Genomic DNA, 57671 nt, shown 5'->3' with positions numbered 1-57671 from the left:
GTGAAAAAATAAAAGGGCGGATTTTATAATGAACTTAGCCACTTAGCAAAATAAAAAAACGTCATCGTAAAATTTCATGTATTATTGAAGTTCCTACACAATCAATAAAGGATGAAATCACGATGACGCAAACTGAGAATACCACAGAATCACGCCAAGGAAAACACCTTAGTTACGAAGAACGCCTAAAAATTGAAGCATGGAAGCACTTGGATCAACCATTGTCTAATCGAGAAATCGCTAGACGCCTAGGCAGAGCCCCTCAAACCATCCATACAGAAGTCAAGGATGGGCGTGTACGTCAAATCCGGCGCCAAGTACAAAACGGAAAAACCTATGAGTACGAATCCTTCTGTTACTTCGCTAGTGCAGGCCAAGCCGCCTATGACAAAGCCCGAGTGAATTCTCGTAAACAGCCTAAGTGGGTGAATGCACCTGAGTTCATGGCTTACGCCGATCATCAAATGAAGAAAGAGAAGCGATCACCAGATGCCCTAGTTGGTCGTGCAAAGAAATTGAGGTTGTTCAATCATGAAAATATCCCTTGTACGACAACGCTTTACAACTATATCGACCTTTGTTTGATGGAAACAAGAAACATTGACTTGCATCTTAAAACTCGACGGAACACCAAGTCATCTCGCAATCGGAAGAATAGAACGATCCTTGGCGAGTTGATTGAAAAGCGCTCAGACATTGTCGATAAACGAGAACGCTTTGGTGACTGGGAAATTGACACGGTGAATGGGGTCCAAGGAAAAGGCAATCAAGCGCTACTGACACTGACGGAACGGAAAACGCGTTATGAAGTGATCATCAAGATTGATGGCAAGGCTTCTGATCCTGTCAATCAAGCATTAGCTACCATAAGAGCTGCGGCTGGCAAGAATTTTGAGTTACTTTTCAAAACAATTACTTCTGACAATGGGACAGAATTTTCCGGACTGTCTGAAGTACTCGAAGGTGTTACAGAAGTTTATTTTACACATCCGTATTCTTCTTGGGAGCGAGGTACCAACGAAAATCACAACGGCATCATCCGTCGCTTCATCCCTAAAGGAAGCCGGATATCCGACGTGTCCTTATCAACAATTCGTCGTGTGCAAGACTGGATGAATAATCTACCTCGAAGAATCTTGGGTTACGCAACACCTCGAGAATGTCTGTTGGAAGAAATGAAGAAGCTAGCACTAGGTGCTTGAGCTCCGTACAAGCTTGACAACGAGCCTCCTTGGGCATGGTGGAGGTTGGACGTTCTTTGGAATGAATCCAAATCTTTTGTCCAACTCTGCTAGGCGCAGCTACCATGCCCCAGCTCATTGTCAAGCCCGTACTAAATAGATAAATAATTAAATAACGAGTGAATTTCAATAACTGGCTAACTTGCACTTGAAATTTGCGGAAAAAATAAAAGAATTTAATTGTGGCAAATTTATCCAGACACCCCAATTTCAACAAATACAGCAAGACTTTTCGAAGGTTTCTTCCATAATAAATCAAAGGGGACTTTCGTTTCATTCGACGCCCCTCACTGGCCATAGCCAATGACGGTTGTAAAAAAACCACCTAGAAATTTTTCTAAGTGGTTTTTATCATTAAAAATTACAGAACATTCCGTGTCGTGTTGCTCAATAATTTTTCATAAGCATATTCAAATTTTTGAACGTCACCGGCACCCATAAAAATAACTACTGCATTTTCATAGTCAAGTAGGGGCGAAACATTTTCCTCTTTGATTACTTGTCCGCCTTTTTGGATTTTGTCTCCTAAATCTTCAATCTTGACATTGCCTTTCGTTTCCCGTGCAGAGCCAAAAATGTCACATAAATAAACATGGTCAGCTAAATCCAAGGCTTCTGCGAATTCATCCATTAAAGCAATCGTTCGTGTGAAGGTATGGGGTTGGAAAACGGCAATGATTTCTTTGTCTGGGTATTTTTGACGAGCACCGTCGATCGTTGCTTTAATTTCAGCAGGATGATGCGCATAATCGTCTACAATGGTCATATCAGCAACTTTTTTTTCACTGAACCGGCGCTTAACGCCTTGGAAAGAAAGCATTTCATCTGCAACCTCTTGCATATCAATTCCTTCCAAATAAGAGATACCAATTACACCTAGTGCATTGAAAATATTGTGTTGTCCAAAAGCCGGCAATTCAAAATGTCCGATAAATTCGTCTTGGATGTAAACATCAAACTCTGATCCTTTTGTTGTCCGTTGGATATTTCGCGCTTGAATGTCGTCGTTTTCATTAACTCCATAGTAATAAATAGGCACATCTGCTTCCAATTTCCGCAGATATGGATCATCACCAAAAGCGAAAATACCTTTTTTCACTTGGCTAGCCATCGTTTGAAATGCGGAGTATACATCCTCAATACTCTTGAAATAATCAGGATGATCAAAATCGATATTCGTCATAATTGCATAATCAGGTGCATAGGCTAAGAAATGCCGACGATATTCACAGGCTTCAAATGAGAAAAATTCTGCATTCGGTACACCGTGTCCAGTTCCATCACCAATCAAATAACTGGTTGGACGAACACCACTCAACACATGAGCCAACAAACCGGTAGTACTGGTTTTCCCGTGGGAACCGGTGACTGCGATACTGGTATAATCTTGAATGAAACGCCCGATGAAATCATGATAACGAATCACTTCAAGACCTAATTCTTTTGCCCGAACAATTTCTTCGTGGGTATCAGGAAAAGCATTTCCGGCAATCACAATCATGCCTTCTTGAATGTTATCTGCACTAAATGGTAGTAATTTGATATGATTTTTTTCTAAATCTCTTTGTGTAAAGAAATATTCTTCCACATCGGAGCCTTGTACGCGATAGCCTTTTTCAAAAAGGACCAATGCAAGAGAACTCATGCCTGAACCTTTGATTCCAACAAAATGATACAATTTATCGTTTTTCATTTATTCTATATCCTCTTTTCTCGATTTGCCTCTGCTCGATAGAGTATTCTTCTTTCATACATTGACACGACCATCATTATCTAACAAATCCTCCAAAATTTCAACGAGTTTATCCGAATTTAATGAATCGTCAAACTCACGACACACTTTCTAAAGGCTGGACATCTGTTTGTAGCAATTGTAATTTTCCTCTACAACGGCCGCAAACATAACGTTGGGTATTGATTTTTCGCTGTCTTTTTATCTTTTGTCCGCATTGTTGACACTGATACGTCAACTGTTTTCCAACTGTCGCTGGGGCATAACGACTGCCACCGGTTTCTGCCAATAATTTTTTAAAATCTTGATCTTTATGGCGATACCCTTTATTTTGCAAATGCAAGTGGTAGTGACACAACTCATGTTTGATGATTCCCACGATAGTTGACTTATCCGCTGACAAAAACATTTTTTCATTGAAATCTAAATGATGATCTGACAAGTGATACCGTCCGCCGGTTGTTCGCAAGCGAGTGTTAAAAAGCGCACGGTGAAGAAACGGACGATGGAAACTTTCTAAGGAAATTTTTTCCACTAACTGTTGTAATTCTTCTTGGGTCATTTTGATTGTCCAGGATCAAGCATCGTCAAACTGATGCGTCCTTTTTTTAAATCTACTTGTTCGATCCAAACCGTAACAATATCTCCCACTGCAACCACATCTTTAGGATGTTTCACGAATTGATTGCTTAGTTTGGAAATATGAACCAGTCCATCTTGCTTCACACCGATATCGACAAAAGCACCAAAATCAATTACGTTCCGAACGGTCCCTTTTAACTCCATTCCCGGTTGCAGATCTTCCATCGTCAACACATCTTTTCGTAGCAATGGTGCTGGCATTTCGTCTCGCATATCCCGTCCCGGTTGCAACAATGCCGCTAAAATATCCTTCAAGGTTTCCTTACCGGCATCGATTTTCCCATTCAAATCATTGACCGATACTTTTGAAAGCCGTTCTTTAGCAGCTTCCGTTCCTAATTCTCCAAGGGATACATCCAGCAGAGCAAGAATTTCTTTGGCAACCCCATAGCTTTCTGGGTGAATGCCTGTATTATCCAAAATATTTTTGCCATTTGGAATGCGTAAAAATCCGATAGCTTGTTCAAAGGCTTTTGGTCCTAAGCGAGGAACTTTTTTTAATTGTGTTCGTTGAGTGAACGCCCCATTTTCTTCACGATAGGTGAAAATATTTTGTGCAGTCGTTTTATTCAGTCCGGAAACGTGTTGCAACAACTGTGGGCTGGCAGTATTCACATCTACTCCTACTTGGTTAACAGCTGTTTCAACGATAAAATCCAATTGTTCAGCCAAACGTTTTTGTGAAACATCATGTTGATATTGCCCGACACCCACCGCTTTGGGGTCAATCTTCACTAATTCAGCAAGCGGATCTTGCAATCGACGTCCAATACTGATTGCGCTGCGTTCTTCTACCTGCAAATGAGGAAATTCTCCCCGAGCAATATCGCTGGCAGAATAAACAGAGGCTCCGGCTTCATTTACGATGACGTAAAAAACTTCTCGAGAGACTGTTTTTAATTGCTCGGCGACAAACTGCTCAGACTCACGACTGGCAGTTCCATTTCCAATCGCAACCATGTCCACCTGATATTTTTCAATCAAACGAATAAAAGCAGGACCGGCAGCTTTGCGTTTTTCCTGATTGGCTGGTTTATGAGGATAAATCACTTCAATTGCCAACACTTTTCCTGTGGCATCTAAAACCGCCAACTTGCACCCAGTTCGATAGGCAGGGTCAAAACCAAGCACGACTTTCCCCTTCAAAGGTGACTGTAATAGCAAGTTTCTCAAATTTTCACCAAAAATATGAATTGCCTGCTCATCCGCTTTTTCCGTCAATTCATTACGAATTTCCCGCTCGATTGCTGGACCGATAAACCGTTTATACGCATCTTGGTAGGCTTCTGTAACAAAAAGAGTCGCCACTGAACGGCTATCTTTAATTAGTTGCCGTTGAAGATAGTCAAAAATTGTTTGCTCATCCACGACTAGCGAAACTTTTAAAATATCTTCTTTCTCTCCTCGATTCGTGGCTAAAATCCGATGTGAAACGATTTTACTGATGGGCTCAGCAAAATCATAATACATTTCATAAACTCCTTTTTCATCCTTCTCCTGATCCTTCACACTGCTGGTGTAGCTTCCTTTATTAAAAGTAAACGAACGAATCCAGGTACGGAATTTTGCTTCATCACCAAATTGTTCTGCCAAAATTTCATGGGCACCGGCTAAAGCTTCCTCCCCAGTAGTGATTTCATTTTCGCCTACGAATTCTAATGCTTTTTGAAAAACATCTTCCTTTAACGGAAATGTCAGTAGCCATTCTGCCAACGGTGCAAGACCCCGTTCTTTGGCAATCGTTGCTTTGGTTCGGCGTTTTTGTTTATAGGGACGATAGAGATCCTCCACTTGCTGCATCTTGGTTGCCTGCGTGATAGCTTGGGTCAATTCCGGCGTTAATTTTTCTTGTTCATCAATCAAACGCAGAACTTCTTTTTTCCGTTTTTCAATCGTTTCTAAATAATTATACCGTTCTTCGATTTCACGAATTTGAACTTCATCAAGATTCCCGGTCGCTTCTTTTCGATAGCGTGCAATAAAAGGAACCGTGTTGCCTTCATGCAGCAAAGTCAAAACCTTTGTCTGCTGTGCTTTCGTATATTGTGTCAATTCTTTTTGTAATAAAAGAAGGATTTCTTGATTCATCATCTCTGCCATTTTATTTCTACATTCCTTTCCTTTTACTGAGTTATTTTACCACAAAAAAAGAGTTGCAGCAGTCAAATCTACAACTCAAACCCTCTCGGTATGTCCTGTTGATAGGAAAAATTAAAAATCCGGTTGCCAAGGTCCTCGCAGATTTTGATACTCGATATCTTGCAGAATACCTTTTTCATCAAATACCACACCGTGAACGGAACCGCCAAAAACTGCTCCCCCATCAATGCCGATTTTATTATCTGATAGCCACAAATCAGTCGTCTGCATATCGCCATGAAGCATTGGTGTAATTGTATGACCAAAGACGATGGTTTTCCCTGTATTGTTTTTTCCCTCATGAAAAGGTTCCCTGATCCAAATAAAATCATGGTCACTGGTATCATGCCAATCTTTTTTTGTTAAATCGACACCGGCATGTACAAAAATATACTTTTTCCACTCATAATACAAAGGACGCTCGATTAAAAAAGCAACTAATTCTGAGTAGCGGCTGCGAATCATCATCGCAATCTCGGTAGGAGAATATTCCTCCGTGGCGCCTTTATGCAGCAGACTTTCCATCGTTTCTTTGCCACCATTTCGAAGATACGCTTGAAACCAATCTTCTGGGTGAACCAAAAATTGCAAAAAATATTCTTCGTGATTCCCCCGCAAATAAATGGCTCCATATTTTTCAACCAGTTCTTTCCCTAATAAGAAGCACTCCTTAGAATGAGGTCCTCGGTCGTTCAAATCCCCAATCAGCACCAACTGATGCAATGTCGGGTCAAAATTTGCCACTTCTTTAACAAATAAATCATATTCTCCATGAATATCGCTGATGGCAAACACGTAAGGTTTCATCTTCATCGCTTCTTTCTTTTTCTTTAGTATAACAAATTCGCAAAAATAGTAAAAAAATTACTCATTTTTAGTTTTATCACTTCTTAACAAAAAGTAAAAATCATTGCGGAACATTCTCTTTCCTTGATAAACAGGTATACTAAAAGAAGGATAGAAGCGAGGGATTGCGTGAATCGACTAAAACAGACATTCCAACGTGTGACAAAAGAATTAAAAGAAGCCGTAGCGACTGGTGCGATTGCAACGGACCAAGCAGGATTTTCTAAAAAATGAAAAAGGACCCGTTCCTTGTGAACAGCTCCTTTTTCATTTTTTAGTTTAGTTCACTGACAGCATAATAATTTTCATCATTGTCAGCAAAGTTAAAGACTAATCGTTCTTCGAGTTGAACCATTTCGCCTACTGTGACACCTAATCCCTGCATTTTTTTATACAGTGAAAGAACATCTTTGGCAAAAAACATAATTGACGGTGTGTTGGAAGCAACTTCCGGTGAATGCTGCATAATGAATTCTCGATCATACAACACAAACCGCGCTTGCGCATTTTCAGAAGAGGCAATTTCAACTACTGCTGTTCCGTCAACTTCTTGGCGATCAACAACAACAAAATCCAAGGCTTCCCAAAATTTTACCGAAGCATCGACATCTGTTACATACAGCATAATCTGCATTTCTGTACTAAACATTTTTCTTTCCCCCTACTGTTCCGTTTCAGGTTCTGATTTAAAATTCAATTTGATACCCGGTTCATCCGTTGTAATCTCCGTTACTTCGTAGGTCAAGCGCTTCACGATATCAAACAAAGGAGCGACCAATTCATCGATTTCTGCTTTTGTGACATCTTCTTGTGCTTTGATTTGACGGTTGATCACATGATTGATTTGACTTACTCTTCCTGCAAGAATAAAGGCATCAAACACAAGACGAAATTCCAATCTTGCACCCAAAATACTGTTGGTCTTAGGATAATTCGGTTCACTTGCTTCCAATGGGGCAAAGCCCACCTTTAATTCAGTTTGATATTCTTTGTCAGGAACACGTTGATCATAATGATACGCTTCCACGACAGGTTTTTGTCTTTGGATTTCCAAACGATTCACTCTCCTTCAAAAAAATTATAGCATATTCTGCAGTCCACGTGTCTTTTCCCGCTAAAAAGTTAGTCAGCCAAAGATTCCAAATAATCCAAGGCATCCTGAACATTTTTCACTGGAACGATTTTCATTTTTGTCTTCAGTTTTTTAGCCGCTGCTTTAGCTTCTTCATAGTTTGATTTTAGTTTTGGCTCATCTGATACATCATCATCCGGTGCAAAAAAGATTTCGGCACCGCTCTTGCTGGCACTGGCAACTTTTTTATCAATCCCACCAATACGACCAACTTCTCCTGTAGTGCTGATGGTGCCGGTTCCGGCGATTTCTTTTCCTTGTCGCAGATTTTTATCTGTCAATTGTTCATAAATTTCCAAAGTGAACATTAAGCCAGCGGAAGGCCCTCCGATATTGTCTAAATCAAAGTTGATTTTTTCCTGACTGGAAACTTCGGTATGATCTGTCAACGTGATACCAATTCCTGGTTTACCAGTCGTGGGTAACTTCATCAATTTTCCTTCTGCTGTTTTTTCTTTACCATCCTGCAAATAGGTAACCTGCATTTTTTGTCCGATTTTTTGATTTTGAACGTATTTCATAAATTCTTCACTGCTTTTAAACGACTGACCATCCGCTGCCGTAACCGTATCGCCGATTCCAATTTTTCCGTAAAAATCGGAATTTTTTTCGACACCCAATACATAAACACCTTTATAGCTCATCGTATAGTCTTTGTCTGCTAATTTTAAAGCCTGTTCGATTGCAGTATTTTGTGAGGATTCCATATAAAAAGCTTGAATTCGATTGTACTCATCATCTGTGGCTCCCCCAAGCAATTCCTTTTCACTGACCAAATCTTCAAAATCTGTAAGCTTGGCTTTAATCATCCGAAAAACTGTGGCTTGTCGAATTCCTACTGAGGTTAAGGAAAAGGAACCAGATGCCTCGTCTTCTTTACCATTGACAGTAATCAATTCCTTTAAATCAATCGTAGCTCCCGGTGCTTCCACATAATACGATGTAGGAATAATTGCACAGGCGGCAAGGATCAAGGCAGCCAGCAACAGGAGGAGTCGTTTTAAAGATACTTTATTTTTCACTAGAATCACGCTTCTTTACAATTTCTTGATATACATTTGGTGGAAAATATTTTTGAACATCGCCACCAAAATGCAAAACCTCTTTTAAAAGACTGGAGCTAACGTGACTGTATTCCGGACTAGCCAATAAAAAGACCGTTTCGATTTCTGGTGCAAGATGGTGGTTCATCATCTGAATATCTTTTTCATATTCGTAATCTTTCACACTTCGAACCCCACGCAATAAAAAGTTGGCCCCTAATTTTTTTGCCGTCACAACTGTCAATTCTGTTTCCTGAGCAATGACTCGAACATTTTCTAAGTGAGCAACGCTTTTTTCAATCAGTCGTTTTCGTTCCTCTGATGTAAAAAAACTTTTTTTATTCGTGTTGACAAAAATGCCGATGATCAGTTCATCAAAAAGTTTGGCGCCCCGTTCAATGGTTTCTAAATGACCATTAGTAAACGGATCAAAACTTCCGGGAAATAATGCAATTTTCTTCATTTTAGACCTCTTCTCGATAAATCGTGATTTCAGTGATGCCATAGGTTTGGCGGCGAACGGCGGATAAGCGGCCGATTTGCTCTGGTAAAGAAACCTCTTTTGCTGTTTCGCAAACGATTCTGGCATTTTTTTTCAATAGCCCACCTGCCAGCAGTCCTTCAATGTCTTTGATGATTTCTTGTTTGGCATACGGCGGATCAAGAAAGACCAAGTCAAACGTCTGTCCTTGTTTTTGTAGCTCATTGATAGCTGCTTTTGCCTCCATTTTTAAGGTATAAAATTTTTCTTCCTGTTTCGTCAAAGCAATATTTTCTTTGATGACCTTTATCGCAGGAAAGTTGCGATCCACACAGACTGCCTGTTCCATCCCACGAGAAATGGCTTCAATTGCCAAACCGCCGCTTCCGGCAAACAAATCCAAACAGTTTCCCCCATCAAAATATGGACCAATCATATTGAAAATTGATTCTTTGATTTTATCAGTCGTTGGCCGCGTATTGGCTCCTTCCAAACTTTTCAGCCGGCGACCGCGAAATTCTCCTGAAATTACACGCATCTGCTTTCCTCCAGTAAAAACTTTTCTTCAATTATACACAAAAAAGGTTGGCTTCCAAACCAATGGACCCCAACCCGTTTTCTATCAAACATTTTCAGCCAAGCGGATTTTTGTATTGATTTCTTCGTCATAATCCTCTGCTTGGTAAGCAGCCCTTGTTCCAATTTTGTCAGCAAAATTCATTTCAATATCTGGACGATAGGAAGGCTCAACTGAACGGACAAAGTGTAATCGTTCGATTTTTTCTTTCATTTCTCCAAAGTTTTCTTCATTGAGATAAATCACGACATATTTCATTTTACGGGAGACATAATGCACAAATCCCAGTCTTTTTAAATTTTTTAATTGTCGCAAACTGTAAACCCAAACCACCAATCCTCGTCGTTTGATCAATTCAAAGTTTGCTGTTGTATCAACTTGCATGACAACTTCCTCCACAACCGGAGTGTCCGCCCGTTTCAAAAAACGGATTTCCGGCATCAACTTTTATTTCATCAGAAATCGTTTGCGCAATCGTCAAACCGATTTCATCTAACAGTTCTTGCAAATCAGTTTCTGCCAAACGAAAATCTGCCACCGTTTCATTTAAATCCAGTGCTCGTTTTGCTTTACGTACCGATCTCTGTTTTTCCCGATAATCAGGTGCAAAATTTCCATAAGAAGCAATTTGCTCAAACTGATTTTTTTTTGCCTCAAAGACTGATTTTAACTGCATAGCAGTAGAGTCATTATAAAGGTTTTCTCGTTTCTGCCGATAATTCGCAAAAACCGTAGAAGATTTCACCATATCCAGTACTGCTGTCAGCTGATCTTCTATTTTGAAAAAGTGATCATCATAAATCATTGTTCTTCACTTTCCTCTACCTTGGTTTCTCGTTCCTGTAATAAGACTACCATATTTTCTTTTGAAATGGCAACGGCTATTCCTTCAGAATCATCACGGAAAAATTTGGTATGTAAATATGGATCACTATAATAGGTCAATAACTGAAAGGTTGGATCATACACGGGAAATTCCATAACCCCTTGCGCTTTTTCGATTTTATGTTCTTGCAGTATTTTGCCCCACTCCTCTGAACTCAAAAAGAAGGGTTGGAGATTTCTTTTTTCTTTTACATCCTCAAAAATTGCCAATCGTTCCTCATTAAGAAATTCCTGCGGCGTTTCTAAAAAGTCTTTTAAAAGTTTTTCTGAAGACTGTTGCAAGTCAAAATCTGACTGATACTCCGGCAGTTGATCCATTCCTCGTAAAAGATTCAACAGCACGAAGGAATTTTCTGATTTTGCGTGATCGATTGGTGCCCAATCATCTGCTTCTTCCACGAAACTCGGCAGATTTCCATCAACGACTTGATAGGGAGCAAGCTTTAACAACGTTTCTTCATCGACAAAAGCGGCTGCAAATAATTTGCTATTTGCCTGATCAAAAAATAAAACTGCGAAACTGCCGTTATCAAAAGCAATTAATGGGCGATAATTCATATCCTCTTCCATCAATTCCAAAGAAATCGATTCTTTTTGATACTCCAATAAAAAATTAGGGTAAATCATTGTTAATTGAGAAAGCTCACTCATGGTCATCCCCATAGCAAAAGGTTCTAGATTTTTTGCCGCTGTACCGGTGGTTTTGACCATCGTAATTTTTCCATTTTTGCTGTTTACTTCAAGATATTCTTCCTCCAGCGCCGGGTAGAGACTGACTGTTTCCCCATACCCGGAAGGATAGGATTTGATAGGTGCGCCAAATTGTTGGTTGAAGGCTTTCACCGTCATGCCAATCGACGTTGCATACCCCTGTGCTTTAATGGGTTCATAATTCATAGTGGTCGGAATCCCGTCCACTGAAGTCGTCACCGATTGTCGAGGTTTTGACGGACTTTGGGGAAAGAAAACAGGCTGCAGATAAACAACCGATAAAGCCAGCAGAAACAACCCGATAAATAATCCCCCACGCTTCACGCCAAAACCTCCTTCTCGTTATTTTTCTTTAACTTCAATCAGCAAATCATCGGTGGTGATTGCTTCGCCTTCTGTCACATAAATATGTTCTACCACACCATCAAAACGTGCTTCAATCGCTGTCTCCATCTTCATTGCCTCAGTGACCATCAGGGTATCTCCTCGTTCCACACGGGCCCCTTTTTTCACTAGAACACTTAAAACAGAGCCCGGCATAGTAGCGCCAATCTGCTCTTTATTCGTTGGTTCTGCTTTTCGCTTGGTTTGAACCGAGCTGATGATGGAATTATCTTTGATTACGATTTCGCGCCGTTGCCCATTTAAATTGAAAAACAATACTCGATTTCCTTCGATATCCGGTTCACCGATTTCGTCCAGTCGAATAATCAGGATTTTTCCCTTTTCTATTTCGACATTGATTGTTTCCCCTAAGCGCATTCCTTGGAAAAAGGTCGGTGTATCTAAAACTGTCACATCGGCAAATTGCTCGTTTGCTTTTTGATAATCAAGAAAAACTTGAGGATACATCAAATAGCTGAGCACTTCTCGCTGGCTAGGTTCATAATTGATTTTTTCTGTTAATTCGGCTTTTACCTTTTCAAAATTCACTGGTGCTGCCAAAGCTCCCGGACGTTCTTGAAATGCAGGGCGGCCTTTTAATATCGCTTTTTGTAGTTTTTTAGGAAAGCCTCCAACTGGTTGCCCCAGCTCACCTTGGAAGAAAGTCACCACAGATTCTGGGAAATTCAAATCTGTCCGCTCGTAAATATCATCTTCTGATAATTGGTTTTGTACCATGAACAATGCCATATCTCCAACAACTTTTGAAGATGGAGTAACTTTAATGATATCACCAAACATCAGATTGACTTTTTGATACATTTTTTTGATTTCATCCCATTTTTCGCCTAAGCCGACCGCTTTTGCCTGTTGTTGCAAATTCGAATACTGTCCACCGGGCATTTCATGGAGATAAACTTCTGTTTGTGGTGCATTCAACCCATTTTCAAAGGGTTTATAAAACATCCGCACATCTTCCCAGTAATGATTGATCTCTTGTGTATTTGCCACATCAATTTTTGGCTGACGAACATTTTGATCCAGCGCATAATACAAACTGCTCATACTTGGCTGGCTCGTTGATCCACTCATGGCACTCATGGCAACATCGACGATATCCACACCGGCTTGTGTAGCGGCTGAATAGGTGATAATCCCATTTCCACTAGTATCATGGGTATGAAGATGGATAGGAATATCCACCGTTGCTTTCAGCTCACTGATTAAGCGATATGCAGCTTTAGGTTTCAATAATCCCGCCATATCTTTGATGGCAATTATATGAGCCCCAAGATTTTCCAGTTCTTTTGCCATATCTTTATAATATTGAACCGAATATTTTGCTCGGCTAGGATCGTTGATGTCCCCAGTATAACAAATTGTTGCTTCCGCAATTTTGCCAGTGTCACGAACCGCTTGAATGCTTTTTTCCATTTGAGGAATCCAATTCAAGCTGTCAAAAATCCGAAAGACATCGATGCCTTGCTGTGCGGCTTCTTTGATAAATTCAACAAGAACGTTATCTGGATAGTTGGAATACCCTACCGCGTTTGATCCACGAAAGAGCATTTGTAACAGAGTATTCGGCATCAATTGACGAATTTTCTTCAATCGTTTCCAGGGGTCTTCATTTAAAAAGCGATACGCAACATCAAAGGTGGCTCCGCCCCACATCTCTGCAGAAAAAAGTTGTGGCAAAGCCTGCTCTGTCGCCGCAGCAATTTTTTCAAAATCATGCGTCCGTACTCGCGTTGCCAATAAACTTTGGTGGGCATCCCGGAAAGTTGTATCGGTTAAAAGTAATTCTTTTTTCGCCGTTACCCAGTTTGAAACTGCTTCTGCTCCGTCACGATCTAGAATTGTTTTTGCCGTTTCATGGAATCCTGTCACGATTTTCTTTGGCAACCGAGGTTCCGCAAAGAAATGTTTCGTGGTTTTCTCGATTCCCGGGAAACCATTAATCGTAATTTCACCAATATATTTCATGGTTTTATTGCCGCGGTCCCGAAGTCTTGGAAATTCAAATAACTGGGGTGTGCTGTCAATAAAGGTAGTTTTGGCATTTCCTGTTTGAAAAACAGAATGATTGATCACATTTTGCATAAAGGGAATATTGGTTTTGACTCCCCGAATCCGAAATTCCCGTAAACATCTTTGCATTTTTTGAATCGCCTGCTCAAAGGTTGCCCCATGAGTACACACCTTAACCAATAACGAGTCAAAATAAGGGGTAACTACCGCTCCCGCATAAGCATTTCCTACATCCAAACGAACACCAAAGCCGCCGGGTGAACGATAAGTATCGATTTTTCCCGTATCTGGCATAAACTGATTCAATGGGTCTTCTGTCGTAATCCGACATTGGATTGCCGCACCTGTGAATCGTAAATCTTTTTGTTCAGGAATTCCGATCTCTTTGTGAAGATCTTTTCCTTGAGCAATTAAAATCTGTGACGTAACAATATCAACATCAGTGATCAACTCTGTAATCGTATGCTCCACCTGAACCCGAGGATTGACTTCAATAAAATAAAATTGATCCCCTTCCACAAGAAATTCAACAGTGCCTGCATTGATATAACCGACATGCTTCATTAATTTTACTGCCGCTTGACAGATTTTTTCCCGTTGGTCTGCATTTAAGGAAACACATGGTGCAACTTCTACGACTTTTTGGTGTCGTCGCTGAACAGAGCAGTCCCGCTCAAATAAATGAACCACATTGCCATGGGTGTCTCCTAAAATCTGGACTTCAATATGTTTCGGATCTTGAACATACTTTTCAACATACACTTCATCACTGCCAAATGCAGCTTTTGCTTCGCTTTTTGCTCGATCATAGCCATCACGAGCTTCTTTATCATCCCGTGCAACCCGCATGCCACGACCACCGCCGCCTAGTGCCGCTTTAATCATGATTGGATATCCATGAGTATTTCCAAAGGCCAATACTTCTTCAATGGAAGTAACCGGCCCCTCTGAACCGGGAATTGATTGGATACCTGCCGCAACGGCCGCTTCTTTGGCTTTGATTTTATCGCCGAAAATATCTAAATGATGGGTGGATGGTCCAATAAAAATAATGCCTTCTTGTTCACAGCGTTGGGCAAATTCCAGATTTTCTGAAAGAAAACCATATCCGGGATGAATCGCCTCTGCTCCAGACTCTTTTGCGATACGCAAAATATCTTCAATATCCAGATAAGCATCAATCGGTTTTTTTCCTTTACCTACTAGATAAGCCTCATCTGCTTTAAAACGATGGACAGAATACTCATCTTCTGCCGCATAGATACCTACTGTTTGAATATGCAGTTCCGAGCAAGCTCGAAACACTCGAATGGCGATTTCGCCTCTGTTCGCAACAAGAATCTTTTTCATTAAACCACTCCTCAAGCATTTTTAGTTTGCCAAATCTAAACCATATTTTTTTCGTTTTTCTTCTGCACTGATGTTCAAAACAAATCCGATACAGATGGAAAGCATTAATAAACTTGAACCGCCTTGGCTCAGAAAAGGAAAAGTGATACCGGTTAAAGGAATCAAACCAGAGATTCCTCCCAAATTAACGAAAGTCTGAATCATAAACAGTGCACCAATACCGATACACATCATAGAATTAAAAGGATCAGAGGAACGAATTCCTACAAGAATGATCCGGGCAATCATATAAAACAATAATGCCAACACCAAAAGCGCGACAATTAACCCTAATTCTTCAATAACAATGGAAAAAATATAATCCGTATGGGCAAATTTCAAGAAACCTTTTTTCTGGATACTGTTTCCTAACCCGCGACCAAACAATCCGCCATTATAAATAGCGTAGTAACCGTTGACCATTTGATGACCTTTATTGAATTCATCAGCAAAAGGGTTTTGAAAAGTTGCAAATCGACTATACACATGGGCGGGTAAAAACTTGCCATGGGTAAGGTTGATAACCTCAATAATTCCTATACTACCAAGAATTCCTACGATTCCTAAAATCCATGTATAGATATAATTGATCCCGCTGGCAAAAAGAACTGTAAGAACGATCAATGCAATAATCGTAGCATTCCCAAAATCGGGCATCAACGCAATAATAATCAATGCAATAGCGATAGGAAACAAGGGTCTGCGTACCGTCTCAAAAAATGTTTTCCCTTGAATTGCCGATTGTCGATTGGATAATTTCAACGAGAGATACCAAATAGAAACGATTTTCATATATTCAGCCGGCTGAATCGAAAAGCCGCCTACTTGTAACCAACCTTTTGCTCCATTACTTTCTTCTCCGATAACGAGTACTAATAATAGTAAAGCGATGATTGTAATCATCGCCATCCAGGCAAACCCTTTTGTGCGAAAGACATCGGTTTTCATTTTATAGATCACCATGATTACCGCAAGACTCAAAACCCAGAATACCGCTTGGTTGATTACCGAAGACATGGTATTTTGATTGGTCTCCAGTAACACATATGAAGTCGAACTATAGACCATCACCAAGCCTAAAATACATAAAATAAGATATGGAATCAAAATTCCATAATCTAAAAGATGACGTTTTTTTATTTGCTTTGGCAAGTGTTAAACCTCCTTGCCGGATTCACTGTTTTTTGCTTGTTTTTCATACACTTCGCTGTATAAAATATTTAAATCCCGTTCAACATCACTTAATAATTGATGCCCCGCTTCTTTAGAAACAATCCCTAAACGAATTGCGTAAGCAACTTGACGAGAAAGACCATACATCTGCGTGTCGACAACTTCTTCAAAGGCTTTGCATTGAGAAATACACAAACTATTTTTTTGATCACGAATTAACCGTTTGATACGGTCGGCATCTTGTTTTAAAACATCTAGAGCAAACTCTGGAGAAATAGATTCCATTTTGCACCGAACCCCCTCTTTTGTTTCATCATTATAGCATATCTACAAAATATTTTGGATAGCTGGAAAGAAAGCTTTACTAGATTTTTCTGTAAATTCACGAAAAAGCCGAACGATTTTTCTAATTCATTGATTTTCAACTTTTTAATCCTCCTCCGTTGTGAAACATTAATAGAATATGAAACATTCAAGTGGAGTATTTCTGCCTTATTAAAATCTTTTAAAAGTTTTTTCCATTAGAATCACGGTTTCTTATTCAAAAACCTATGAAGTTTTCCACAAAAAAAACGCCGAAATGATTTCTCATCTCGACGTTTCTAACCATTCTATAAATCACTTACCATTTTTTTCTTTTTCGACGCTTTTTCCCGTTCGTTTTTGTTTAGGATTTGTTTCCGTAAACGAATACTTTCAGGAGTCACTTCACAGTATTCATCGTCATTCAAGAATTCCAATGATTCTTCTAATGTCAAAATCCGTGGTTTCTTGATTACAGAAGTTTGGTCCTTATTTGCTGAACGAACGTTGGTCATTTGCTTCGCTTTTGTAATATTGACAGTTAAGTCATTATCCCGAGAATTTTCGCCAACGATCATTCCTTCATAAACTTCCGTACCTGGTTCAACAAAAACGGTTCCCCGTTCTTCCGTACTCATGATGGAATACATTGTTGCTTTTCCTGTATCAATAGATACCAAGGCACCTTGGCGTCGTCCGCCAATTTGTCCTTGCAACATTGGAAGGTACTGATCAAAGGTGTGGTGCATGATTCCATAACCACGAGTCATTGAAAGAAATTCTGTCGTATAACCAATCAATCCACGAGCTGGTGCCAAGAAAATCAACCGTACTTGTCCATTTCCTGTATGGATCATATCTTGCATTTCAGCTTTACGCATCCCAAGAGATTCAATAACTGATCCCATGTATTCTTCCGGTGTATCGATTTGTACTCGTTCAAAAGGTTCACATTTCACACCGTCAACTTCTCGTTCAATAACTTCTGGGCGAGAAACTTGCAGTTCATAGCCTTCACGACGCATATTTTCGATCAAGATCGACAAATGCAATTCACCACGACCAGAAACAATCCATGCATCCGGAGCAATTGCTTCTACTCGCAAAGAAACATCTGTTTGCAGTTGAGCCATCAAACGTTCTTCAATTTTACGAGCTGTTACAAATTTACCTTCACGACCAGCGAAAGGTGAATTATTTACTAAGAAGGTCATTTGCAGGGTTGGTTCATCAATATGCAGAATTGGTAATGCTTCTTGATGATCGACTGGTGTCACTGTTTCACCAACAAAAATATCTTCCATACCTGAAACGGCAATCAAATCCCCAGCTTTTGCTTCTTGAATTTCTAAGCGTTTCAAACCAAAGAAACCAAACAATTTTGTTACTCGGAATTTTTTCACTTCGCCATCCAATTTCATCAAAGCTACTTGGTCCCCAACACGGATTGTTCCACGGAATACCCGACCAATACCGATACGTCCAACGTAGTCATTGTAATCCAATAATGAAACTTGGAATTGCAAAGGTTCTTCGCTATTGTCTACCGGTGCCGGAATGTGTTCGATGATTGTATCAAAAACAGGCTCCATTGTGTGTTCTTGGGCTTCAGGATCATCAGAAAGACTTGATGTTCCATTAATTGCTGATGCATAAATCACTGGAAACTCTAATTGTTCATCATCTGCACCTAATTCGATAAATAGTTCTAACACTTCGTCAACTACATGTTCAGGACGTGCAGAAGGTTTATCAATTTTATTTACAACCACGATTGGTATTAAATGTTGTTCCAATGCTTTTTTCAACACAAAACGAGTTTGTGGCATCGTTCCTTCATACGCATCAACGACAAGAACTACCCCATCAACCATTTTCATGATCCGTTCAACTTCACCACCGAAGTCCGCGTGTCCAGGTGTATCCATGATGTTGATTTTTGTTCCTTTATATTCAACCGCTGTATTTTTTGCTAAAATCGTAATTCCACGTTCTTTTTCAATCGCATTGGAGTCCATTGCCCGTTCTTGTAATTGGGTATGACTATCTAAGGTATCTGATTGTTTTAGCAATTCATCTACTAGCGTTGTTTTCCCGTGGTCAACGTGGGCAATAATGGCAACGTTGCGAATATCTGTTCTTAATTTCAATGTAATTTCTCCTTCTTTGTTCTCCTCAATAGCACTCGACGGCTAATTATAACAGAATATCTTTCTGAAATATAGTGAAAAGTTTTCATTTTTTTGAAAAAACGGTTGTCATCATGCTATTTTTGCTTGTGAAACTATGCCTCTTGAATAATTGCCCGCATTTCTTCATATGCTGCCGGAGTTCCCGCCAGAAAAAGTTCTCGACCATCCAGCTTTAGAGGTTCCCCATCAATGGCAGAAAATTTCATTCCTAATGCTTCCAGCAGGACATCTCCCGGTGCATAATCCCAAGGTGCTAAATTAGAAATATAGCCATTGCGACGGCCTAAAGCGATACCGATCAATTCTTTACCGGCACAACCAGACATCCTCACTCCCATAGCAATGTCGCCGATTTTTTGACAATTAAATGCATTTTGCTTATACAAGTTGGTATTCATCCCAACCATTCCTTCATTTAATGCTAAATTTTTTGGTGGTGTGATTTTACGGTCATTACAAAAAACGCCGATTTCCTTACCGCCCCAAAGAAATTCATCCTTCATGACATTATAAACAAAACCAAAACGTCCGATGCCCTGTTCATAGACTGCTACCATGATACAAAAATTTTCTTGTTCCAAGACAAAGTTCATGGTTCCATCAATCGGATCAATAATAAATACGCGACCTTGCAAATCCGTTAATTTATCGCGACCATTTTCTTCTCCTAAAATTTTCGCCTCCGGATCAAAGGCTAAAATTTTGGCCGTCAAAAAGTCTTGTGTTGCTTTATCAAGATTTGTCACGAGATCTTTACGACTTGACTTGGTCTCCACCTGTAAAACCGTCTCATTCAAATTTTCTTTGATCGTTTCTCCGGCTTGGTAAATCCAGCTTTTAATCTGGTCAATCATTTCATCCATCACAAATTCAACCTTTCATTCTTAATTGTCCATTGGGTTCTTTTTTTGCCTCTTGGAGAGTATGATAAAGCGAGTAGCCCGAAAGCTTCTCAAACTCGCGTCCCAATTTCCGTTCTTCTCCCAGACTTTTGACGACGGTCTTAAATTTTTGATAGCTTTGGAGAAAAACTTCTGCTTTGAGCCCTTTTTCATTGGCGCGCTCCAGTTTTTCCCACATATCCATCACGATCACCATTTCTTCTGTTGACCAATCAAGATCAAGGGGATATTGATATTCCCGCATCTTTTCTCACCTCAAACATTCAATTCTTAGTGTAGCATAAAGTCTGACGAAAAATATAGAAAAAGAGCAGGTTTTCACCTGCTCCTAATCCTTTATTAAAATTTAGGTTAGATATGGATTGGCATACCTAAAGCAAGTTCTGAAGCATCCATCACGATTTCACCTAAAGATGGGTGTGGATGGATCGTCAATGCGATATCTTCGGCATTCATGCCAGATTCAATTGCTAACGCTAATTCAGAGACCATGTCACTTGCACCGACACCAGCAAGCTGTGCACCGATTAAGACATTGTCATCAACCGTCGTTACCAAACGAATGAATCCTTCAGTTTTTCCTAGAGATAATGCACGACCATTACCAGAGAATGGGAATTTGAAGGCTTTCGCATTCAACCCGGCCTCTTTTGCTTCTGCAATCGTCATCCCAACAGAAGCTAATTCAGGATCAGTAAAAGCAACAGCTGGCATTGCTTTGTAATCTACAGCAACTTTTTTACCTGAAATTGCTTCTGCAGCAATTTTTGCTTCATAGCTGGCTTTGTGAGCCAAGGCAGCACCGGGAACAATATCACCGATTGCAAAGATATTCGAAACATTCGTCCGACCTTGTTTGTCTACTGGGATCAGACCACGTTCACCAATTTCAACGCCTGCTTGTTCCAAACCAAGATCATTTGTATTTGGACGACGCCCAACAGTAACCATGACATAATCAGCAGTGACAGATTCTTGTTTGCCATCTACTTCATAGTTAACGGTCACACTGTCACCATTGTCGATCGCTTCCTTCGCCATTGCTTTAGTAATGACTTTCATGCCTTTTTTCTTGAATTCTTCTTCAACGATTTTAACCATATCTTTTTCATAGGTTGGCAAAATTTGAGCTGTACCTTCAAGAATTGTTACTTCTGAACCAAGATTGGCATACGCGCCGCCTAATTCTGCACCGATTACACCGCCACCGATGATAACAAATTTCTTAGGAACTTCTTTTAATGCCAGACCGCCGGTAGAATCTAACACACGACCGCCAAATTTAAAGCCAGGAATTTCGATTGGACGAGAACCTGTTGCGACAATTGCATTGTTGAAAGAATACGTTTGTGCTGAATCTGGATGCATTACTCGCAACGTATGTTCATCAACAAAAAATGCTTCACCTTCAAGAATTTCTACTTTATGTTTCTTCAATAGGAAGCCAACACCGCTGGTTAATTTGTTAACAACGCCATTTTGTTTCCATTCTTGTGTTTTAGCAAAATCCAACGTAACGTTTTCGCTAGTTACGCCAAACAATGATGAATCCAAAGATTCTTGGTAATGATGACCAGCAGAAATCAATGCTTTTGAAGGAATACAACCAACGTTTAAACAAACGCCGCCAATATATTCCCGTTCAATGATTGCCACTTTTTGTCCCATTTCAGCAGCACGGATGGCAGCTACATAGCCGCCAGGTCCCGCACCGATTACAACTGTATCTAATTCAATAGCAAAATCTCCAACTACCATTTGTTTATCATCCTTCCATCAACATTAATTCTGGGTTAGCCAATAGACGTTTAATGTTGTTCATTGCTTTTTGAGCTGTTGCGCCGTCAACGATTCGGTGATCGAAACTCAATGATAATTTCATTACACGACCGACAACGATTTCTCCTTCTGCATTGACGATTGGTTGTTGAGAAATAGTTCCCACGCCAAGGATCGCAACTTCAGGGTAGTTGATAACTGGAGTGAACCAGCCGCCGCCGACAGAACCAATATTACTGATTGTAACTGTTCCGTTGCGCATATCATCTGCTGCTAATTTACCATCATGAGCTAATTTTGCTTTATCATTGATTTCATCAGCAATCGCGAACATTCCTTTTTGATCCGCGTTCTTAACATTTGGTACATACAAGCCATGATCTGTATCCGTTGCAATACCAATGTTGAAATAATGTTTGTAAACAACTTCTTGGGATGCGTCATCAATAGATGCATTCAATACAGGGAATTTTTTGACTGTCGCTGTCAAAGCTTTTACAACATAAGGTAAGAAAGTTAATTTTGTGCCATTTTCTGCAGCAACTTCCTTGAATTTCTTACGATGATCCCATAATGCAGAAACTTCCACATCATCATGCAATGTAACATGAGGTGCTGTGTGCTTGCTTGTAACCATTGCTTTTGCGATAGCTTTCCGAGTCGGCGTCAATGCTTCGCGTGTTTCCAAATCACTTAGATTTGAAGTAAATGCCTTTGGTTTTGCCGCAGGAGCTGCCGCTGGTTGTGCAGAAGCTGAAACGCTTTGTGCTGGTGCGGCTGCTGGAGCTTTTCCACCGCCGGACAAGAATTGATCAACATCTTCTTTAGTTACACGTCCGCCTTTTCCTGATGCTGTTACTTGAGAAATATCAACATCTTTTTCACGGGCATATTGACGAACAGAAGGCATTGCCAATACACGTTTGTTTGGATCCGCTGCTTCAACCACGGTAGCATTAGCTGCTGCTGGAGCTGCTGCTTTTTCTTCGCTTGCTGGTGCGGCCGCAGCAGGAGCATTATTGTGTCCCGGTGCATCGATTTCAACAAGGACATCGCCTACGTTTGCAACGGTGCCTTCTGGAACAACAATATTTTTCACTGTGCCTGTAACGGGAGAAGGAATTTCTTCTACTGATTTATCATTTTGTACTTCTAATAATGTGTCATCTTCGTTGATGGTATCACCGGCTTTAACGAACCATTTTACGATTTCGCCTTCTGCGATTCCTTCACCGATATCAGGCAATTTAAATTGATAGACGCCACCGGAAGTACTTTCTGTTGGCACTGCTGCTGGTTGTGCAGGTGTTTGTTCTTGTGCAGCTACACCGGCATCTCCTTCATTGTCTTCATGACCAGGTGCATCGATTTCAACAAGAACATCCCCTACATTTGCAACGGTACCTTCTGGAACGACGATATTTTTTACTGTACCTGTGACAGGAGAAGGGATTTCTTCTACTGATTTATCATTTTGTACTTCTAATAATGTGTCATCTTCATTGATGGTATCACCTGGTTTTACAAACCATTTTACGATTTCACCTTCTGCAATTCCTTCACCAATGTCTGGTAATTTAAATTGAAAAGCCATTTTACTTTCTTCCCTTCTGAGTTAATTAGCGTTGATTAAAAATTCACGATTTCTTTCACTTTTGCTTCAATATCTGACGCATTTGGTAACCAGATATTTTCAGCTTGACCAAATGGGAAGACCGTATCTGGTGCAGAAACCCGACCAATCGGTGCTTGAAGTGACAATACTGCCCGTTCAGAAATTTCTGATACTACTTGGGCACCAACGCCGGCTTGTTTTTGTGCTTCTTGAACAACAACCACACGACCGGTTTTTTCAACGGATTTGATAATCGTTTCAACGTCTAAAGGTGCAACTGTACGCAAATCGATAATCTCCACATTGATATTTTCTTTTGCTAAATTGTCGGCAGCTTTGATTGCTTCACGAACCATTGCGCCATAAGTAATGATTGAAACATCGGAGCCTTCACGAGTTACTGCTGCTTTGTCCAAAGGTACTTCATAAGCTTCATCTGGCACTTCTTCCCGGAAGGAACGATATAGTTTCATGTGTTCCAAAAAGACAACAGGATCATTGCTGCGAATGGATGCAATCAATAGTCCTTTTGCATCGTAAGGATTTGATGGAATAACCACCCGAATACCTGGTGATTGAGCAATCAAGCCTTCTAAGTTATCTGAGTGCAACTCAGGGGTATGCACGCCACCACCAAATGGTGAACGAATTGTGATCGGCAAGTTGCGTGTTGCACCCATACGATAGCGGGTACGAGCCATTTGTCCTACGATTTCATCCATTACTTCAAAAACAAACCCAAAGAATTGGATTTCAGGTACTGGACGATAGCCTTCTAATGCTAAACCAAAGGCTAATCCGCCGATACCAGATTCAGCCAACGGTGTATCAAATACGCGTTCTTCGCCGAATTTAGCTTGCAGACCTTCCGTCGCCCGGAAAACACCGCCGTTTTTCCCAACGTCTTCACCAAATACTAAAACATTTTCGTCTTTCTCTATTTCAAGAGCTAAGGCATCAGTAATTGCTTGAATCATTGTTTTTTGCGCCATGACTATTTCGACTCCTTCGCTTCATAGATTGCAATTTGTTCTTTGATATTTTGTGGTTGTACTTCAAACATACTCTTCAAGAAATCTGAAACTTTTTGTTTTGGTACGCGATCGGCTTCTGCAATCGCTGCTTTGATTTCTTCTTTTGTTTGTTCAATTACTTGTTCTTCTTTTTCTTCAGACCATAATCCTTTGTCCGTCAAATATTTACGCATCCGGATCAATGGATCTTTTTGTTGCCATTCGCCATCTAATTCTTTCGAACGGTAACGGGTTGGGTCATCCCCTGACAATGTATGTGGACCATAACGGTAAGTCAATGTTTCAATTAAAACAGGTCCATTTCCGTTAGCTGCCCATTCACGAGCGGCTTTTGATACAGTATAAACAGCTAATGCATCCATCCCATCAACTTGGATACCTGGGATACCAGCGGCTACTGCTTTTTGTGCCAAAGTTTTTGCTGCAGTTTGTTTTTCACGAGGGGTTGAAATAGCAAACCCGTTGTTTTGGATGAAGAATACTGCATTTGCATGATAAGCGCCAGCGAAGTTGATTGCTTCATAGAAATCACCTTGGGAAGAACCGCCATCACCAGTATAGACAAATGTAACATTTTTACTGCCACGTTTTTTCAATCCTAAAGCAACACCAGCTGCTTGCACATATTGTGCGCCGATGATGATTTGTGGTGGCATCGCGTGGAGATCTTCTGGGTATAGATTTCCGGCAGCGTGCCCTCTTGACCACAAGAAAGCTTCTTTTAATGGAAGTCCATGTTGCACAAGTTGAGGAACATCACGATACCCTGGGAATAGTCGATCTTCTTTTTCAAATGCGAAATGACTCGCTAATTGGCTGGCTTCTTGCCCGGCTGTCGGAGCATAAAAACCTAACCGTCCTTGTCTGTTGAGTGCTGTTGAGCGTTGGTCCAGTACACGTGACCAAACCATTTGAGTCATTAATTCTACTAGTTTTTCATCAGATAAATCAGGTACTAATGCCTCATCCACCACATTGCCGTCTTTGTCCAAAGCTTGGAATGTTGGAAAATCTGCATTGATTTTTTCTAACAAACTTTCGAAATCAATTTGTTTTTGATTCTTTGCCATCTTGTCACACTTTCCTCTCTTAGAAATTCTAGTCGGGTGAAACAGCCACATTAACTGTATCACTTTTTTTATCACTTACATTACTAAACTATCATTTCTCTGCTAGAAAGACAAGTAAAATGCAATCGTTTTAATTAAATAATTTTCAAAAAGCCCAAGTTTCATCAAAGTTTTAGTGAAACACATCACAATTACACAACCGTTTTCACTTTTGTTGCTGTATGAGAAATCATGAACAGAAATATTAATACAGTTTTTCAAGTTATATCATACAGTTTGTATTTTTTACGCAGATTCTAGTGAAAAATATTCGGGAAGTTTTCAAAATGATTTCTTTCACAAAAAAATCCTTCGCCAAAAGACGAAAGATTTTAAAAAAATGATTAAATCCAATTATTTGTTTTCTTGATATAGATTTTTTTAGCAATTTGGACCACCAGCAGGTAACTGAGGATAATTCCAACAAACCAAATCCAGTAACTTGCAGGAAGCAAAACGAAACCAAAAACATCTCGAAGGGGAGATAAGACGACAAGAGTTCCTAAGGCAATAGCTATCATACTTGCTGCCAACACTGGTAACGAGGCCATACTTTGAAAAAATGGAACTTTTCTAGTTCGCAGCATATGCACCACTAGTGTTTGACTGACTAGACCGACCATAAACCACCCGGTTTGGAAAAGGCTTTGTTCAGCAAGCGTGTTACCGCTAAAAATAAACCACATCACAACATACGTTAAAATATCAAAGATACTGCTGACTGGACCAATAAAAAGTGTAAATTGAAGCAGGTTGCCAATCTCCCAGCGAACAGGCTTTTGCAGTTCTTCTTTATCCACGTTGTCCCAAGGAATCGTCAGTTGTGCCATATCGTAAATCAGATTTTGCACCAATAACTGAATCGATAGCATTGGGAGAAAAGGGAGAAAAGCACTGGCAACTAAAATTGAGAATACATTTCCAAAATTGGAACTGATTGTATTTTTGATGTATTTCATCATATTATTAAAAACTTTTCGACCTTCAATGACTCCTGTTTCCAAAACGTTTAAACTTTTTTCCAAAAGAATAATCGAACTGGCATCCTTCGTGATATCTGCCGCTGTATCTACAGATATTCCCACATCTGCTTTTCGTAGTGCAGGAGCATCATTGATTCCATCCCCCATAAAGCCTACGGTATGTCCTTTTTCTTGCAGACTGGCAATGATTCGTGATTTTTGCATAGGATTCAATTTAGCAAAAAGATTAGTATTTTCCACCAATTCAGCTAATTCTTTTTCGCTGATTTCTTCTATATCAGAGCCTAGTAAAATCCTGTTGACTTCGATCCCAACATCTTCGCAAACTTTTTTGGCAACGATAGGATTGTCGCCAGTCAGCACCTTGACGTTGACACCGTGTGCATGCAGAGATTGAATTGCTGATTTCGCTGATGCCTTGGCTGGATCAAGGAAGCCGACAAAACCGATTAAAATCATGTCTTGCTCATCTTCAATGGAATAGGTCGCAGCTGTATGAGCGTCCCGTTTGATTGCCACTGTCAGAACCCGCATACCTTTTTTATTCATTTGAATATTGACTTCCCGCATTTGTTTTCGCAGATCATCTGTCAGAGGAATTGTTTTGCCGTCAAGTTCTGCATATTGACAAATTTGCTCCATCTCTTCAACAGCACCCTTTGTTACCATGATTTGATGCCCATCTGCTTTGACCACGGCGGTCATTCGTCGCCGAGAAAAATCAAAGGGAATCTCATCAATTTTAATTACTTCATTAAAGGGCAATGTACGATCCGTCTCTTGATAATAGTTGATTACCGCGATATCCATCAAATTTTTCCAACCGGTTTGGTAATTGGAATTCAAGAAAGCCATGTCCAATACTTGTTGATTTTCTTGACCTAACGGATTGAGATGTTCCACTAAGACCACCCGATCTTCGGTGATTGTTCCGGTTTTGTCTGTACATAAAACGTCCATGCTACCAAGATTTTGAATCGCTGGTAATTCTTTGACGATTACTTTTTTCCTTGAAAGCGCCAAGGCGCCCTTTGCTAAATTGCTGGTAACAATCATCGGCAACATTTCTGGCGTCAATCCTACAGCCACCGCAATTGCAAAAAAGAAAGCCGAGCTCCAATCACCTTTCGTAAAACCATTGATCAAAAAAACGACGGGAAATAATACAGCCACCATTCGCAATAACAGTTTGCTGACCTGAGTCAGTCCTGTTTCAAAAGCAGTTTTTCCTCTTTTTTTGGTAGCATTTTTGGCAATATCACCGAAAAAGGTCATCTGACCGGTCTTTAAAATAATGGCTATTCCTTGCCCACTTAAGACATCCGTTCCCATAAAAACCAGGTCCTGCATGTCTAAAGCTGAAACATTTTGTTCTTTGTCGATTCCTGCCTCGACAAATTTTTCTACCGGCATAGATTCTCCTGTCAATGAAGATTGATTCACAAAAAGGTCTTTCGTCCAGACTAAAATCGCATCTGCTGGAATCATATCACCGGTCGCCAAAGTAACAATATCTCCCGGTACGACTTCATCCATCGGTATTTCCCGTTTGATTCCTTCTCGTGTGACGCCACAAGTATTTTCGATCATTTCCTTGAGGGCCAAACTAGCTTTTTGGGAGCGATATTCTTGAATAAAAGTGATTAATACGCTGGCTAAAATCATAATTCCCATAACAATCGCCGCTTCAAAATCACCGGTAGCAGCAGAAACAATCATCAATAACGCTAAAACTAAAACAAAGGGATCTTTAAAACCACCAAAGAATAATAACCATGCTGGAGTTGGTTTTTCTGCATCAATCCGATTGGGACCAAATTCAGCCAATCGTTTTTGAGCATCCTCTTCTGAAAGTCCATTCAATGAAGTTCGCAAATTCATGAATAACTCTCTTTCTGAAAGTAGAGCAAGTTTTTTTAATTCCAATTCTTTTGAGTCGTTTTTTTTGTTTAACATTTTCTTCCCTCCTGTTTGCTAGGAGTTTAAGAAACAGAACTCCTAGCACTGATTTTCATGACTGATATTCTTATCTGGGGACTGGGGTGATCCATAACCATCATCCTTTCATTTTGTCACTGGTCAAGCACTAGAATTTCTTTTGTCTTTTCATCGAAAATATATGATTTTTCACAAATTCGATGACCAATTTTCCCTTCAAAAACGCAAAGAAAATCTGTATCACTGTACGAATTCAACAAAACACAAAAAAACGCGCGCTCAACAATGAACACGCGTAATACGAACGTTTTTGATCATCGTAGAGCTTTAGCACTATATAGCGTAGATCGTCATTATGACTATCAGCTGCATTATGGATGACCTTCACGATCTATCCCTGTTCAAACCAAACTAAGAATCTCTCGATCCTTTCGCGGCAGCAGCTTGTTTCTATATAGGAGCCTCACCTAACAATTATTTAATTACACTTCAACTATAAATCAGGATCATAAAATAGTCAATAAGCTGTTTATTTTATCTTGATTTTGACTATTTTGATTCGTTACAATAATAACGAGGTGATGGTTTGAATTTACGCAATTTATTAAAAAAAGAAGATAAGAGACGTTTGCTTTTGCTTGAATATCTTTACTTTAACAAAAAAGACGCAACCAACATGGACTTGCTGCAGGTGACAAAAAGTTCTCTTCCCATCTTGCGGGAAGACATCCAGCAGATCAATCAACAGATTCCGGAATTGAAGATTGAGCGAGTGCAAAGCGGCTATCGTTTAAGACATCTTCCAGGATTTAGTCTGGATTCGCTTTATAGTCGTTTGATTGGTCAAACCACCGAAATGCAGTTGTTGCATCTTTTGTTGCAAGAAAACTGCAAAGTACAAACGGAAGCCGCTGAACGATTATTCATCAGTACCACTTCCTGTAATCGCCTTTTAAAAAAATTAGCAGAAATTTTAGCAGAAATAGAAGTGCGAATCGAAAGAAATCCTTTACGCTTGTGTGGAAATGAACCCTTCATCCGTTACTTGTTTACTAAATATTTCAAAGAGCATCGTAAAAATAATGTCACTTTTTTTCCAGAGACAGATCTGGATCAGCGTCTGAGTCAATGGATCGTTTCTTTTCTGAAAGAAAACCGACTGGATGAACAATATCTGCTCCATGAACAACTGGTCATTGCTGCTTCCGTAGCTATCCTCCGTTTGCAGAAGGGGCATTCGATGGTTGCTTGTTCTGCAGATAAATCCTTCATTCTATCAGAACCACAACTTCTGACAGAAATCCAACAGGAAGCACTCGGTAAAAATATCCCTTATTTTATTGAAGAAATTCTTTGGCCCTATTTTACCGACAGCTATTTCTTATCAACCAACCATTTTACCGCTGCCAAAAAAAATAATCCTTGGGTAGCAAAAGTCTATGGTTTTGCAGAATACTATTTACAAGAATTAGAACAACACTTTTCTCTTTCCCTTCCATCACAAAAAAGACAGCAGATCTTACAGCTTCTCTGTGATGAGAATTTGATTTATACAAAAAATGGCGATATCGTGACAATTTTGAGGAATGATCGGCACCATTTTATCGAGGACTACCAGCAAAATTATCCAAATGAATTGCAGCAACTTCACCAATTCATCGATCATTTCCGATTGAAATATCGCGTACGAATTACGTCTGATCAACGATACCATCAACTCTTTATCTTACTGACGGCTCTGCCGGATTTATTGGAAAAATTGATGCCGCCGTTACGTATCCTCGTCATGTCAGACATCGCACCTTTTCATGGACAATTTCTAAAAGAAAAAGCACATCAACTTTTAGACGGAAATTTAATATTTTCAACTATTGAAAATATTTTTGATCATCACCATTTGATTCAGCAACAGTTACAGCAATTTGATTTGCTTCTCACTACCTTTGAGTTGCTCCATACTTTTCCAGAATTACCCGTGATAACCATTAAAGCTGCCCCGTCATTGGAAGACTTTCAGAAAATTCAACGTACCATCAATCACCTCATCCGAACTCGAGAACCCAGCTGAAGATGAAAAAAATCCAAACGATCGCCAGATTCTAGCGTTTGGATTTTTTTCTTATTTAAAATATTCTGCGATGGCAGCGGCAATTCGTTCACTTGCAAATCCGTCACCGTATGGATTATTCGCCTGCGCCATTTGCTGATGGGCAGCGGAATCTTCCAATAATTTCTTCGTTTCCTGATAGACAATGGTCTCGTCAGTTCCTACTAATTTCAATGTTCCCGCCGCAATTCCTTCTGGACGTTCGGTCGTTTCTCGTAATACAAGAACTGGTACGCCTAAGGATGGCGCTTCTTCTTGTACCCCACCGGAATCAGTTAAAATCAGATAGCTCTTTGCTGCAAAATTATGAAAATCTACGACATCTAAAGGTTCGATCAACCGAACATTTTCAGCATTTCCCAAAATTTTTCGGGCAGTTTCTCGCACGCGGGGATTTTTATGCATTGGAAAAACAATCGAGACTTCCGGAAATTCCCTTGCGATTTTTGCCAACGCTCGAAAAACATGAACCATCGGCTCACCAAGATTTTCCCGCCGGTGCATCGTTACTAAAAGCAGTTTTTCTTTTGTTGAAAGGTTTTGATGATGATAATCTGCTGAGACCGTATATTTCATTGCATCGATTGCTGTATTTCCGGTAACCACGATGGCCGTTTCTTCTCGATGTTCCCGCCGTAAATTTTCGGCACTTTCTTTCGTAGGGGCAAAATAAAGATCTGCCAAAACATCTGTCAATTGGCGATTCATTTCCTCAGGATAGGGTGACCATTTGTTCCAAGTTCGCAAACCAGCTTCCACATGACCGATTTTTATTTGTTGATAAAAAGCCGCAGTTGCCGCCGCAAACGTCGTTGTCGTGTCTCCATGTACTAAAATAATATCGGGGCGTTCCGCAAGCAATATTGGCTCCAGTGCCAATAAGACTTTTGTTGTGATTCCCGTCAATGTCTGATTGGCGCTCATAATATTCAAATCATGATCCGGATGAATTTGAAACACCTGCAAAACCTGATCCAACATTTCCCGATGCTGTCCCGTCACTGTTACAATAGAGGTAAAACGCGGGTCTTGCTCCAATGTTTTAATCAGCGGTGCCATCTTGATTGCTTCCGGACGTGTCCCAAAGATAGACATTACTTTAATCGTCATTGTTTCACTTCCTTTTCCCCATTGTACCAAAAAAGCCCAGCAAGTCCACTCTCCTCAAAACAAAAATCGTGCCGGAAACCTTCGCGGCACGATTTTTATTTACAGGTTATAACATTTTTACTTTGTTGATAATCGTAGCTTTTAGATTGTATCTCCGTTAAAAATTGAATTCTTAACAATCACGTAGTCTACTTTGCGAATTGCTTCTAAATCCTTGCCACCAGCATAAGAAATTGATGATTGGAGATCCTGCTGCATTTCCACCAAGGTATCTTTCAATGATCCTTTGTGTTGAATCCAGATTTTTTTTCCTTCGACATTTTTCTTTTCGCCCTTTTGAAATTCAGAGGCACTGCCAAAATATTCTTTATAGACGATACCATTTTCGACTTTTGTTTCTCCCGGAGATTCTTCGTGTCCAGCAAATAACGAGCCAATCATCACCATCGTTGCGCCAAACCGAATTGATTTTGCGATATCGCCATGGGTACGAATTCCCCCATCCGCAATGATTGGTTTACGGGCCGCTTTTGCACACCAACGAACGGCAGCCAACTGCCAACCACCGGTACCAAAACCGGTTTTGATTTTTGTGATACATACTTTTCCTGGTCCAATACCGACTTTGGTAGCATCAGCTCCCGCATTTTCTAATTCGCGAACAGCTTCCGGAGTCCCAACATTGCCGGCAATTACAAAAGTTGTAGGTACTTGTCTTTTGATGTGTTGAATCATATCGATGACAGAATTGGCATGCCCATGAGCGATATCAATAGTAATATAATCAGGAATCAGATTTTCTTTTGCCAATTCTTCCACGAAGGTATATTCTGACGCTTTTACCCCCACACTAATTGAAGAAATTAATCCCCGTTGCTTCATTTTTTTAATAAAAGGAATCCGTGCCGCTTCATCAAAACGGTGCATGATATAGAAATAACCGTTTTCTGCTAAAAATTCTGCAATTTTATCATCGATGATTGTCTGCATATTAGCAGGAACCACCGGCATTTTAAAGGTGTGACCACCGAGTGTTACTTGTGTATCACATTCGGATCGACTATTGACGATACACTTATTAGGAATCAATTGGATATCTTCATAATCAAATACTTTCATGTCAAACATAAATAGAACATCCTTTCTGTATCCAAAAAACAATTTAATCATCGGCGTCTCTTAGCGCCCTATGTAATTTAGCGCAATTAATCGGGGAAATCAATGATTTATCGAAATGTTTTTTATAAAAAAGAAAAATCGTTCGTAAATCACGAACGATTTTCGTTTATTCTATTTAAATAGACTGAAATAGCAATCTGTTTTTATGGCAAAATATTCCCTGCTGCCAAATACACACTGTACCAATCTTCTCTGGTCATTTCGATTTCAGAAGCTTTGGCGATTTCTTCGATTCGATGCGGCGTCATCGTTCCGGCAATCACTTGCATATTGGCTGGATGGCGTAAAATCCAAGCAGAGGCAATTCCAGTTGGTGTCGTGTTGTATTTTTCTGCCATTTCCTGTAATTTTTGATTCAATTCTGGGAATTTTTCGTTATCAATAAAAACGCCATCAAAGAAACCGTATTGATAAGGAGACCAGGCTTGGATCGTCATATCATGCAAGCGGGAATATTCTAAAATACCGCCATCGTGATCAAAACTGCCAGCATCCGTCATATTGACGTGCAATCCACGATCAATCATTTCTGAATGCTTAATTCCAAATTGTAATTGGTTTGCAAGCAATGGTTGCCGAACATATTTTTTCAACAAATCAATTTGTCCGGGATTTTGATTGCTGACACCAAAATATTTCACCTTGCCATCTGCTGCTAGTTGATCGAATGCTGCTGCTACTTCCTCAGGTTCAAACAACGTATCTGGACGGTGAAGCAATAACGCATCCACATAATCAACTCTCAATCGAGTCAGACTGCCTTCCACTGCTTCAATGATGTGTTTTTTCGAGAAATCATACATCACACCTGGAACAATGCCGCATTTTGTTTGAATAAATAAATCTTCGCGTTTGTAGTTGGTTTTTGCTAAAGCATCCGCAAAAATCGACTCACAACTTCCTTGCCCATAAATATCTGCATGGTCAAAGAAAGTAATCCCATTTTCAACTGCTGTTTCAATCACTTTTACCGGATCTTTTGCATTGTTGATCCGCATACAACCCAGAATCACGCTGGAAACTGCTAAATCTTCTGAACCAAACTTTACCTGTTTCATAAAAAATTCCTCCTTGTTCACATTATGAGTTAAAATTTCTGTCAAAACTTCAACCTATTTTCATGCCGTATTCCCATCCACGAATGAGAAGCGCCAAAGAATCGGCATATGTTGCTTTCATGTCAAATTGTACCACAACCGTTCATGAAAAGGCTTCATTTTCTATGATAAATTTTGAAGATTAGCTTCCTGCTTTTTCTCCAATATCGTGGCGATAAAACATTTTGGACAGAGGTAATTCATCTAGCGTCTGATACACTTGCCTTTTTGCTTCATCCACAGTACTGCCGGTCGCTTCTACCAAGAAAACCCTGCCTCCATTTGCCTGTAAGGTTCCGTTTTCAGATTCTGCAACCCCGGCATAAGACACACGAACTTTCGATGAAAGAATGGATGGAATCGGCATTCCCTGTTGGTATTTTTCTGGATAGCCTTCTGCGGCGACAACAACCCCAAGGGAAGTCTGTGGTGACCACGTAATTGTCGGTACTTTATCATTCAGCAAATTATCAATGATTTGAAACAAGCTTGAAGATAGTCGTGGTAAAACGACTTGTGTTTCCGGGTCACCAAACCGGGCATTAAATTCAATCACTTTGGGGCCTTTTTCTGTAGCAATCAAACCCGCATACAAAATTCCTTGAAAGGGAATGTTTTTTTCAATCATCCCTATGGCAGCCGGTTTCAAAACTTTTTCTACTGCTTCCGCTACCAACGCATCCGAAATTTGCGGAACTGGAGAATACGCCCCCATTCCACCAGTGTTGGGGCCATGATCACCATCGTACGCCCGCTTATGGTCTTGTGCGATGACCATTGGATAAACTTCGCTGCCTTTAACAAATGCCATTAATGAAAATTCCTCACCATCAAGAAATTCTTCGATTACGACCTTTGCTCCACTTTTGCCAAATTTATGGTGTGCCAGCATATCTTCTAACGCATGGATCGCTTGGGGCAATGTTTCTGCCACTACTACCCCTTTTCCTGCCGCTAATCCGTCTGCTTTGATAACAATCGGTACCCCTTGCTCTTTCACATATTCCATAGCAGGAGCAAGTTCTATAAAGGTTTGATACGCCGCCGTTGGAATGCCATTGTCTTGCATCAATTTTTTCGCAAAATCCTTCGATCCTTCAATCTCGGCTGCTGCTTTAGTAGGGCCAAAAATTTTACAACCTGCCTGTTGGAAATCATCAACAATGCCATTCAATAAAGGAATTTCTGGTCCTACGAAAGTCCAAGCAATATTTTCTTTTTTAACAAAATCGATCAATGCCTCATGGTCGTCTTCTGGAATATCCACTAAACAAATCCCGTCTTTGGCCATTCCCGGATTTCCTTTAGCACAATAAACCGCAGTGACCTGTTTTTCTGCCAATAATTTTCTCGCAATGGCATGTTCTCTCCCACCGCTGCCGATTACTAATATTTTCATGGCTTCCTCCTAGAAACTTGGGTTAATGTCTAAAATGACGTACACCGGTAAAAATCATGGCAATATCGTATTTATTTGCCATGTCAATGGATTCTTGATCCTTGATGCTGCCACCAGGTTGAATGATTGCCCGGATTCCATGCTGGGCTGCAAATTCCACACTGTCACTCATTGGAAAAAATGCATCACTTGCCACTACAGCATCGGTTAACTTATTGTTTTCTTCTGCCTGCTGGATTGCAATTTTCATCGAACCCACTCGATTCATTTGACCAGCACCGATTCCCACAGTTTGGTATTGGTTTGCAAGAAGAATCGCATTTGATTTCACATGCTTGACTGCTTTCCATGCAAATTGCAACGCTTGTTTTTCTGCTTCGGTTGGCTGCCGTTTCGTGACCACTTGCCACTGGCTTTCATCCTCTTGAAGAATATCTTGTTCTTGAATCAACACACCACCTAAAACCGAAACCATTTCTGTTTCTTTCGTTGCTGTTGAATCAAAATCGACTGTCATTAATCGCAAATTTTTCTTGCTAGCTAATACCTCAAAAGCTTCCGGCGTAAACGAGGGTGCCAGAATGATTTCTAAAAATAAACGATGCATTTTTTCAGCAGTTGATAAATCAACTTCCCGATTCAATACCACTACTCCACCAAAAATCGAAACCGTATCAGCTTCATAGGCAAAATCATAGGCTTCCTCAATCGTTGCTCCTCTACCAATGCCACAAGGATTCATGTGCTTCAAAGCAACAACTGTCGGTTCAGAAAATTCTCTGGCAATCCGCAAAGCAGCATCAGCATCCTTGATATTATTGTAAGATAATTCTTTCCCATGCAACTGTGTTCCGCTAGCAATGGAATAGGCAACCGGCAATGCTGATTGATAAAACGTTGCTCTTTGGTGACTATTTTCCCCATAACGCAACGGCTGTTTCAACTCATAAGTGACAGTTACTTTTTCGGGAGTTTCTTTTTCAAACTTCTCTGTCAAAAACTCTGCAATCAATGCATCATAGGCAGCCGTGTGGCGAAAAACTTTTGCAGCAAGCCGTTGTCTCGTAGCAAGAGTTACGCCCTCCTCAGCTAACTCCTGTAATACAACGGAATAATCGGCTGGATCAACGAGTACGGTAACTGAAGCATGGTTTTTTGCTGCTGAACGCAACATGCTGGGACCACCGATATCAATTTGTTCAATTGCCTCAGCAACGGTGACATCCGGCTGCTGAATCGTTTCTTTAAAGGGATAAAGATTGACTACAACTAAATCAATTGGCGAAATCTGATGGGCTTCCATTGCCGCAAGATGCGCTGGTAAATCTCGCCGCGCCAACAATCCGCCATGAATTGCCGGATGGAGTGTTTTTACCCGTCCGTCCATCATCTCCGGGAAACCGGTGACTGACTCAATCGTAATCGTCTCGATATTTGCGTCAGCTAAAACTTTTTGCGTCCCTCCGGTGGAGATGATTTCAAATCCGGCTGCCAATAACCCTTTTGCCAATTCAAGAATGCCTGTTTTATCCGATACGCTAATCAATGCTCGTTTCATTTCTTGCTTCCTCCTGTTTGAATAGTTCTGCAATCGTTTTGGGATACAACTGATGTTCCACCCGATGAATTTTTTCTGTCAAAGTTTCGAGAGTATCCTCAGGTAAGATCGATACACCTTTTTGTGCAACAATTGGTCCAGTATCAACGCCGTCATCCACAAAATGAACGGTGACTCCGGTCATTTTCACTCCGTATGAAAAAGCGTCTTCGATTCCGTGAAGTCCCGGAAATGCCGGCAACAAAGAAGGATGAATATTAATAATCCGGTTAGGAAAAGCCTGTAATAATTTTTTACCGATAATTCGTAAATAACCGGCCAAAATCAAGTAATCAATCCGGTGGTCCGCAAATAAATCAAAAAGGGCTTCTTCATAGCAGTCTTTTGAAGGAAAATCTTTTGGCGAAAAAGTGAATGCTGGAATTCCATGCATTTCAGCCCGTTTCATTGCGTAGGACTCTTTTTTATCTGAAAAAAGCAAAACAAGTTCTCCGGGAATCTCTCGTCGTTGATAACTTTTCACAATTGCCTCAAAGTTACTGCCATTTCCTGATGCCAACACAGCGACCCTCATTCTGTTGATCCTTTCACCACTACTGCGTCCTTTTTCTTAGGAACAACTTTTCCGATGACAAAACTTTCTTCCCCTGATTTCAGCAAGGACGCTTGAACTTTCGCAAGGTTTTCTGGCGTAACAGCTAAAACCATTCCGATACCCATATTAAAAATTTCATACATTTCCGCTTCTGACAATTCACCGTATTTTTTTAGGGCATGAAAAATCGGTAATACCGGCCAAGTTCCTTTTTCCATTTCAGCTGATAAATTTTCCGGCAGCATTCGAGGAATATTTTCAACAAAACCGCCCCCAGTAATATGGGCGACACCGGCAACCAGTTGTTCTTTAATTAATGGCAATAACGCCTTCACATAAATTTTTGTTGGCGTCAATAAAACAGTCCCCAGTGATTCATTTCCTAATTCTGGTAACTGCTGGCTTCCTGAAAAATGATGGTCGTCAAAAAAGATTTTCCGAACCAGTGAATAGCCGTTGGAATGGATTCCCGATGAGGGTAGTCCAACTAAATAATCACCGGCTTGGATGGTTTCCCCAGTAATCAACTGACTTTTTTCAGCGATACCAACAGCAAAACCAGCCAAATCGTATTCTCCCTCACCGTACATCCCAGGCATTTCTGCTGTTTCACCGCCAATCAAAGCTGCGCCAGCCTGTAGACAGCCCTCAGCAACCCCCGCTACCACTTGTTCCAATCGAGCGGGCTGATTTTTTCCGGTAGCAATATAGTCTAGAAAATACAATGGTTCTGCTCCTTGTGCCACGATATCATTCACACACATGGCAACACAATCAATGCCAATCGTATCATGTTTACCTTCTTGAATGGCAACCAGCAATTTCGTTCCGACGCCATCCGTTCCAGAAACCAATACCGGTTCTTTCACAGAAAGTGCGGAAAGATCAAAACAACCGCCAAAGCCACCCAGACTTCCCATCACACCGAGTCTTTTTGTTTTTTCTACATGTTTTTTGATTCGTTCAACCACTTCATAGCCGGCTTCCACATCTACCCCAGCTTTCGCGTATGCGTTTGTCACGTAATCTCTCCTTTAAAAAAATGATGTCTGTTCTTTCAGCGATGCAAGATATTTTTCTTCATAATCGTACAACGGCGTTGGGTAATCCCCGTTAAAATAGGCCATACACAAGCCGGTATAAGGAGCATCAAAGTTCAAGCCGATGGCGTCAATCAAGCCCTGTTCACTTAAAAAGCTCAACGAATCTGCCCCAATACATTGCTGAATCTCAGTAATGGAATGATTGGCCGCAATCAATTCTTTGCGGGTTTGAATGTCGATTCCGTAAAAACAAGGATATTTCAATGGCGGAGAAGCAATTCGCACGTGAACTTCTTTTGCTCCAGCCTCTTTTAGCAGTTGCACGATTCGACGACTTGTGGTTCCTCTGACAATGGAATCATCTACCATGATTACCCTTTTTCCCTCAACGACTCCCCGTACAGCAGAAAGTTTCATGCGCACTCCTTGTTCTCGCAATTCCTGTGTAGGTTGAATAAACGTTCGGGCAATGTATTGATTTTTTACCAAACCAAGCTCATAGGGAATTCCCGACGCTTCTGCATAGCCGCTTGCTGCCGATAAAGAGGAATTAGGAACACCAATCACCATGTCAGCTTCCACCGGTGCTTCTTTTGCTAAACGTCTACCCATGTTTTTTCTAGCAGTATGAACATTGACACCCGCGATATTTGAATCCGGACGAGCAAAATAGATATACTCCATCGCACAGATTGCTGGTTGCGTTTCTGTTGTATAAGTGGTGATGTGAATACCTTGATCATTAATCGTCACGATTTCTCCTGGTTGGACATCCCGTACAAAGGACGCACTAATCACTTCTAATGCACAGGTTTCAGAAGCAACCACGTACGCCCCATTTTTCATTTGACCAATTGCTAAAGGACGAAAGCCATTAGGATCTAACGCTGCGATCAGACAGTCTTCTTTTATTAAAAGATAAGCAAAACCGCCCTTCACTTGGTTTAGAGCTTCTTTCAATTGTTCTAAAAAAGTGGTTTGCTTGCTGCGTCGAAGTAAATGCATCAATAATTCTGTATCTGAATTAGAATGGAAAATCGCACCGTTTGCTTCTAAATCAGTCCGCAAACTCCGTGCATTCGTCAGATTACCATTGTGGGCTAAACCAATTTGGCAATCATAAAATTTGAAAAGAAAAGGCTGGATGTTGTCTACACTACCATTTCCCGCAGTAGCATAGCGCACATGTCCGATGGCTCTTTCTCCCTCCAGGCAAGCCAGTTGTCGGTCATCTCTGAAAACTTCGGATAGCAGACCTAAGTCTCGATGCCCTTTCAGCTTGCCGTTTTTATTCGCAACAATTCCTGCGCCTTCTTGCCCACGATGTTGTAAACTGTGCAAACCAAAATATGTCACCCGAGCTGCATCGGCATGCCCCCACACACCAAAGATTCCGCACTCCTCATTTAAGCTTTTTACTTCATAAGACATGGAATGGCTTCCTCCCAGGCTTCTTTTGCCATTTTCGTTGGTAACTGAATTTTGTCGTCCCTTAATTGAACCTTCAAGATGGCGTCATCTGTCACAACACCGATTGCTGTTGCGAATGAACCGACCATTTTTTCAAAGGCTTGTTGTCTTTCTGGTTTTACTGAAAGAACGAAGCGAGATTGAGTTTCAGAAAATAACCATTCTTTAGGGAAATCCAAGGTTACATCAATCCCAAATTCATTTGGAAAAGCAGCTTCTGCAAGTGCAACAGCTAGACCACCCTCTGAACAATCGTGGGCACTTGCAATCAATCCTGCCTGAATAGCAGCTAAAAGAATTTCTTGATTTTTCTTTTCAACGGCTAAATCAAAGGCCATCAATTTCCCCTCAATTTTCCCGATTTGCAATTTTTGAATTTCTGACCCATTAAAATCAGCTTGTGTATCGCCAAGAACGTAAATCAAATCTCCGACTTCCTTAAATTCCTGCGTTGTAATGTCGGCTACATTTTCAATCAGTCCGACCATTCCGATTACAGGAGTTGGGTAAACACTGCGGCCATTTGTTTCATTGTATAAAGAAACATTTCCCGAAATCACTGGAGTTTCTAAAACTTCACAGGCTTTTGCAATACCATCGGCCGAAGTCCACAACTCCCAAAAGCCTTCTGGTTTATCTGGGGACCCGTAATTTAGGCAGTCAGTGATTGCTAATGGTTTTCCACCGCTGGCAACAATATTTCTAGCGGCTTCTGCTACAGCCATCTGTCCGCCGATTTCAGGATTCAAATAGAGATACCGACCATTGCAGTCGGTGGTCATCGCCAGTGCTTTATTTGTTCCGCGAATTCGTAATACTGCACCATCGCTTCCCGGTGCCACAACGGTATTAGTCAAAACTTGACTATCATACGTTTCGTAAATTGATTTTTTTGATGCGATGGTTGGTTGACGAAGCAATTCTAAATAAGTAGCAGCTCCATCAGAAATTACTGGATAAAAATCGGGAATTTTTTGAAAAGCGCTGATACGGGCAGGTTCTTTTCGTTCCTTCTGATAAACCGGTGCATTCTCTGCTAAGGCATCAACCGGAAGATCAGCGACTAGATGCCCTTTATGATAAAGACGATACATACCGTCATCAGTTACTTCACCAATCGATACCGCCTCTAAATCGTACTTGCGAAATAAGGCAACGACTTCTTCTTCATGTCCTTGTTTGACACAAATCAACATACGTTCTTGCGATTCAGAGAGCATCATTTCATATGGTGTCATTTCGCTTTCCCGTTGAGGAACATCATCTAAAAATAGTTTTAACCCGGAACCAGCTTTCGATGCCATTTCAGAACTAGATGAAACCAATCCTGCTGCTCCCATGTCTTGAATTCCCACTAAAATATCCGCATGATCTAAAATCAATTCCAAACAGGCTTCAAGCAATAGTTTTTCCATGAAGGGGTCACCGACTTGAACTGCAGAACGTTGCTGTTCTTCCCCTTCAACAAATTCTTCCGAAGCAAATGTCGCACCATGAATCCCATCACGACCAGTTTTTGCCCCGACGTACATAATAGTATTTCCAACACCTTTTGCCTGACCCTTTTGAATATCTTTGTGCTCAATCAATCCAACACACATGGCATTGACCAGCGGATTGCCTTCATAACAAGAATCAAAACTGATTTCGCCGCCAACTGTCGGAATACCGATACAATTGCCATACCCACTGATTCCGGCAACGATTTCTTCCAATAAATACTTTGTTCGTGAGTTGGTCAATTCCCCAAACCGCAAAGAATCCAAAATAGCGATTGGTCGGGCCCCCATGCTGAAAATATCCCGAATAATCCCGCCAACACCTGTTGCCGCCCCTTCGTATGGTTCAACAGCAGATGGATGATTATGACTTTCCGCTTTAAAAACAACTGCCTGACCATCACCGATATCAACGATGCCTGCACCTTCTCCAGGTCCTTGCAATACTTGTGGACCATCCGTGGGAAATTTTCTCAAAACTGGTTTGGAGTTTTTGTAGGAACAATGCTCACTCCACATGACAGAAAATAAACCAGTTTCTGTGTAATTTGGTAAACGACCCAAAATTTTCTCAATCAACTGGTATTCTTCTTCCAACAATCCCCAGTTGAGATAGGTCTTTTCTTCTTTGATCCATTCAGGTGTTGGTTCAGTCATAGTTATCATTGATTCATCGGCACCTTTCCAAAGTTTTTAATAATTGAAGCAAAGAACTTTTTGCCATCCTCAGAACCTAAAAGGTCCTCCACGGCTCGTTCAGGGTGAGGCATCATACCCAAAACATTTCCCGCCTCATTACAAATTCCGGCAATATTTGCTACGCTGCCGTTGATGTTTTCATTTTTGTAAGTAAAGACGATTTGATTGTTGTCTTGTAATTGTTGCAAGGTTTCCGCATCACAATAGTAATTGCCTTCCCCATGGGCCACTGGCAAATGAATCTCTGTTTTCTCTTCATATTCTGAAGTAAATGGTGTATTGGGATTCACTTCTAAAGAAACGGTCTTGCAAATAAAATGTAAGGAATCATTTTTTCGTAAAGCGCCTGGTAAAAGTCCAGCTTCTGTCAACAATTGAAACCCATTGCAAGTACCAAAGACCGGTTTTCCTTCTTCAGCAAAACGAATAACTTCCTGCATAATCGGTGCAAACCGGGCAATGGCGCCACAGCGTAAATAATCACCATAAGAAAATCCTCCCGGCAGCAACACGCCGTCAAAGCCAACCAGTGATTCGGCATCATGACGAACATAAGCTGCTTCTTGTCCCATGATGTCTTGTACCGCCCAAAGAAGATCCTTGTCGCAATTTGAACCGGGAAAAACAATGACTGCAAATCTCATTTTACTTTTCCTCCAACGTGATGATTTCAAACCGATAGCTTTCCATCGTGACATTCGCTAATAATTTATCGCAGATTTCTTCAATAGCGATTTCCACAGGTCGATTGGACGAAGCGACTTTGATTTCAAAATATTTTCCCATTCGTATTTCGGTAATTTCTTCGTACCCCAAACGATGAACGGCTCCTTTTACGGCTTCTCCTTGAGGATCCAAAACGGAATCTTTGTAAGTAACATAGACTTTCACTAAATACATGGTGACACTCCTTCACTGAATTTTTCTAAACGATTTAATACTTCTTGATAAACTGGAACCAAATCCCCTAATTCTCGACGATAGATATCTTTATCTAAATGATTTTGTGTTTGTAAATCCCAAAGACGACAGGTATCCGGGGTGATTTCATCTGCCAATAAAATCTTTCCGTTTGCTGTTCGACCGACTTCAATTTTAAAATCAATCAATTGAATATTGATTTCAGAAAATAATTTTTGTAATGCATGATTTAATTTCTGTGCCAAATGTTTAATATCATTGATTTCTTTTCCGGTTGCCAATTTCAGTAACCGAACATGCTCGTCATTGATAAACGGATCATCCAACCCATCATTCTTGTAATAAAACTCAACAATTGGAAAGTCTAAAGGAGTTCCTTCTGAAATGGCAAATCGTTTGGTGAAACTTCCTGCAGCATAATTACGAACGACAATTTCAAGTGGAATAATCTCGACTTTTTTCACTAATTGTTCGGTTTTAGATAAATTGCCAACAAAATGCGAAGGAATTCCTTCCTCCTTCAGCCATTGAAAAACCAAACCCGTAATCTGATTGTTCAAGGTTCCTTTTCCCACGACGATGTCTTTTTTTGCCCCATTCAATGCAGTTGCCTGATCTAAGTATTCTACCCATAAAACATCTGGTTGATCCGTGTAGAAAAGCTTTTTCGCCTTTCCTTCATAAACTAAACTCGCTTTTTCCATTCCTACGCCTCTTTTGTTTATATTTTCGCACACGATGCAGTTAATCGTTCGTGTTTGACTCGTGATTATTTTAACAACTTAGCAAAAGGTGGTCAATGTTACTGTGAATATTAATTATTATTTTATTAAAATCGTTCGTCTTTTGCGTAATTTACTTGTTAGATTTCTTCGTTATTATTTATTTTTTTGATAAAACGTTTACAAATAAGGATTGAAATGCTATAGTGAGAGTGTAACTTCAGGGTAAGTTTTTGAGGAGGATGTTTCATGGATTGTCAACGAAGTAACGTTGAGTATTTTTTGGCCACATTGTCAGTAGAAGATAAACTTCAATTATTCAATGATTTGCTCGCGGTCGATGAAGTCTACCATCTGAATAAAGACACATCGTTTTATACCTTTCGTAAATTAAAGCGGGCTTCTCAGCGACATTGCGAATGCCGCAAACGTACAATTCAATTCAAAAATCAAAAAAATGATGAACTCGTTATTCATCAAATTCACGAGCAACATATTTTCAAAAATCACTATCGCTTCCAAGTTTTTTATAATTTGGAAGAACAAAATTTTTCTTTCATTGAATTACTTTTAGAGGCATTGCGGGAAGAGCGAGTTTCTCAGTACACACATCAGCGGGTCGCTCTTGCATAATCTACTTATAAAATAACGTTGCTGAAATCCATTTTCTTATGGATTTCTTTTTTATTTCTTATCAACTTTACGAACTTTTCCCTTATCATAGATACCATACCAACTTGGAGGTCAATTATGGAAAAAAAGACACGTTCTGAAAAAAAAAGAAAGAAAAACCTGCTGCCCCTGTTGATAGTCCTTCTTCTCCTTGTGCTTGGTGGCGGTGGTTTTATTGCTTATCAGGCATTTACTAAAAATCAAACAATGACAGCCAGTAAAAAACTAGTAAATAAGTACCTAACCGCTCTCAAAAAACAAGATTTTGATACTTTGCCTTCCTTTTTGACAAAAGATGCCACTAAACGAAATGATTTTTCTACAAAAGAAATCGTTGAGAAATACCAAGCGATTTATCCCGGAATTGGTGCCGACAATCTCGTCGCAAAAAAAATCAAAGTCAACGAAAAAAGCGCTGATACCTATACATTTTCCTATTCCTTAACTATGACTACCTCTTTAGGTGAGTTAAAAGACTTGAATTATCAAGGGATAATCGATATCAGTGAAAAAGAACCAAAACTGGAATGGAGTCCGAGTTTGATTTTTCCGGGAATGTCTGGAAAAGATAAAATCAACGTCTCGGTTACTGATGCCACACGCGGCGAAATCGTCGATCGAAACAACCAACCTCTAGCTGTCAATGCCACGTTAAAGCAATTAGGTGTTGTTCCCAATCAGTTAGGTGAAGGAACCGAGAAAGAAAAAAACATTCAAGCTATCGCAGATAAGTTTTCCCTTGAAAGTGACACAATTACTCAGGCAATCGAACAAGCTTGGGTCCAACCAGATTACTTCGTCCCTCTTAAAATTATCGATGGTGCAACGGATGATTTACCAACCGGTGCCAGCATTCAAGAAACCACCGGGCGAAATTACCCACTAGGCGAAGCGGCTGCCCAATTGATCGGGTATTTAGGCACGGTCACAGCAGAAGACATTGAAAAAAATCCAGAGTTAAGCAGTTCTGGAGAAATTGGCCGCTCAGGGCTGGAAGCAGCTTACGATCAAGAGCTACGGGGCCAAAACGGTGGAAAGATTGCAATTACCAAAGAGGACGGTACAGAAAAAGACATTCTATTGGAACAAACTAAAAAAGATGGGGAAACCATTCAGCTCACCATCGATGCCGATCTCCAAAAAACAGCATTCCAAGCACTAGACAATAAAGCCGGTTCGACAGTCATCACACAACCAAAAACAGGTGATTTATTAGCTACGGTCAGTTCTCCAAGCTTTGATCCAAACAAAATGACGCACGGTATTTCGCAATCAGAATACGATGCCTATGAAAAAAATACAGCAAAACCCTTTTTATCTCGTTTTGCTACCAGGTATGCACCGGGGTCTACTTTCAAAACGATTACTGCCGGAATCGGCTTAGAAAACGGCACGATTGATCCGCAAAAAACAGTAGCAATCGATGGGTTAAAATGGCAAAAAGATCATTCGTGGGGAGACTATCAGGTAACGAGAGTCTCTGATGTTCCACAAGTTGATTTAGAAACCGCATTAGTGTATTCTGACAATATTTATATGGCACAGCAAACGCTAGCAATGGGTGAAACAAAATTTCGAGCTGGTTTAGATAAATTTATTTTCGGCGAAGAATTGGATCTGCCGATTGCCATGGAAACGCCGCAAATTTCTAATGAAAAATCGTTTGATTCAGAAATTCTTTTAGCAGATACAGGGTATGGTCAAGGGCAACTATTGATCACACCTATCCAGCAAGCTGCGATGTATTCCGTTTTTGCAAATCAGGGAACTTTGGTTTATCCTCATCTTCTACTGAATGCAGAATCAAAAACGAAGGAATCTCTTTCTAAGGATGCCGTCACTACAATCGTCACCGATTTACAGGCGGTAGTAAATGATCCAAATGGGACAGCCCACAGTCTTGCTTCCCTTGGTTTCCCTCTTGCTGCTAAAACTGGAACAGCAGAAATCAAAGAAAAACAAGACGAAAAAGGACAGGAAAATAGTTTCTTACTAGCCTTTGATGCAGAAAACAGCAATTACTTGATGGTTTCTATGCTTGAAGACCGACAAGAAAATGAATCTGCAACGGCTCTTGCAGCCGATGTTTTAACACAACTGGCTAATCAAGAGTAAAAAACAGCCCGAACAATCAAGAAGTCCTCCTCATGAAAACGTGACTGGAATATTCTCAATTGTTCGGGCTGTTTTATGTTTATCTTTAAATCATGGTCTGCTAATCCAAACCTACTCGTTCAAAAATGGTAGCAACATTTCTCAAATGGTAGTGATAATCAAAGGCGTCATCTAAATCTTCTTTACTTAGAATCGAAGTGACAGCTTCATCTTCTTCTAAAAGCGGACGAAAAGCCGTTTGATGATCCCATGCATAGGCCGTTTTAGGTTGTACCAAATCATAGGCTTCTTCTCGAGTCATGCCATTGTCAATCAATTTCAGCATTACTCGCTGGCTATAAATCAATCCAAAAGTTGCATCCATATTTCGTTTCATATTTTCTGGAAAAACCGTCAGATTTTTTACGATATTTCCAAAGCGTTGCAGCATATAATCCAGTAAAATCGTAGTATCCGGTAAAATAATCCGCTCAGCAGAAGAATGGGAAATATCCCGTTCATGCCATAATGGGACATCTTCATAAGCCGTCAGCATATGCCCGCGAATGACCCGTGCAAGCCCGCTCATGTTTTCTGAGCCGATTGGATTTCGTTTGTGAGGCATCGCGGAGGAACCCTTTTGACCTTTTGCAAAAAATTCTTCCACTTCCCGAGTTTCTGATTTTTGCAGTCCGCGGATTTCGGTCGCAAAACGCTCAATACTCGTAGCAATCAAAGACATTGCAGCAAAATATTCCGCATGAAGATCCCGTGGTAAAATTTGGGTTGAAACTTCCTGTGGTCGAATACCCAAATGTTCACACACATAATTTTCGATAAATGGCGGAATATTAGCGAAAGTTCCGACTGCACCGGAAATTTTCCCGGCTTCGACTCCCTTAGCCGCATGTTCAAAACGTTCGATATTACGTTTCATTTCTGAGTACCAAGTTGCTAATTTCAACCCAAATGTTGTTGGCTCTGCATGTACACCATGGGTCCGACCCATCATCACAGTATATTTATGTTCTTTCGCTTTTTCAGCAATAATCGCAGTAAACCGTTGCAGATCCGCTCTCAATAGATCATTGGCTTGTTTAATTAAATAGCCATAAGCTGTATCCACAACATCGGTACTAGTCAATCCGTAGTGAACCCATTTTCGTTCTTCACCCAAAGACTCTGAGACAGCGCGAGTAAATGCGACCACATCATGGCGAGTCTCCTGTTCAATTTCTGCGATTCGCTGCGGGTCGAAAGAAGCTTTTTCGCGAATCTTTTTGACGTCCTCTTTAGGAATTTCTCCTAATTCCGCCCAAGCTTCATCGGCTAAAATTTCTACTTCCAACCATGCTTGAAAACGATTCTCTTCCGTCCAAATTTTCCCCATTTCGGGTCTTGTATATCGTTCTAACATCAACCTGCTCCTTTTTAATCCCAAATATTGGTTTGATAAATTTCTTCTAGCGTTTGATAAATATCTGTCGTGGGAATCGTTATATGTCCCATTTTTCGACCAGTCTTTGCTTCATTTTTTCCGTAATAATGAAATTGCCAATCTGGTTTCATTGCAATCAAATCATAGGTATCCGTTAATTCTTCTCCTAACACATTGATCATCACCGCATCCGTCAACAAGCGGGCTTCTCCCAATGGCCAACCGCAAATTCCACGGATATGGGCATCAAATTGGCTGAGGTTGCACGCCTCAATAGAATAATGTCCCGAATTATGAGGACGAGGAGCAAGTTCATTTACATACAAGCCGCCAGACTTCGTCAAAAACATTTCAATTGCCAATACACCACGAAGATCCAATGCTTGCGCTACAACTTTGGCGATTCGTTGGGCTTCTTCTGCAACTTCCGGCTGAATACGCGCCGGAGCAATGGTTTCATGTAGAATATTGTTTCGATGGATATTTTCTACTACCGGAAATGTGGTGAATTGTCCATTGCCATTACCTGCAATCATAACCGACAGTTCTTTTTCAAATGGAATCCACGCTTCTAATTCACAGGTTCCTTCTCTTAATAAATTCATTGATGGGGCCAAATCGGCTGTACTATAAAGAACGTATTGCCCTTTGCCATCATATCCTCCCCGAGTTGTTTTTAGCACACAGGGATAGCCAATACTGTCGATTGCATCTTGGATATCTGTGGGACTGATGATCGTTGCATAAGGGGCAATGACAATATTATTTGACTCCAAAAAAGATTTTTCCAATAATCGGTCTTGAGTGATTGCTAAAAGATCCGTTCCTTGGGGGACATAGGCTAATGGCAAAATGGCATTTAACGCATCCACACTAACATTTTCAAATTCATAGGTGATGACATCACAGCGTCTTGCTAATTCCTCCAACGCAAATACATCCTCATAGGAAGCAACGATATGCCAATCAGCGACTTGTGCTGTTGGACAATCTTCTGTGGGATCTAAAACCCCCACCCGAAATCCCATTTTTTTTGCGCTTAGGGTCATCATGCGCCCTAATTGTCCTCCGCCAACGATTCCAATCGTGGCACCAGGCATAAGTGGCTTAACCAAGTTGATCACTACTTTCCATTACAGATTCACGCATTTCTTTGCGCAATGTTGCCAGCTTTTCAGCTACTTCTAAATCATACATGGAAAGCATTTGCGCCGCAAGTAGTCCAGCGTTGATTGCACCAGCTTTTCCGATGGCAGTGGTCGCAACGGGAACACCGGCAGGCATTTGAACAATGGATAATAAAGAATCCAAACCATTTAATGTTCGTGATTGGACTGGAACGCCAATTACAGGCAGCGTTGTTTTTGCTGCGACCATCCCCGGCAGATGAGCTGCCCCTCCCGCACCAGCAATAATTACTTTGACGCCTCGTTGGCGGGCTTCTTCTGAAAAATGAAACATTTCATCTGGTGTGCGATGGGCGGAAACAACTTTTTTTTCAAATGGAATCTCTAAAAGTTCCAGTTGTTCACAGGCATGTTGCATTGTTTCCCAATCGGAGGTACTTCCCATAATAACAGATACTAAAGATTGCATATTGTCCCTTCTCCTTCTTTAGACTTCTCATTTATTGTATCGGGGTATCTACTATCTGTCAAAATAAAATCGAATAATATCTAAATAATATTGATAATCGTTCGGATTATTAATAAAATAAAAAACAGAACGAAAACTTTTCCGTTCTGCATTAAAAACTTATACACCTTCGATTTCTTTCAATGATTCTTCAACGGGTTCCTCTGTTTTTAGACCATTGAAAAGCAAGTTCAGAAGAATTGCTGTCAAACTACTCATGACAATGCCGTTACCAGTAAACATTTGAACCGTTTCTGGCAGCTCACTGAATAATTGCGGCATCATGTTGAAACCCAAACCAAAGCCTAAGGACACTGCAATAATCAGTAAATTTTTATCATTGGCAAAATCAACCTTCGACAGCATACGCATTCCCTGAACGGCTACCATACCAAACATCACCAGCATGCCACCGCCTAAAACTGCTTCAGGAATAATTTGAGCAAGGGCACCGATTTTTGGAAACAGTCCTAAAACAATCAAGAAAAACGCCGAGAAATAAATTGGCTTTTTCGTTTTGATTCCCGAAAGTTGAACCAAACCGACATTTTGTGAAAAACCGGTATAAGGAAATGTATTAAAAATTCCACCGAGAATCACTGCCAACCCTTCAGCACGGTATCCCCGTTTTAAATCATCCTCTTTGATGCTTTTGCCAGTGATATCTCCAAGCGCAAAGTAAACACCTGTCGACTCCACCATGCTCACGATTGAAATAATAATCATTAGTAAAATCGACCAGATATCAAATGTCGGTTTCCCAAAATAGAAAGGTTGCGGAATATGAAAAATCGGTGCATGTCCGATGGCTGAAAAGTCAACCAGACCCATTATGTACGCAAGCAATGTTCCACCAACCAGACCAATCAAGACAGAAATCGAACGAAGAAACCCTTTAGCAAAAATCTGGATACCAATAATCAATACGATCGTCACAAAAGCCAATAACAAATTATTGCGAGAACCAAACGTTTCTGCAGTTGCATCCCCGCCTCCCATTTTAGTGATGGCAACCGGAATCAATGTCAATCCAATAACGGTAATCACAGTTCCTGTAACTAATGGCGGGAAGAGCTTCTTTATTTTTGAAAAAAATCCAGCAATCAAAACAACAAAAATTCCTGAAGCGATGATCGAGCCGTAAATCGCTCCAACACCTGCTTTGGTACCAATCAAAATCAATGGTGCAACAGCTTGAATCGCACAGCCCAACACGACGGGCAAACCAATACCGAAAAACTTCGTCACCGTCAATTGCAACAAAGTAGCTATACCACACATAAAAATATCAATGGAAATCAGATAGGTCATTTGTGATTCATTAAATCCCAATCCTGTGCCGATCAACAATGGTACGGCAACTGCTCCGGCATACATCGCCAATAAATGCTGTAATCCCAATACTGCTGCTTTTGTTTGTGTTTGTTTCAATTAAGCATCCTCCTTGATAAATTCCACCTTTCCTTCTGATAATGAAGCAATTCTTGCTAGAGAAACAACAGTTAAACCCATTTCCTCTAAAAGTTTGCGTCCATCTTGGAAGGATTTTTCAATGACAATGCCAATTCCTTCAACTTTTGCGCCGGCTTGTTGGCATAATTCAATCAATCCCTTTGCCGCCTGACCATTTGCAAGAAAGTCGTCAATAATCAAAACATTGTCCTTATCTGATAAAAATTTTCTTGAAATCGAAATCGTGCTGGTCACTTGTTTGGTAAAAGAGTACACAGAAGAAGTCAACAGCTCTTCATCCATCGTTAAACTTTTAGATTTGCGGGCGAAAACCATCGGTACCTTCAACGCTTGTGCTGCATAAAGCGCAGGAGCAATCCCAGAAGCCTCAATGGTGACAACTTTTGTAATCCCAGCTTCACTAAAAACTTCAGCAAAACGGTGTCCGATTTTTTCCATTAGTTCGGGATCAACCTGATGGGTCACGAAGCTGTCCACTTTCAATACGCCTTCTCCCAATACCCGGCCATCTTTTTCAATTCGTTCTATAAGTTCTCTCATTTTTTTCGCTCCTTCTTTTTAAATACAGAAAAGCACCTTTTTTGCGGGTAAGCAAAAAAGGTGCTAAATGCACTTTTTTTACTTATAGTCCGATATTTCCGGTATCGGGTAGAGACTGTCGACCAATTACGACGATATATAAGTTAAATTTTTATCTAAATATAGGCTAAAGTATGCCTGTCTACAATTAAAAACGCAAGGGATGAAAACCTTTTCTAGATAAAAAAATCCTAATCTTTAAAAAAGTTTTCTCTTATTCGTTGTCGTTTTTTTCCAAATCTCGATAATGTTCCATTTTTCGGCTGAATAGTTCGCCATTTGACGGTGGTGTATAAGTGATTGCATTAGCCCCCGCTTGAATCGTCTCTAAAATACTTTCTGCCGTAGGACCACCAGTGGCAATGATTGGTAATTCTGGATAATGTTTCCGAAAATGTCGGACTGTTTCGGCAGTTTCTTTTCCAGCACTAATATTGATGACCTTAATTCCTACCGCAATTTTTTCATCAATGGGCGTATATTTTGACGTGACTGTACTAATCACCGGAATATCTACAATTTGACAAACTTGTTCTACTGTTTCCACTGGTGTAGGTGCATTCAAAACGACACCAATCGATCCTTGGGCTTCAGCAAACATACTCATATATTGAGAACGCTGCCCCTGAGTTAGTCCACCACCAACACCAGAAAAAACCGGTATATCAGCCGCTTCGATAATGCTCTTCGTGATTGCCGGATGAGGAGTGAAGGGATACACCGCAATTACAGCATCGGCATTCGTATTGCGGATAATCGCAATATCTGTTGTAAAAATAATCGAACGAATTTTCTTACCAAAAAAATGAATTCCGCTGGCTTTGCGAATCACATCAGGAACTCTGACGATGTCCTTGCGCAGTTCGGTGGTAATATTTGGAACAAATTGCTCAGTCATAGTGCCACTCCCTTTCTCCTACTGGTCGTACGTGTTCAACTGATATTCTTCAATGACACTTATGATTTTATCAGCATATGTTGGATCTGTCGCATATCCTGCTTCCTGCAAGGCTTGCGCCGCTTCTTTGTAATCTTTCGCCGCTAAAACTGGCTCATATTTTTTAGGATCCCAATCCACGCCATTAACAAAAAGCATCGTATGATCATCCATGGATTCCTCCCAAGAAGAATAGACCTTGAATTCCCCTTTAATGGTAATCCACTGCTCATTAACAAATTCTTTCGTTTCCAATTTGACCTTTTTTTGATCTCCAAATGCCTTGATACCAAATAAATTTTTGTACTTGCTTGCCAAAGTGCTTTCACCAAAATTCGATTCCAAGCCCGCCTGTCCTAAAATAATACTCGGTAAAATGCCATACCCTTTTTGCAGTTCTTGCGCATGTGGGGCCAGCGTGTCGATAAAAGTTTGGCGGTCCATTTCTTCCGGCTGATCTATCAACTGCTGCAATGGTTGCAACGGACTGCTTAAGCTCTTCACTGAAAAAACAAATGCCAGTCCAATGAGCAGAAAACCCGCTAAAATAGCAGGTAAGCGTACTTTCTGTTTCTTTCTTGATTTGTATTTTCTTACTGCCATTTTCCCCCTACTTTTCCGTTAATTCTCGAATAAATTCTTCGAAAGTTATATGGTGTGCCTCAATATATTCCGCACTTTCTTCTCCCACATATCGTAAATGCCATGGTTCATAAGTAATTTTGGTGATTGCTTCCTTACCATCAGGATAACGCACGATAAATCCAAATCTCCTTGCATTTTCCTGTAACCATTTCGCACCGGTGTGTTCACTGTAACTTTCGTCCAAAATCATGCTGGGATTACTTGCCAACCACTCTTGATCTACTACATCGATGGCCAAACCAGTGTGATGCTCACTGTATCCCGGCTCCGTCATTGTCTGCATTGCTCTTTTTTTCGCTGCCTCTTCAGATAAATTTTCTCGACTCATCAATTGTGCTACTCGGGTATTGAAAACCGAAGTCTGATCACTGACAGAGCGAAAAGCTGAAATCAGTTTTAACTGAATACCGGCTTTTTTTGCCGCCGCTACCAGTTCTTCATAGGGTTGCTGGATGCGCCGATCAATCTGTTGTCCGCCATCGACAGTTACTAATTGATTGGCAGAAACTTCTTTGCTGATTTTATGCTCTGGACTGACTAAAACCAATTGCCAATCTGTAGGTGAAACGTCTGGCAAGGCCTCCGCTGAACTTTCTGTTGTCTGTTTTGCGGGAGTTGTTTCTGAAGTCGTTTGCGATACCTTTGCTTTCGGCGCTGGGGCATCATGACTCATGAAAAGAGCGGTCGCAACCACGATTCCCGCAATGAATAGTATAGTTATTCCTACTTTTTTAATAATAAAAATCCTCTCACTTTTGTTTCTGTTACTCCTCACTCATGTAGGTGTCTTCAAGATTTTGATTGACCCAGTCCAATAATGCGACTTTCTCGTTTTCAATCTGCTGTTGAATAACTGCAGGCAGACGGAAATTCAATATGTCATCAAAACCCCACTCATCATACGTGAGGGTCACCTTTAAATCAAGATAGTGCTGGTTTTTGTTTTCTTCACTATGGGGAATCATCTCCGCAGAAGCCAACTCTGACTGCAACCACTTTTGAGCGATTTTTGTTTTCATTTTTTTGTATTCACTAATGGCGCTGTTTCTTTTTTCAGGAAAAATAATGGTTTGCCGTAAAATCTTTTGTAGCAGCATCCATTCGTAATCACTGAAAAGATTCTTTATTTTCTGATTTTGTTCTGCGCTAAGGCTGGCTTTTCCCGCCTTCCACGCTACCCATTGCTCTTCTTCGCTCCCTAGAATGCCCTCAAAGAAATTTCTTTCCGTCGCATATTGTTCATGGATAGTATTCATTAATATTTGGATATAAACTTCATGCATAAAAAACGCCTCCTCAAAGTCAATTCTACTGAATTTACCGAAGAAAATCACCTGAAAAACTCGGATATTTCTCTTTTTTTAAACAAATCCATCTATGTCTGTCACGACTTCTGCTATACTTATCTTAAAAAAGGAGGGAAACGAAATGAAAAAATACAACTGGGGAATCATCGGACTAGGTGAAATCGCCCATCAATTTGCATCAGGTTTTTCACAGGAACAAAGTGTTTTATATGGCGTTGCTTCTCGTTCTTTGTCAAAAGCAAAAGAGTTCGCGAACGAATACACTATTCAGCAGGCCTATGATTCGTATGAAGCCATGCTGGCTGATCCGGCAATCGACTGTGTTTATGTTGCTGTACCAAATCAATTTCACCATGCCCATATCCTGCAAGCACTGAAAGCCGGCAAGCACGTTCTCTGCGAAAAGGCGATCACGTTAAATCAAGCAGAATTGGAAGAAGCGGTTCAAACTGCAAAAGATAATCAGGTAATTTTACAAGAAGCAATGACAATTTTTAATATGCCTCTTTTCAAAGAACTGAATCGTATTATCCAAACCGGAAAACTTGGAAAATTAAAAATGATCCAAGCTCCTTTTGGCAGTTACAAAGAACCAGATCCGACAAATCGCTTTTTCAATCCTCAATTGGCGGGTGGCGCATTGCTAGATATTGGGACCTATGCTGTCTCCTTTGTCCGCCAATTTATGACCGCACCTCCAACCGTAGTTGCGAGTGATATGCTGCCATTTAAAACCGGCGTTGACGAACAATCTGTCACCATTTTACGAAACGAACACAATGAAATGGCGGCTGTCACACTGACCTTTCAAGCAAAAATGCCTAAAATCGGCGTTGCAGCCTTTGAGAACGGCTATATTACGGTTGCTGATTATCCTCGTGCTGACCAAGCAGAAATTTTTTATGTAGATGGTACAAAAGAATTTATTGAATCCGGCAATTCACAAAACGCATTAAATTATGAAGTCGATACAATGATCCAAACCATTGAAGGACAACCGAACCATTCGTTGCATTTGACACAAGACGTAATCCAAGTTCTAGACCAGATGCAAACAATATGGCGGAGCAAATAGCACCTTTTCCATCTAAATAAAAAAATCCGAACGCTACAAAAAGAGTACTCCTCAAAACTCTGCAAGGAGACCTTTTTTACATAGCGTTCGGATTTTGTTCAATGAAATTTAATCTTCATCTTGTTTAGCAAATTCGGCTTTTATTTCGATGAAACTAGTGAAGGATTGCAAAAATTGAAACAGCATCGCCCGATTTTCAAATTCTTCTCTGCTTTGAGGCAATGGTTTTTTTCGATAATTTTCATAGACCTGCATGATTTCCGCCAAAATTTGTTTACCGTCATTGGCTTCGGCAAATTCATTTGCTGTCAGCTCCAATAAATGGCGGATATCTTCCACAAATTCTTCCTCCACAAAAATCTTATCCAATAAATCAATCATATCCCCTAATACCCGCAGCTGTGTACGCCGCATTGCAAAATACTCTTTGAAATACGCATCTGGATCGATCCATTGATTCTCCTGATCAATTTTTGCTCGTTTTTGCGCCTCATAAATGAAGCCCAACAGCCCTTGGCACTTTTCAATAAAATTCGTTTCTCCCTGTTGATTTAATTGGAGAGCCATTTGGCGCAAAAGCTTGCGGAACAGTTCTTCGATGACCAGTTGATCTTCTTTTAATTTTTTTTGAAGGTCCGGCATTGCTAAATTAAACAGCAAGGCAAAGCCCACACCAATTGTCATCAGCAAAAATTCATTCAATAAAAGCTGTGGCGCAAAGGAGACTTCGATGAGATAATGCGTCACCAAAACAGAATTGACGACGATTCCGTCTTCCAGTCCAAATTTTACTGACAGACTGATAAACAGCAGCAAATAAATGCCAAAAGCAACTGGATTGAAACCAATCACATGAAAACAAATAAAGGCGATGGCTGTTGCCAACAGCAAAGACAAGAGACGATTGAGTCCTGTCATCAAGGATGTCCGTTTGCTATTACCCACACTTAAAACAGCGATAATCCCCGCTGCCGGTGCGTAAAGCAGGTGAAGGCTGTTAGCAACAATCATTGCAAGTGCAGCGGCTGCCGCTGTTTTTATAGTTCTTAATCCAATTTTTATAACGAGCCCTCCTGATTCGTGATGATTTTCCGACTGTTTCTATAGTAACGAAAACAGTTATAACTGGCAATCATTTTGATAGTTCGATATGATAAAGGAAAAGGAGAATTTTATGTACTTCGGACGATTCAGAATTGGTATGCGCACCATGAAAACCGCCCTATCCGTCATGATCTGTATTCTGCTTTTTCGTTTTCTTGATCGAGGACAACCTTTGATTGCCGCGCTCTCTGCTGTTTTCTCTTTACGCCAAGACTTAACCACCACCGTTTCTTTCGGACGTTCTCGCGTTCTTGGCAATACAATTGGCGGCATAATGGCGATTATTTTCTTTTTTATCAAGCAATATTTCCACAATGATTTTCTTGTAGAACTTTTTGTATTACCCCTCTTTGTGGCAGTGGTGATTATCGTATCTGACGGCATCAAAAACAATTCCGGTATTATTTCTGCCATTGCGACCATGCTGTTGATCTCGTTGAGTGTTCCCCAAGGAGAATCCTCCCTGTTTGCGATTCAGCGGGTGATTGATACCTTTATTGGTACCTTCATCGCCATTACGCTTAATTTCGTTATCCGTCCGCCTGAAACAGAAACCGCACAGGCAATCACAGAAGATTTGGCGGTTTTAAAACGAAAGGAAGAAAAATTGCAAATCATGCTGGTAGAAACTCAAAAAGAAATCGAACGTTCAAAAAATCATAAACACTAATTAACATAAAGCCCCGAAAAAACGGTTGGTCGTTTTTTCGGGGCTTTGTTTGTTTCCAATTTTTTAGTCCTCATTCATTTGATTTCAATGCCTCAATCATATCAACCTTCTTGAGTTTAAAGTAGATAACGATTCCTACCACAACCGTAAAGAAAATCGTAATTAAACTCGAATAAAGATAGCTGATAGAATGAATCGTTGGTGGAAACATCAACATATCCAGTTCCACTGTCTTCAAAACATAATCGTGTTCGATTTTTCCTAAGAATAATCCCGCCAAGATTCCTAAAATCGTCAAAATAATATTTTCCCGATAAATGTACATGGTCACTTCTTTGTCATAAAAACCTAGTACCTTGATGGTAGATAATTCTCTGATTCG

The 57671-nt window shown here is 40.5% G+C and carries 52 protein-coding genes and 2 riboswitches (1 of these 54 only partly in view); of the genes, 6 read left to right on the top strand and 46 right to left on the bottom strand.

Features of this window, described 5'->3' with window-relative positions; all coding sequences use genetic code 11:
• Positions 1-122 precede the first annotated feature (122 nt).
• On the top strand, positions 123-1202 hold the full coding sequence (locus tag BN1875_RS12225; protein WP_048605111.1) for an IS30 family transposase: 1080 nt from the start codon (positions 123-125) through the stop codon (positions 1200-1202).
• Between the two features lie 400 nt (positions 1203-1602).
• Here BN1875_RS12225 and murC read toward each other — a convergent pair whose 3' ends face one another.
• The 23 genes from murC to mgtA all read right to left on the bottom strand — a co-directional run bounded on the left by murC (position 1603) and on the right by mgtA (position 28279).
• A complete protein-coding gene (gene murC, locus BN1875_RS12220) occupies positions 1603-2934 on the bottom strand; it encodes a UDP-N-acetylmuramate--L-alanine ligase (RefSeq protein WP_048605110.1) in 1332 nt (443 codons plus the stop codon).
• A gap of 136 nt (positions 2935-3070) precedes the next feature.
• Entirely contained in the window at positions 3071-3535 is a 465-nt protein-coding gene (locus BN1875_RS12215; protein ID WP_048605109.1) for a SprT family protein, read from the bottom strand.
• A complete protein-coding gene (locus tag BN1875_RS12210; RefSeq protein ID WP_048605108.1) occupies positions 3532-5715 on the bottom strand; it encodes a Tex family protein in 2184 nt (727 codons plus the stop codon). Before BN1875_RS12210 ends, BN1875_RS12215 begins: the two co-directional genes overlap by 4 nt.
• Positions 5716-5826: 111 nt before the next feature.
• Positions 5827-6561 (bottom strand): metallophosphoesterase, encoded by a 735-nt coding sequence (locus BN1875_RS12205; protein WP_048605107.1) that lies wholly within the window; start codon positions 6559-6561, stop codon positions 5827-5829.
• A gap of 313 nt (positions 6562-6874) precedes the next feature.
• Entirely contained in the window at positions 6875-7249 is a 375-nt protein-coding gene (locus tag BN1875_RS12200; protein WP_048605106.1) for a VOC family protein, read from the bottom strand.
• Positions 7250-7261: 12 nt separating this feature from the next.
• Positions 7262-7654 carry a DUF1149 family protein gene (locus tag BN1875_RS12195; protein ID WP_048605105.1) on the bottom strand — a complete coding sequence of 131 codons (393 nt, stop codon included), beginning with the start codon at positions 7652-7654 and terminating at the stop codon, positions 7262-7264.
• A gap of 68 nt (positions 7655-7722) precedes the next feature.
• The gene (locus BN1875_RS12190) at positions 7723-8754 is read right to left on the bottom strand and encodes a SepM family pheromone-processing serine protease (protein ID WP_048605104.1); all 1032 of its coding nucleotides are present in this window, start codon (positions 8752-8754) and stop codon (positions 7723-7725) included.
• Complete coding sequence (gene coaD / locus BN1875_RS12185) at positions 8744-9238, bottom strand: pantetheine-phosphate adenylyltransferase (RefSeq protein WP_048605103.1); 495 nt, start codon at positions 9236-9238, stop codon at positions 8744-8746. Before coaD ends, BN1875_RS12190 begins: the two co-directional genes overlap by 11 nt.
• A 1-nt stretch (position 9239) precedes the next feature.
• Positions 9240-9794 carry a 16S rRNA (guanine(966)-N(2))-methyltransferase RsmD gene (gene rsmD / locus BN1875_RS12180; RefSeq protein WP_048605102.1) on the bottom strand — a complete coding sequence of 185 codons (555 nt, stop codon included), beginning with the start codon at positions 9792-9794 and terminating at the stop codon, positions 9240-9242.
• Between the two features lie 84 nt (positions 9795-9878).
• Positions 9879-10217, bottom strand: coding sequence for a YlbG family protein (locus tag BN1875_RS12175; protein WP_048605101.1), 339 nt, complete (start codon positions 10215-10217; stop codon positions 9879-9881).
• Positions 10207-10638: a YlbF/YmcA family competence regulator gene (locus BN1875_RS12170; RefSeq protein WP_048605100.1), complete on the bottom strand. Its 432-nt coding sequence runs from the start codon at positions 10636-10638 to the stop codon at positions 10207-10209. The genes BN1875_RS12175 and BN1875_RS12170 overlap by 11 nt, the downstream gene beginning before the upstream one ends.
• The gene (locus BN1875_RS12165) at positions 10635-11753 is read right to left on the bottom strand and encodes a CAP-associated domain-containing protein (protein WP_048605099.1); all 1119 of its coding nucleotides are present in this window, start codon (positions 11751-11753) and stop codon (positions 10635-10637) included. Before BN1875_RS12165 ends, BN1875_RS12170 begins: the two co-directional genes overlap by 4 nt.
• Positions 11754-11771: 18 nt before the next feature.
• Positions 11772-15194: a pyruvate carboxylase gene (locus BN1875_RS12160; RefSeq protein ID WP_048605098.1), complete on the bottom strand. Its 3423-nt coding sequence runs from the start codon at positions 15192-15194 to the stop codon at positions 11772-11774.
• 21 nt (positions 15195-15215) lie between these two features.
• Positions 15216-16385 (bottom strand): FtsW/RodA/SpoVE family cell cycle protein, encoded by a 1170-nt coding sequence (locus BN1875_RS12155; protein ID WP_048605097.1) that lies wholly within the window; start codon positions 16383-16385, stop codon positions 15216-15218.
• 3 nt (positions 16386-16388) lie between these two features.
• Positions 16389-16691: an Fpa/YlaN family protein gene (locus BN1875_RS12150; RefSeq protein ID WP_048605096.1), complete on the bottom strand. Its 303-nt coding sequence runs from the start codon at positions 16689-16691 to the stop codon at positions 16389-16391.
• 326 nt (positions 16692-17017) lie between these two features.
• A complete protein-coding gene (gene typA / locus BN1875_RS12145; protein WP_048605095.1) occupies positions 17018-18859 on the bottom strand; it encodes a translational GTPase TypA in 1842 nt (613 codons plus the stop codon).
• A gap of 134 nt (positions 18860-18993) precedes the next feature.
• Positions 18994-19764, bottom strand: a complete 771-nt coding sequence (locus BN1875_RS12140; protein WP_048605094.1) for an inositol monophosphatase family protein — start codon at positions 19762-19764, stop codon at positions 18994-18996.
• Between the two features lie 7 nt (positions 19765-19771).
• Positions 19772-20047 carry a UPF0223 family protein gene (locus BN1875_RS12135; RefSeq protein ID WP_048605093.1) on the bottom strand — a complete coding sequence of 92 codons (276 nt, stop codon included), beginning with the start codon at positions 20045-20047 and terminating at the stop codon, positions 19772-19774.
• Between the two features lie 107 nt (positions 20048-20154).
• Entirely contained in the window at positions 20155-21561 is a 1407-nt protein-coding gene (lpdA, locus tag BN1875_RS12130) for a dihydrolipoyl dehydrogenase (protein WP_048605092.1), read from the bottom strand.
• A gap of 7 nt (positions 21562-21568) precedes the next feature.
• Positions 21569-23176, bottom strand: a complete 1608-nt coding sequence (locus tag BN1875_RS12125) for a dihydrolipoyllysine-residue acetyltransferase (protein ID WP_048605091.1) — start codon at positions 23174-23176, stop codon at positions 21569-21571.
• Between the two features lie 35 nt (positions 23177-23211).
• The gene (locus tag BN1875_RS12120; protein ID WP_048605090.1) at positions 23212-24189 is read right to left on the bottom strand and encodes an alpha-ketoacid dehydrogenase subunit beta; all 978 of its coding nucleotides are present in this window, start codon (positions 24187-24189) and stop codon (positions 23212-23214) included.
• Positions 24190-24191: 2 nt separating this feature from the next.
• Positions 24192-25301, bottom strand: a complete 1110-nt coding sequence (gene pdhA, locus BN1875_RS12115; protein ID WP_048605089.1) for a pyruvate dehydrogenase (acetyl-transferring) E1 component subunit alpha — start codon at positions 25299-25301, stop codon at positions 24192-24194.
• A 383-nt stretch (positions 25302-25684) separates the two neighbouring features.
• Positions 25685-28279: a magnesium-translocating P-type ATPase gene (gene mgtA / locus BN1875_RS12110; RefSeq protein WP_048605088.1), complete on the bottom strand. Its 2595-nt coding sequence runs from the start codon at positions 28277-28279 to the stop codon at positions 25685-25687.
• Positions 28280-28567: 288 nt separating this feature from the next.
• Positions 28568-28743, bottom strand: a riboswitch (M-box (ykoK) riboswitch).
• A gap of 104 nt (positions 28744-28847) precedes the next feature.
• Here mgtA and BN1875_RS12105 point away from each other — a divergent pair.
• Positions 28848-30329: an AcpB/EbpR/MafR family transcriptional regulator gene (locus BN1875_RS12105; RefSeq protein WP_048605087.1), complete on the top strand. Its 1482-nt coding sequence runs from the start codon at positions 28848-28850 to the stop codon at positions 30327-30329.
• 51 nt (positions 30330-30380) lie between these two features.
• Here the strand turns inward: BN1875_RS12105 and wecB are convergent, their stop codons facing one another.
• From wecB to purC, 12 genes are all read right to left on the bottom strand, one after another.
• Positions 30381-31478, bottom strand: a complete 1098-nt coding sequence (gene wecB, locus BN1875_RS12100; protein ID WP_048605086.1) for a non-hydrolyzing UDP-N-acetylglucosamine 2-epimerase — start codon at positions 31476-31478, stop codon at positions 30381-30383.
• 141 nt (positions 31479-31619) lie between these two features.
• Complete coding sequence (gene guaC / locus BN1875_RS12095) at positions 31620-32597, bottom strand: GMP reductase (protein WP_137605304.1); 978 nt, start codon at positions 32595-32597, stop codon at positions 31620-31622.
• A 203-nt stretch (positions 32598-32800) separates the two neighbouring features.
• Entirely contained in the window at positions 32801-33715 is a 915-nt protein-coding gene (locus BN1875_RS12090) for an aldo/keto reductase (RefSeq protein WP_048605084.1), read from the bottom strand.
• A gap of 181 nt (positions 33716-33896) precedes the next feature.
• Positions 33897-35153: a phosphoribosylamine--glycine ligase gene (gene purD, locus BN1875_RS12085; RefSeq protein WP_048605083.1), complete on the bottom strand. Its 1257-nt coding sequence runs from the start codon at positions 35151-35153 to the stop codon at positions 33897-33899.
• Positions 35154-35175: 22 nt separating this feature from the next.
• Positions 35176-36711 (bottom strand): bifunctional phosphoribosylaminoimidazolecarboxamide formyltransferase/IMP cyclohydrolase, encoded by a 1536-nt coding sequence (gene purH, locus BN1875_RS12080; RefSeq protein ID WP_048605082.1) that lies wholly within the window; start codon positions 36709-36711, stop codon positions 35176-35178.
• Positions 36692-37285, bottom strand: a complete 594-nt coding sequence (gene purN, locus BN1875_RS12075; RefSeq protein WP_048605081.1) for a phosphoribosylglycinamide formyltransferase — start codon at positions 37283-37285, stop codon at positions 36692-36694. The genes purH and purN overlap by 20 nt, the downstream gene beginning before the upstream one ends.
• Positions 37282-38328 carry a phosphoribosylformylglycinamidine cyclo-ligase gene (purM, locus tag BN1875_RS12070; RefSeq protein WP_048605080.1) on the bottom strand — a complete coding sequence of 349 codons (1047 nt, stop codon included), beginning with the start codon at positions 38326-38328 and terminating at the stop codon, positions 37282-37284. The genes purN and purM overlap by 4 nt, the downstream gene beginning before the upstream one ends.
• A gap of 12 nt (positions 38329-38340) precedes the next feature.
• On the bottom strand, positions 38341-39780 hold the full coding sequence (purF, locus tag BN1875_RS12065; RefSeq protein ID WP_048605079.1) for an amidophosphoribosyltransferase: 1440 nt from the start codon (positions 39778-39780) through the stop codon (positions 38341-38343).
• Positions 39765-41984, bottom strand: coding sequence for a phosphoribosylformylglycinamidine synthase subunit PurL (gene purL, locus BN1875_RS12060; protein WP_048605078.1), 2220 nt, complete (start codon positions 41982-41984; stop codon positions 39765-39767). Before purL ends, purF begins: the two co-directional genes overlap by 16 nt.
• Positions 41981-42661, bottom strand: a complete 681-nt coding sequence (gene purQ, locus BN1875_RS12055; protein ID WP_048605077.1) for a phosphoribosylformylglycinamidine synthase subunit PurQ — start codon at positions 42659-42661, stop codon at positions 41981-41983. Before purQ ends, purL begins: the two co-directional genes overlap by 4 nt.
• Before the next feature lies 1 nt (position 42662).
• On the bottom strand, positions 42663-42917 hold the full coding sequence (gene purS, locus BN1875_RS12050; RefSeq protein WP_048605076.1) for a phosphoribosylformylglycinamidine synthase subunit PurS: 255 nt from the start codon (positions 42915-42917) through the stop codon (positions 42663-42665).
• Positions 42908-43642 carry a phosphoribosylaminoimidazolesuccinocarboxamide synthase gene (gene purC / locus BN1875_RS12045; RefSeq protein WP_048605075.1) on the bottom strand — a complete coding sequence of 245 codons (735 nt, stop codon included), beginning with the start codon at positions 43640-43642 and terminating at the stop codon, positions 42908-42910. Before purC ends, purS begins: the two co-directional genes overlap by 10 nt.
• A 267-nt stretch (positions 43643-43909) precedes the next feature.
• Here purC and BN1875_RS12040 point away from each other — a divergent pair, with 267 nt between their 5' ends.
• Both BN1875_RS12040 and pbp4 read left to right on the top strand, forming a co-directional pair.
• Positions 43910-44293 (top strand): hypothetical protein, encoded by a 384-nt coding sequence (locus BN1875_RS12040; RefSeq protein ID WP_048605074.1) that lies wholly within the window; start codon positions 43910-43912, stop codon positions 44291-44293.
• 117 nt (positions 44294-44410) lie between these two features.
• Positions 44411-46447 carry a penicillin-binding protein PBP4(5) gene (gene pbp4, locus BN1875_RS12035; protein WP_048605073.1) on the top strand — a complete coding sequence of 679 codons (2037 nt, stop codon included), beginning with the start codon at positions 44411-44413 and terminating at the stop codon, positions 46445-46447.
• Positions 46448-46547: 100 nt separating this feature from the next.
• On the opposite strand, the gene purB is transcribed toward pbp4, so the two are convergent.
• The 9 genes from purB to BN1875_RS11990 all read right to left on the bottom strand — a co-directional run bounded on the left by purB (position 46548) and on the right by BN1875_RS11990 (position 54416).
• Positions 46548-47843 (bottom strand): adenylosuccinate lyase, encoded by a 1296-nt coding sequence (purB, locus tag BN1875_RS12030; RefSeq protein ID WP_048605072.1) that lies wholly within the window; start codon positions 47841-47843, stop codon positions 46548-46550.
• Positions 47844-47857: 14 nt separating this feature from the next.
• Complete coding sequence (gene purK / locus BN1875_RS12025; protein ID WP_171000802.1) at positions 47858-48979, bottom strand: 5-(carboxyamino)imidazole ribonucleotide synthase; 1122 nt, start codon at positions 48977-48979, stop codon at positions 47858-47860.
• Positions 48972-49460, bottom strand: coding sequence for a 5-(carboxyamino)imidazole ribonucleotide mutase (purE, locus tag BN1875_RS12020; protein ID WP_048605070.1), 489 nt, complete (start codon positions 49458-49460; stop codon positions 48972-48974). Before purE ends, purK begins: the two co-directional genes overlap by 8 nt.
• Positions 49461-49619: 159 nt before the next feature.
• Entirely contained in the window at positions 49620-50930 is a 1311-nt protein-coding gene (locus BN1875_RS12015) for a nucleobase:cation symporter-2 family protein (protein ID WP_082147282.1), read from the bottom strand.
• Positions 50931-51512 carry a xanthine phosphoribosyltransferase gene (locus tag BN1875_RS12010; protein WP_048605069.1) on the bottom strand — a complete coding sequence of 194 codons (582 nt, stop codon included), beginning with the start codon at positions 51510-51512 and terminating at the stop codon, positions 50931-50933.
• A gap of 65 nt (positions 51513-51577) precedes the next feature.
• Positions 51578-51674: riboswitch (purine riboswitch) on the bottom strand.
• Positions 51675-51765: 91 nt separating this feature from the next.
• Positions 51766-52449 carry a beta/alpha barrel domain-containing protein gene (locus BN1875_RS12005; protein ID WP_048605068.1) on the bottom strand — a complete coding sequence of 228 codons (684 nt, stop codon included), beginning with the start codon at positions 52447-52449 and terminating at the stop codon, positions 51766-51768.
• 18 nt (positions 52450-52467) lie between these two features.
• Complete coding sequence (locus BN1875_RS12000) at positions 52468-53091, bottom strand: glycoside hydrolase family 73 protein (RefSeq protein ID WP_048605067.1); 624 nt, start codon at positions 53089-53091, stop codon at positions 52468-52470.
• Between the two features lie 7 nt (positions 53092-53098).
• Complete coding sequence (locus BN1875_RS11995; RefSeq protein ID WP_053082160.1) at positions 53099-53827, bottom strand: M15 family metallopeptidase; 729 nt, start codon at positions 53825-53827, stop codon at positions 53099-53101.
• A gap of 70 nt (positions 53828-53897) precedes the next feature.
• Positions 53898-54416 carry a hypothetical protein gene (locus BN1875_RS11990; RefSeq protein WP_048605066.1) on the bottom strand — a complete coding sequence of 173 codons (519 nt, stop codon included), beginning with the start codon at positions 54414-54416 and terminating at the stop codon, positions 53898-53900.
• A gap of 145 nt (positions 54417-54561) precedes the next feature.
• Here BN1875_RS11990 and BN1875_RS11985 point away from each other — a divergent pair, with 145 nt between their 5' ends.
• Positions 54562-55515, top strand: coding sequence for a Gfo/Idh/MocA family protein (locus BN1875_RS11985; protein WP_048605065.1), 954 nt, complete (start codon positions 54562-54564; stop codon positions 55513-55515).
• 108 nt (positions 55516-55623) lie between these two features.
• Here BN1875_RS11985 and BN1875_RS11980 read toward each other — a convergent pair whose 3' ends face one another.
• Complete coding sequence (locus BN1875_RS11980) at positions 55624-56577, bottom strand: aromatic acid exporter family protein (protein ID WP_048605064.1); 954 nt, start codon at positions 56575-56577, stop codon at positions 55624-55626.
• 112 nt (positions 56578-56689) lie between these two features.
• Here BN1875_RS11980 and BN1875_RS11975 point away from each other — a divergent pair, with 112 nt between their 5' ends.
• On the top strand, positions 56690-57289 hold the full coding sequence (locus BN1875_RS11975; protein ID WP_048605063.1) for an FUSC family protein: 600 nt from the start codon (positions 56690-56692) through the stop codon (positions 57287-57289).
• Positions 57290-57359: 70 nt separating this feature from the next.
• On the opposite strand, the gene BN1875_RS11970 is transcribed toward BN1875_RS11975, so the two are convergent.
• A protein-coding gene (locus BN1875_RS11970; protein WP_048605062.1) for an FtsX-like permease family protein crosses the window boundary here: on the bottom strand, positions 57360-57671 show its end. 3099 nt of this gene lie beyond the right edge of the window; the window shows 312 of its 3411 coding nt (coding positions 3100-3411); its start codon lies beyond the right edge, outside the window; the stop codon is at positions 57360-57362.

This window comes from Enterococcus massiliensis (assembly GCF_001050095.1).
Classification (GTDB): domain Bacteria; phylum Bacillota; class Bacilli; order Lactobacillales; family Enterococcaceae; genus Enterococcus_C; species Enterococcus_C songbeiensis.
Note: the sequence above shows the minus strand (reverse complement) of the source record. Positions and strands in the feature narration are given on the sequence as shown.

What these genes read in the sequence shown, in the direction of transcription:
- BN1875_RS12215 (WP_048605109.1), bottom strand. Translation starts at nt 3,535, where the DNA reads ATGACCCAAGAAGAATTACAACAGTTAGTGGAAAAAATTTCCTTAGAA.
- BN1875_RS12200 (WP_048605106.1), bottom strand. Translation starts at nt 7,249, where the DNA reads ATGTTTAGTACAGAAATGCAGATTATGCTGTATGTAACAGATGTCGAT.
- BN1875_RS12005 (WP_048605068.1), bottom strand. Translation starts at nt 52,449, where the DNA reads ATGACTGAGCAATTTGTTCCAAATATTACCACCGAACTGCGCAAGGAC.
- coaD (WP_048605103.1), bottom strand. Translation starts at nt 9,238, where the DNA reads ATGAAGAAAATTGCATTATTTCCCGGAAGTTTTGATCCGTTTACTAAT.
- BN1875_RS12120 (WP_048605090.1), bottom strand. Translation starts at nt 24,189, where the DNA reads ATGGCGCAAAAAACAATGATTCAAGCAATTACTGATGCCTTAGCTCTT.
- purD (WP_048605083.1), bottom strand. Translation starts at nt 35,153, where the DNA reads ATGAAAATATTAGTAATCGGCAGCGGTGGGAGAGAACATGCCATTGCG.
- BN1875_RS12225 (WP_048605111.1), top strand. Translation starts at nt 123, where the DNA reads ATGACGCAAACTGAGAATACCACAGAATCACGCCAAGGAAAACACCTT.
- purQ (WP_048605077.1), bottom strand. Translation starts at nt 42,661, where the DNA reads ATGAGATTTGCAGTCATTGTTTTTCCCGGTTCAAATTGCGACAAGGAT.
- BN1875_RS12040 (WP_048605074.1), top strand. Translation starts at nt 43,910, where the DNA reads ATGGATTGTCAACGAAGTAACGTTGAGTATTTTTTGGCCACATTGTCA.
- BN1875_RS12170 (WP_048605100.1), bottom strand. Translation starts at nt 10,638, where the DNA reads ATGATTTATGATGATCACTTTTTCAAAATAGAAGATCAGCTGACAGCA.
- BN1875_RS12000 (WP_048605067.1), bottom strand. Translation starts at nt 53,091, where the DNA reads ATGGCAGTAAGAAAATACAAATCAAGAAAGAAACAGAAAGTACGCTTA.
- pbp4 (WP_048605073.1), top strand. Translation starts at nt 44,411, where the DNA reads ATGGAAAAAAAGACACGTTCTGAAAAAAAAAGAAAGAAAAACCTGCTG.
- BN1875_RS12010 (WP_048605069.1), bottom strand. Translation starts at nt 51,512, where the DNA reads ATGAGAGAACTTATAGAACGAATTGAAAAAGATGGCCGGGTATTGGGA.
- BN1875_RS12140 (WP_048605094.1), bottom strand. Translation starts at nt 19,764, where the DNA reads ATGGATGAAATGATTGACCAGATTAAAAGCTGGATTTACCAAGCCGGA.
- purH (WP_048605082.1), bottom strand. Translation starts at nt 36,711, where the DNA reads ATGAAACGAGCATTGATTAGCGTATCGGATAAAACAGGCATTCTTGAA.
- BN1875_RS12210 (WP_048605108.1), bottom strand. Translation starts at nt 5,715, where the DNA reads ATGGCAGAGATGATGAATCAAGAAATCCTTCTTTTATTACAAAAAGAA.
- BN1875_RS12090 (WP_048605084.1), bottom strand. Translation starts at nt 33,715, where the DNA reads ATGAAACAGGTAAAGTTTGGTTCAGAAGATTTAGCAGTTTCCAGCGTG.
- purN (WP_048605081.1), bottom strand. Translation starts at nt 37,285, where the DNA reads ATGAGGGTCGCTGTGTTGGCATCAGGAAATGGCAGTAACTTTGAGGCA.
- rsmD (WP_048605102.1), bottom strand. Translation starts at nt 9,794, where the DNA reads ATGCGTGTAATTTCAGGAGAATTTCGCGGTCGCCGGCTGAAAAGTTTG.
- BN1875_RS11985 (WP_048605065.1), top strand. Translation starts at nt 54,562, where the DNA reads ATGAAAAAATACAACTGGGGAATCATCGGACTAGGTGAAATCGCCCAT.
- wecB (WP_048605086.1), bottom strand. Translation starts at nt 31,478, where the DNA reads ATGACGATTAAAGTAATGTCTATCTTTGGGACACGTCCGGAAGCAATC.
- pdhA (WP_048605089.1), bottom strand. Translation starts at nt 25,301, where the DNA reads ATGGCAAAGAATCAAAAACAAATTGATTTCGAAAGTTTGTTAGAAAAA.
- purE (WP_048605070.1), bottom strand. Translation starts at nt 49,460, where the DNA reads ATGCAATCTTTAGTATCTGTTATTATGGGAAGTACCTCCGATTGGGAA.
- purS (WP_048605076.1), bottom strand. Translation starts at nt 42,917, where the DNA reads ATGTATTTAGTGAAAGTCTATGTTACTTACAAAGATTCCGTTTTGGAT.
- purC (WP_048605075.1), bottom strand. Translation starts at nt 43,642, where the DNA reads ATGGAAAAAGCGAGTTTAGTTTATGAAGGAAAGGCGAAAAAGCTTTTC.
- BN1875_RS12160 (WP_048605098.1), bottom strand. Translation starts at nt 15,194, where the DNA reads ATGAAAAAGATTCTTGTTGCGAACAGAGGCGAAATCGCCATTCGAGTG.
- BN1875_RS11975 (WP_048605063.1), top strand. Translation starts at nt 56,690, where the DNA reads ATGTACTTCGGACGATTCAGAATTGGTATGCGCACCATGAAAACCGCC.
- BN1875_RS11990 (WP_048605066.1), bottom strand. Translation starts at nt 54,416, where the DNA reads ATGCATGAAGTTTATATCCAAATATTAATGAATACTATCCATGAACAA.
- BN1875_RS12205 (WP_048605107.1), bottom strand. Translation starts at nt 6,561, where the DNA reads ATGAAACCTTACGTGTTTGCCATCAGCGATATTCATGGAGAATATGAT.
- BN1875_RS12125 (WP_048605091.1), bottom strand. Translation starts at nt 23,176, where the DNA reads ATGGCTTTTCAATTTAAATTACCAGACATTGGTGAAGGAATTGCAGAA.
- lpdA (WP_048605092.1), bottom strand. Translation starts at nt 21,561, where the DNA reads ATGGTAGTTGGAGATTTTGCTATTGAATTAGATACAGTTGTAATCGGT.
- murC (WP_048605110.1), bottom strand. Translation starts at nt 2,934, where the DNA reads ATGAAAAACGATAAATTGTATCATTTTGTTGGAATCAAAGGTTCAGGC.
- purL (WP_048605078.1), bottom strand. Translation starts at nt 41,984, where the DNA reads ATGATAACTATGACTGAACCAACACCTGAATGGATCAAAGAAGAAAAG.
- guaC (WP_137605304.1), bottom strand. Translation starts at nt 32,597, where the DNA reads ATGAAAGTATTTGATTATGAAGATATCCAATTGATTCCTAATAAGTGT.
- purF (WP_048605079.1), bottom strand. Translation starts at nt 39,780, where the DNA reads ATGTCTTATGAAGTAAAAAGCTTAAATGAGGAGTGCGGAATCTTTGGT.
- mgtA (WP_048605088.1), bottom strand. Translation starts at nt 28,279, where the DNA reads ATGTTAAACAAAAAAAACGACTCAAAAGAATTGGAATTAAAAAAACTT.
- BN1875_RS12150 (WP_048605096.1), bottom strand. Translation starts at nt 16,691, where the DNA reads ATGGAATCTATTTCTCCAGAGTTTGCTCTAGATGTTTTAAAACAAGAT.
- BN1875_RS12175 (WP_048605101.1), bottom strand. Translation starts at nt 10,217, where the DNA reads ATGCAAGTTGATACAACAGCAAACTTTGAATTGATCAAACGACGAGGA.
- purB (WP_048605072.1), bottom strand. Translation starts at nt 47,843, where the DNA reads ATGTTAGAACGATATACAAGACCCGAAATGGGGAAAATTTGGACGGAA.
- BN1875_RS12135 (WP_048605093.1), bottom strand. Translation starts at nt 20,047, where the DNA reads ATGCGGGAATATCAATATCCCCTTGATCTTGATTGGTCAACAGAAGAA.